Here is a 57,671-nt window from a genome sequence, read left to right on the forward strand (position 1 = left end):
ACGGCGCAGCATTTGGCCGCCTTGCAGCAATTCGGGGTGTTGCCGGAACACCGCGAAGACTTTGCGCCGGTCAGGGCATTGTTGGCGCAAGGAAGGTAGCTGTTTATCCTTGCGGGAGAAAAAGATATGGAGTAGCTGATGACGGAGACCACCGATCTCAATTCACCACCATGCTGTGAGTCAAAGGCAGCAATGAAGGCATGAGCCGTACAAAAAGGGGCTGAATACCAAGCTGCATCTGGCGTTGGATACCCACGGGATACCGGTGAAATTCTTGCTAAGAGAAGGCAGTGCGACAGATTGTCTGTTTGCCTAAGTATTGATTGCCGGTACGGCAGCCGACGATCTGGTGGCCGATAAAGCTGATGGCACCGATGCACTCAGGAATTTGGCGGCTTCAGCGGGCATGGATGCCGTTATTCCGACCAAGGCCAACCGCAAGGAGCGACTGTTTTTTGACCGCTATCTGTACCGTTACCGCCATTTGGTGGGGAACTGCTTTGGGGATTTCAGAACGCTGACGGGGCATTGCCACGCGTTATTCGAAGAGGTTGGCTTTATTTGCTGCGGTAATAGAAATCCGGATTATTGCGATATGGTTGAAAATATTGTGGCTACACTACCTAATGGATGGTGTTAAAAAATGACGGTGCTCTCTCCCCGTCATTTGTTTTGTGGATATTATTGTGGCTGCAATGTTTATTTATCAAACAATCAGTGATCGACCACAATGCCTTTGTTTTCACCGGCTGCTTTTTCAGCATCCAATTTCTTTTGCAGCGTGTCGCAAGGCGTGTCGCAATCGCACATTTTTTCCATGCCCAAGGCGGAAATGCCGCCGCAGCTGCCTTTAATCGAGCGTTTGGAGAAAATGTAGCCGACTGCCATGCCTAAAATCACCAGCAGGAAAATGCCGAAGGTTAATAAGAGGGTTTTCATGATGCGGGTTCCAAGGTTAAATTAATTAAGTAATTTTTTGAATGCGCTTGACATTTCGGTTTTGTAGCCGTTACCGTCGTAGATGATTAAGAATACTGCCAAACCGTGTTGCTCGGCAAGTGCCAGAGCTTTTTCTTCGCCCAAGACGAATAAACCGGTGGACAGGCCGTCGGCAGTGGTGGCGTTATCGGCAATCACGCTGATGGACGCAAGCTTGTGGCGAATCGGTGCGCGCGTTTGCGGATTGATGATGTGGGAAAGGCGGTTGCCGTTCGCATCTAAGTGGAAATTACGGTAATCGCCCGAAGTAGCCAAAGATTGGTTATCCAACGGCACAATAATCTGAGTACCACTGCCTTGAATCATATTCGGCTGTTCAATGCCCACGCGCCAAGCTTCTCCGGAAGCATTGCGGCCTTTGCCGTGTAATTCGCCGCCTATTTCTACCAAATAGTTGCGAATACCTGATTTTTCAAGGTGTTGGGCTACTTTGTCCACGCCGAAACCTTTGGCGATGGAGGACAAATCCAAATAAACACCGGCCTGGGTTTTGGCGAGCGTGGCAGATTCACCATCGTTAGCCAATACGACTTTATCGATGCCGACTGCTTGCGCGGCTTGGTCGATTTCGGCTTTGCCGGGCGAGTAGGTGATTTCTTTATCCGGCCCGAACCCCCATAAATTCACCAAAGGCCCAACGGTAACGTCTAACGCGCCTTGGGTCATTTGGTTTAAACGTATGGCTTCAGCGATAACATCAGCAAAATCTTGGGAAATCTTGAGCGGGCGGTAGGTTTCGCGCAGTTGGTTAAATTGGCTGATTTCCGAATCTGCTTGATAGGTCGACATTTGGCGGTTGACTTCTTGCAGCACATTGTCAATTTGTGCCTGCATGATTTCCGGTTTAGGCAAATCAAGGCTGTCTGAAAGGTATTTGACGGTGTAAGTCGTGCCCATCGTTTCGCCTTGTAGCGTGACCGTTTGCGCTTGTTTGCCGCATGCAGCGAGCAAAAACAACATGGTACCAAAAAATAGTAGATAGAGAGATTTCAACATAGGCATGGGTATGCGACAAAATTTTTCAGACGGCCTATTGTAACGTAAAATGAACACCAACGGGCTGCTCTTAAGGACGCTGGGAGCGGTGGAAAATCGGTTTAAAAAGACCGTTTGAGTCTTTGAGGCGCTAATATGTGGGCAGTTTGTCTGGATTTGGCTTTCGCGGCAGGAGTGGCTTCGGCCATGCAGGCGGCGATTAATACGCAACTGGCGCGGTCAATGGGTGGCGAAACCTTAATTGCCACCTTGATTTCGTTTGTCGTGGGCACGGTGGCCTTGTTTTTCATCACATGGGACAAAACGGATTTGTTCGGTTATTTGGCCATCGGACAGCAGTCTTGGTGGAAATTAAGCGGCGGTTTGATCGGCGTGATGTTTGTGTTCACCAGCGTATTGCTGGCACCTAAATTGGGCATTGCGAATATGCTGTTTGTCATCATCATCGGGCAGTTGCTGGCCGCGGCGGTGATTGACCATTACGGCCTGATCGGTATGGCCGTGCAGGAAATGACGATGCCGAAATTAATCGGTTTGGTGGTGATGGGGGTGGGGTTAGCGTTGTTTTCGTTTGGCGATAAGGTTTGGAAGTAGTTGATATTTGATTTAAAGTGTGAGGCCGTCTGAAAGGCTTTCAGACGGCCTGCAAATAAAAAAGGAAGAAACCGAAGTTTCTTCCTTTTTTGTTAGCCGCCGAAATCGTCCAGCAGGATGTTTTCGTCTTCTACGCCCAAGTCTTTGAGCATTTTAATCACGGCCTGGTTCATCACCGGCGGGCCGCACATGTAGAATTCGCAATCTTCAGGGGCTTCGTGGTTTTTCAGGTAGTTCTCATACAAGACATTGTGAATGAAGCCTGTGTAACCATCCCAATTGTCTTCCGGCAGTGGGTCGGAGAGGGCAACGTGCCATTCGAAGTTGTCGTTTTCTGCAGCCAGTTCGTCGAAATCCTCCACGTAGAACATTTCGCGTTTCGAACGTGCGCCGTACCAGAATGAGATTTTGCGTTTAGATTTCAGACGGCGTAATTGGTCGAAAATATGAGAACGCATGGGTGCCATACCGGCACCGCCGCCGATGAACACCATTTCGGCATCAGTATCTTTGGCAAAGAATTCGCCAAACGGGCCGGAAATCGTTACTTTGTCACCCGGTTTCAATGACCAGATATAAGAAGACATTTGACCCGGAGGCGCATCAGGTTCGCGTGGCGGCGGGGTAGCGATACGCACGTTGAGCATGATGATGCCTTTTTCTTCCGGATAAGAAGCCATGGAGTAGGCACGCAGAATCGGCTCATCTACTTTAGAAACATAACGCCACAGGTCGAATTTGTCCCAATCTTCGTGGTATTCTTGCGGAATGTTGAAGTCTTTGTAGGCCACGGTGTGCGCCGGAGCTTCGATTTGGATGTAGCCGCCGGCGCGGAAAGGTACTTCTTCGCCTTCGGGAATAGCCAACTTCAGCTCTTTAATGAAAGTGGCTTTGTTGTCGTTGGAGATAACGGTGCATTCCCATTTCTTCACGCCGAACACTTCTTCCGGCACTTCGATGTCCATATCGGCTTTGACGTTTACCTGACAAGACAAACGGCAGCCTTCGCGCGCTTCACGTTTGTTGATGTGAGAGAGCTCGGTCGGCAGAATGTCGCCGCCACCACTCTTCACGATCACTCGACATTGGCCGCAAGAGCCGCCGCCGCCACAGGCGGAAGGAATGAAGATGCCTTCGTTGGCCAGTGCGCCCAAGAGTTTTCCGCCCGCAGGCATGGTCAACTCTTTTTCGCCGTTGACTTTAATAGTGATGTCGCCTTCGTTCACCAATTTTGATTTGGCAAAAAGAATCATCAATGCCAAAGCCAAAACAATGACGGTAAACATCACAATACCTAAAATAATTTCCATTGTGTGTCTTCCTTATAACTGAATGCCGGAGAACGACATAAAGGCTAAAGCCATTAAGCCGGCGGAAATAAAGGTAATGCCCAGCCCCTTTAAACCGTTAGGTACGTCGGCATATTTCAGTTTTTCAGTAATACCGGCTAAGGCAACAATGGCCAACATCCAGCCTAAGCCTGCGCCAAAGCCGTAAACGATGGATTCGCCAAAGTTATATTCGCGCTGAACCATAAATGACACGCCACCGAAAATGGCACAGTTTACGGTAATCAGCGGTAGGAAAATACCAAGCGCGTTGTAGAGGGCCGGGAAGAATTTGTCCAGAATCATTTCCAAAATTTGCACCAATGCGGCAATGACACCGATAAAGGTGATGAATTTCAAGAACGTCAAATCCACGCCTTCAATAATCGCTCCCTCTTTTAAAAGCGTATAAACCAATTGGTTGGCAGGTACGGAGATGGTCAAAACCACAGTTACGGCAATGCCCAAACCGAAAGCGGTGGATACTTTTTTGGATACGGCCAAAAAAGTACACATGCCCAAGAAGAAGGCTAAGGCCATATTTTCAATGAATACGGACTTAACCAATAAGCTCAGATAATGTTCCATGGATTATTTCTCCACCTGTTCAGGTTTCCAAGTGCGGATGGCCCAGACCAGGAAACCGATAATAAAGAATGCGCTCGGTGCTAGCAGGAACAAGCCGTTGGCCTGATACCAACCACCGTCTTGAATGGTTTGGAATACGGTCATGCCGAACAATTTGCCCGAACCGATCAATTCACGCAAGCTGGCCACGATGATCAAAATCAAGCCATAGCCCAAGCCGTTGCCGAAACCGTCGACAAAGCTTTCCAGCGGCGGCTCTTTCATCGCAAATGCTTCCGCGCGGCCCATTACGATACAGTTGGTAATAATCAGTCCCACGAATACCGATAACTGCTTGGACAATTCGTAAGCAAATGCCTGCAAAACCTGGTCAACCAAGGTCACCAATGAGGCAATAATCGCCATCTGCACGATAATACGGATGCTGTTGGGGATGTAATTGCGCACCAGCGAGATAAACAGGCTGGAGAAACCGGTTACAAAAGCCACGGAAATACCCATGACGATGGCGGTTTCCAATTTGGTGGTCACGGCCAGTGCCGAACAAATACCCAATACTTGCAGCGCAATCGGGTTATTGTCGACAAATGGGGAAAACATTAAATGTTTCAAACGTTTGGTATCAGCCATTATTCTGCTCCTGCTTTCAGTTTGGCTAAATAAGGTTTATAACCGTTTTCGCCAAACCAGTAATCGAACGTACCTTGCACGCCTTTGGTGGTCAGGGTTGCGCCGGACAAACCGTCTACGCCGTGTTCTTGATCGGCGCCTGCGCCTTTACCGACACGGATGGCAACGTTGTCTTGCTCGTTGTAGAGTTTTTTGCCGACAAATTTTTGCTGCCACAAAGGATTGGCGATTTCGCCACCCAAGCCCGGGGTTTCACCCTGCTCGTAGTAGGTGATGCCGTTGAGCGTGTTGCCGTCGGGTTTCACTGATACAAAACCATACATCACTGACCACAAACCATTACCGTGCATGGGCAGAACGATTTGTTCTACTTTGCCGCCTTCGTCTTTCACCAAATAAACATCGGCGAGTTTGGCGCGGGTTTTGATACCGGCCAAATCGTCTTCAGGGGCAATGCGCACGTTTTGCTGCGGATCTTTGGCCGCGCTGCGGGCATCGAAGCCTTCCGGTGGATTGTCAACGTACTCACCGGTTGCCAAATCGACAACACGCGGTTCGATTCTTTCGGAATAGGTTTTGGCGATGTCGGTTTTCTCATCGAGCAAACCGGCTACGCTTAAGATGTAGCTTTGTTTGTCTTTGGCTTTTTGTTCAAGCTGTTTTGGTTTGAGGCCAACAGCAGAACCGGCCACCACCACAGAACAAACCAAGCTTACCACAATCACGACGGCCAGCGTGCCGCCGAAGCTGTCTTTATTGAATTTAGCCATTGGTGCGCGCCTTTCTGCGTTTGATGTTCGCTTGTGCGACGATGTAGTCGAAAATCGGGGCAAACAGGTTGGCAAACAGGATGGCCAACATCATGCCTTCCGGATAGGCCGGGTTAACCACGCGGATTAACACGGCCATCACACCGATTAATGCGCCGTACCACCATTTACCGGTGTTGGTAAACGAAGCAGAAACCGGATCGGTTGCCATAAACAGCATACCGATGGCAAAACCGCCCAATACCAAATGCCAGTACCAAGGCATGGCAAACATCGGATTGGTGTCGGAGCCGATGGCGTTAAACAGCAAGGAAGTGGCAATCATACCGATCATCACGCCGACAATAATGCGCCAAGAAGCGATGCGGGCGAACACAATCATCAAACCGCCGATAATCAGGGCGATGGTTGATACTTCGCCAACCGAGCCCGGCATATTACCGATGAAAGCATCCATCCAAGTAATCGGCTGGCCGGTGGCAACGTTTTTCAAACCGGCCATGCCGTCTGAAGCCCATTGCGCCAAAGCGGTTGCACCTGAGTAGCCGTCAACGGCAGTCCATACTTTATCGCCGCTGATGTTGGCAGGGTAAGCAAAGAACAGGAATGCACGGCCTGCCAGCGCCGGATTCATGAAGTTTTTGCCGGTGCCGCCGAACACTTCTTTCGCCACCACCACACCAAAGGTAATACCCAAGGCGGCCTGCCACAACGGCAGGGTAGGGGGAACAATTAAGGCAAACAGAATCGAAGTGACGAAGAAGCCTTCGTTGATTTCATGTTTGCGGATCATGGCAAACAATACTTCCCAGAAGCCGCCCACGATAAATACGGTGGCGTAAATCGGCACAAAGAAAATCGCACCGAAGAGCATTTTGCTCAACCAGCCCGCATCCGCAGCCATATTGATACCCAGCGCATTGGCTAAGGCATAATGCCAATCATTGGCGATGCTTTGTTGCAATAATTCAGGTGTCAACACGCCGAATGCTTGCGCACCCACGTTGTACATACCGTAGAACATGGCCGGGAACAGTGCCAGCCATACCATAATCATCATACGCTTGGAGTCGAGCGCATCGCGGACGTGTGCTGCTTTGCGCGTTACCGCACCTTGCGTATAGAAAATCGTTGCCGCCGCTTCATACAGCGCGTACCACTTTTCGTGTTTGCCGCCCGGCAGGAAGTGCGGTTCGATTTTTTCCAAAAAATGTTTCAAGCCCATAATCAGCCTTCCTTCTCAATAGTATCCAGCACTTTGCGCAACAGCGGGCCGTATTCGTATTTGCCCGGGCAAACGAAGCTGCACAAGGCCAAATCTTCTTCGTCCAATTCCAGACAACCCAAGGCTTGCGCGCCGTCGGTGTCGCCGACAATCAAATCACGCAGAAGTAAGGTCGGCAGGATATCGAGCGGCATGATGCGTTCATATGTGCCGATTGGTACCATGGCGCGGTCGCCACCGTTGACGGCCGTGTTGAACTTGAAGAGTTTGCTTTTGAGAAAATGACCGAGTGTGGTGCGGGTAATGGTGTATTTCTCAGCTTGCGGTGCAATCCAGCCGAAAAATTCTTTGTGGCGGCCTTCTTCCAACACCGACACTTGATTGTGATAACGGCCGAGATAGTCGTGCGGTCCGGTGGCGATGCCGCCGTTTAACACGGAGCCGGAAATCACGCGGTTATCGGCATTGACCAATTCGCCGGCGGTAAGTTGGGAAAGGTTGGCACCCAACACGGTACGCAACAGACGCGGTTTGTTGACCTGCGAACCGCCCAAAGCGACGACGCGTTCGGTATTCAGACGGCCTGTGGTAAACAGTTGGCCGATGGCAATCACATCTTGGTAGTTGATGGTCCACACGGTTTTGTTCGCGCCGACCGGTTCGATAAAGTGGATATGCGTGCCGCTCAAACCGGCCGGATGCGGGCCGTCGAATTCGTGCACAGCAATATTGGCTGCGCTTTCAGACGGCACATTGGCACCGGCTGCTTTGCACACATGAACCGTACGTTCAGTCAATCGGCTCAATACGCGCAAGCCGTTGGTAAAGTCAGCCGCTTTCTCGGCGATGATTACGGTCGGGTCGGCAGCCAAAGGGTTGGTGTCCATGGCGTTCACAAAAATCGCCGCAGGGTTGGCATCAACCGCAGGCGTTTTGCTGAACGGGCGGGTACGCAAGGCAGTCCACAAGCCTGATTGAATCAGATTTGCGCGCACTTCATCACCGCTTAAACCCGATAAAGCTTCGGCAGAATATTGCTTGAAGGTGATTTCATCGCTGCCTGCAACGGAAATGACCACAGATTGCAATACGCGTTTTTCACCACGGTTAATCGCCGTGATGGTGCCTGAAGCCGGAGCGGTAAACACCACGCCCGGATTTTTCTTGTCTTCAAACAATACTTGGCCTTTTTTGACGACATCGCCTTCCTTGACTTTCATCGAGGGGCGCATGCCGACATACTCTTCGCCAAGCAACGCGACTTCGGTAATGGCCGGACCATCATAGATGGTTTGCTCCGGTCGGCCTGCAATAGGCAGGTCTAAGCCTTTTTTTATCTTAATCATAGAGATGCGTTACTTCTTACTAGGTTAAAAAAAACGGGCAAGCCGATGGCGTTGAGTCTGGCCACCGACGTCGGTATTTGGAATGACGACACATTTCCTTTAAAATCAAATAAATTTATTCGATTATCAGCTTGATGATTAATCGTTGTTTTTATTGTTAAATAATAGATTATTGCTGGTTGGGGCCGTCTGAAACTGCGTTTTAAAGAAAGAGCAATTTAAAAATATTCAAATGGATGAACAAATAAAATCTTTCGGATTTTAACAGGAATGGATGGTTTTTTGTCACATTCCGCCAGATTTTTTCACTTATAAGGCTAATTCAGTAAGCCATAATAACTAATAAATTATAATAAAAATCATATCTTAAGAAACGATACGGCCGTAAAACGTTTGAGGCACGTCTGAAAAGGTGGTCAGATTATTAAAGCAGGCCAAGAAAAATAAGACTAAACTAAACCAGTATCCCAATCGGAGAATCATCATGGTAAACAATACGCTGCTCAATCACGGTAAATTAGGCATGGGAACATGGCACCTCGGCGATTACGCTGCCTCGCGCCAAGAAGAAATTGCCGCATTGCGCTACGGTTTGGAACACGGCGTGTCGATTATCGATACTGCCGAAATGTATGGCAACGGACGCTCGGAAAATCTAGTTGGCGAGGCGATTCAGCCTTTTGCTCGCGACAGCATTTATTTGATTTCCAAAGTGTTGCCGAGCAATGCCAACCGCCACAATTTGGAGTGCAGCTTGGATGCCTCATTGCGCCAACTTCAAACCGATTATTTGGATATGTATCTTTATCATTGGCGCGGTGCCACGCCGTTGGCCGAAACGGTCGAATTAATGGAAAACATGGTGCAAAAAGGCAAAATCAAAGCGTGGGGCGTGTCGAACTTTGATTTGGAAGATATGCAGGAATTGCACGAAGCCGGCGGCATCCATTGCGAAACCAATGAAGTGTTGTATCATTTGGGCTCACGCGGTATCGAGTTTGCGCTGAAGCCATGGCAGGATGCTAACGCGATTTCTACTATTGCCTACTGTCCGCTGGCGCAGGCGGGTGATTTGCAGGACGATTTGCTGCGCCACCCGGCTGTTCGCCAGGTGGCGGCTGAGCTCAATATCAGCGTGTATCAAGTGTTGCTGTGTTTTACTTTGGCGCAGTCAAACATGGTATCGATTCCGCGCACCGGCAAAACGGCGCATATGAAAGAATTGGTCGATTGCTTGGATATTTGTTTGTCGCCCGAGCAATATGCGGTTTTGGACGAAGCCTATCCGGCACCACAATGGCGCGTACCGTTGGATATTCAATAATCAAAAGATTTAATAATAAAGGCCGTCTGAAACATTCATTTTCAGACGGCCTTTATTATTGACACCATCAATCTTTCAAACGGAATTCGGCCGCGCGCGCATGGGCGGTGAGCATTTCGCCGTGTGCCAAAATGCTGGCGGTTTTGCCCAGTTTTTGCGCGCCCGCTTCGGATACCTGAATCAGGCTCGAGCGTTTTTGGAAATCGTAGGTGCCCAAGGGCGACGAGAAACGGGCGGTGCGGCTGGTGGGCAGCACGTGGTTGGGGCCGGCGCAATAGTCGCCCAAGCTCTCGCTGGTGTATCTGCCCATAAAAATCGCGCCGGCATGGCGGATTTTCTTCGCCCATTGATCGGCGTTTTCCACCGATAATTCCAAGTGTTCGGGCGCAATATAGTTGGCGATTTCGCAGGCTTCGTCCAAATCTTTTGTCAACACAAACGCACCGCGGTTGCCCAGCGAGGCTTCGATAATGTCGCGGCGCGGCATTTCTTCAATCAGTTTGTCCATCGCCGTTTTCACTTCGTCCAAATACGTTTGTGAAGTGGCAATCAGAATGGCTTGGGCGATTTCGTCGTGTTCGGCCTGGCTGAACAAATCCATCGCCACCCAATCGGCGGGCGTGCTGCCGTCGGCAATCACCAGAATTTCAGACGGCCCGGCCACCATGTCTATGCCCACCACGCCGAACACGCGGCGTTTGGCGGCGGCCACAAAAGCATTGCCGGGGCCGGTGATTTTATCGACCTGCGGCACGGTTTCGGTGCCGTAAGCCAGCGCGGTCACGGCTTGCGCGCCGCCAATAGTAAACACTTTGGTTACGCCCGCCACATAAGCCGCCGCCAGCACAATGTCGTTGCGTTCGCCTTTCGGGGTCGGCACCACCATGATGATTTCTGGCACGCCGGCCACGTGCGCGGGCATGGCGTTCATAATCACCGAGCTGGGATAGGCCGCTTTGCCGCCGGGCACATAAATGCCGACGCGGTCGAGCGCGGTGATTTGCTGGCCCAACAGCGTGCCGTCTTCATCGGTGTATGTCCACGATTCCAGTTTTTGGCGTTGGTGGTAGCTTTCCACGCGCGCGGCGGCGGTTTTCAAGGCCGTCTGAACATTTTCGGGCAGGCGTTCGAAGGCGTTTTTCAAATCTTCTTGGCTTAAGGTTAAATCGGCGAAGGTTTGTGCCGCCGTGCCGTCGAATTTATTGGTGTATTCGATTACAGCCGCATCGCCGCGCTTTTGCACGTCGGCGCAGATGTCGGCCACGATTTGGTCGATTTTCGGGTCTTGCGCGGTTTCAAAAGCCAGCAGCGCTTTGAGTTCGGCTTGGAAATCGGGGGATTGGGTGTTGAGGTATTTCATGTTTATCCTATTCTGTTGATCTATTGCGTAATTTTTACATTTTGGGCAAACGTTTTTCCTTCGCAGCCGAAGAACTCTATCCAACCTGTATGTATACTTCAAATCGCTCTTGATACGGATGTATGCCCAAATGTTTCAGGATTAAAGTCTGAGTCAGCTTGCTTAAATACGGGAACATACTTTGACTAATTCCGGCTTTCTTTCAGAATCAGCATATTGGCTGATAATGCTTTGGACTATACGGATAAAGCGCCTGTCACTTTGACGACGGACAAAAAACTATGACTATTGTTTTTTTGTTTTAATTCCAGTAATGGTAGGCTGTGAATTAAATCGGTCAGCTTTGGAAAACCATCGCTACGTTGATCGAAGTCTGGGCTGATTTTACGAATATAATTACCTACGGCAGCCACTGCTCCAGTCCCCATAAATTCGTTTAACACTGACAATGCCGTATTGGGCAATTTCTGTAAGTAGCGGCTCAATAATATTTGAATTGGCATTGTCAGCAGTAATTAAAACAACTGGTTTTTTGTTATATATTTTGATTGCTGTCCTTTTAAGGCCGTCTGAAAAATATTATTTTCCGCCGTTTACCGCGCCGGAAAAGGCTTGGATAATCGGCTCAAGCAGGGTGTGTTTGGTTTTCAGTGCAGCTTTGTTGACCACCAAGCGGCTGGAAATATCGACGATGTGTTCCACGGCTTCAAGATTGTTGGCTCTGAGCGTGCCGCCGGTGGAAACCAAATCGACAATCGCATCGCTCAAACCAACCAGCGGCGCAAGTTCCATCGAGCCGTAAAGTTTGATGATGTCGACGTGAACACCTTTGGCGGAGAAATGTTCCGCCGCGATATTCGGGTATTTGGTAGCAATGCGTAAACGGCTGCCAGGATGGGAAACGCTTTTGTAATCAAAGCCTTTACGCACGGCAACCATCATGCGGCATTTGGCAATCTGTAAATCGAGCGGCTGATATAAACCGTCGCCGCCGTGTTCGATTAAGACGTCTTTGCCGCCAATGCCGAAATCGGCCGCGCCGTATTGTACATAAGTTGGCACGTCGCTTGCGCGTACAATCACCAAACGAATATTGTCGTGATTGGTGCCGATGATGAGTTTGCGTGATTCTTCAGGGCTTTCGGTTGGGACGATACCGGCAGCAGCCAGCAAGGGAAGGGTTTCTTCAAAAATCCGGCCTTTGGAGAGGGCAATGGTTAATGCGTTGTCAGTCATTGTGGGTTCTGTTCTGTTTGGGGGTGTATGGATAGCGAAAGGCCGTCTGAAAAAAGTTTTCAGACGGCATGGATTATAATAAAGTGCGAATGTCGGCGGCAACGGCATCAGGCTCGGTGCCGTATGGGGAAAAGATGGCAACTTCGCCTTCTTTATCAATTAGATACGCGCCTGAGGTGTGGTCGACCAGATAGTTGGTGCTGTCTTCTTTTTGGTTGACTTTGGCAGATACCACGCGGTATTGCTGCTTAATCAACGGCAGGGCTTGGCCTTCGGTGGCGGTAATGCCGATGAAATCAGGGTGGAATTGTTTGGCGTATTTGCCGATCAGCTCCGGCGTGTCGCGTTCAGGGTCAACACTGGCGAATACGACTTTGACGTTTTTGGCATCGTCCCCCAGTTGTTTTAAAGTGTCGCTGTAGGTCAGCAATTCAGTCGGGCAAACGTCAGGGCAGTGGGTGTAACCAAATGAGAGCACCACCACATTGCCTTTCAAATCGCTTAATTTAAATGGCTTGCCGTCCCCATCGGTCATTTCAAAATCGCCGCCGATGTCTTCTTTGCGCATATCGGTGCCGTTGATTTGACCCGGCACAACCGCTTTTCCGGCAGGTGCGGCTTTGGCGCTTTGTGCAGTAGAAGCAGGCGCTTCAGGTGCTTTGGGTGCAGCTTCTTCTTTAGGTTGGCACGCAGCCAGAGCAGCTAAGGTAAAAACGCTGAATACAAATTTTTTGGCTGTGATGGGCATGGTATTCTCCGATTTGGTTTAGTAATTGGTGAAACAACATATCCGTATCTTAACGCTTTTGCCCGCTGAAATGTAGCAGTTTATAGAGAATTTTATAGAAAATTTATCAAAAATTGATCTATTTTGATCTATTTTAATGATAGATGCGCATTTGGGCTGCGTATAAGCGTCGAATAAAATTTTCATTTGATAAATATAATTTCATTTTTAATCAATAAATTGTCATTTAATTGTCAAAAAAATCATTCGAAGCACTTTACAAGTTTTTTATGCCGGCTATAATAGCGACTTCTTCACCGCCCAGGTGGCGAAATTGGTAGACGCAGGGGACTCAAAATCCCCCGCCGCAAGGTGTGTCGGTTCGAGTCCGACCCTGGGCACCAAATTCTGGAAACGGTCGCTTTTAAGCGGCCGTTCTTGTTTTTGCGTTATAAAAACATAATATTTTAGGGGCTGTACTAGATAACAAGAATAAATTCTGCTTTACTAATTGTTTTAAAATAGAAATTTGAACTTTTATTTCAATGTGGTTAAAATGCCATTCACATTCCTTCAAATACAGCCCAAAATGTTCTTTGGGAATGCCGTTAAACTTACGTAAGCGGCGTTTTGCCTGATTCCAAAAGTTCTCAATTCCGTTGATGTGATTTTGCCGATCAGCAAAGTGAGTGCTGTGATTGATGCGAAAGTGGCTAAACTCACTCACATCAAGTACGTCATAGCTTTTGTAACAATCAGTGTAAACAATACTGTCAGGCTTTACTTGCTCACGTATTACCGGCAATAAAGTATTGGGCACGGCAACGGTGCAAACCTTGCCGTTGCGCTTCAGAAGCCCGAATACAGCGACTTTGCCGGCTGCACCGCGACCGCGTTTGTCTTTGCGCTGTCCGCCAAAACAGCTTTCATCAACTTCTACTCCGCCATCAGACATTTCCGGATGCGGGCTGTTATGGAAAATCAGTACGCGCAAACGATGAAAGCAATAGGCTGCCGTGTTTTTATTAACACCGGCTAATTGAGCTGCAGTACGGGCAGTAACACCCGCAATAAACAGTTCAATTAGTTTGTTTTGCTTGTACTGACTTAAACGGCTTCTTCTCATAGGGATTATTCTAACCTGAAATTAGATTTCCCTAGTTATCTAGTACAGCCCTATATTTTATTTCATCATTATTTTTGGGAGTGGCATTCATTTGCCAGCGGGAAATCTGTCAAATTTTATTTCCACGGATTTCATCATGAAAAAACAATTCTCTACTTTGTGGTCATTGCTGCAAAGATTCTTTTTATATTTAATCATGGCTTGTTTATTATTGGCCAATGCCGGCTGCGGTAGTTCTTCATTGCATGTGGCTGCTTTGCCGGTACAAGTCAAACATAATGGCCTGATGCTGGATAACGCGCGCCGTTATTATTCGGTGGCGGTGATCAAGCAATATATCGACACGCTCGCTGAAAATGGTGGCGGTTTTCTACATCTGCATTTTTCCGATCATGAGAACTATGGATTGGAAAGTGAGTTGTTGAATCAAAAAGCAGTGGATGCAGACGTTTCAGACGGCCTTTACCGCAATCCGCAAACCGGCAAACTTTTTTTGAGCGATGCGCAGTTGGGCGAAATTGTGGCCTATGCGCATGAAAAGAAGATTGAATTGATACCGGAGTTGGGTAGTCCGAACCATATGAACGGTATTTTTACGCTACTCACGCATCATCGCGGCGCAGATTATGTGCGGTCGATCAAATCAAAGGTGGTGGATGATGAAATCGACATTACTAATCCGCAAAGTATCGCTTTGGTTGAATCCTTAATGGCGGAAGTGATGGCTAAATTCCCGTACAGCAAACGTTTTCATATCGGTGGTGATGAGTTCGGCTACAGCGTAGAAAGTCATCCTGAGTTTGTTGCTTATGTAAACCGGCTGGCTGATTTTCTCAATCGCAGAGGTTGGAAAACCCAGATGTGGAATGATGGTTTGATTAAGCAAAGTTTGACCGATTTAAACCGACAAATTGAAGTGACCTATTGGAGCTACGACGGGAATGCGCAAGATAAAACGGAACGTAGTAAACGCCGCAATCTGCGTGCCAGTATGCCGGAATTGATTGAAGCCGGTTTTAAAGTGTGGAACTACAATTCCTATTATCTTTATTTTATCCCCGGCCCGGATGTCGGTTCTTCGCACGATACCGATTACGCCATTCGTGATGTCGAGCAGCATTGGAACTTAGGTGTGTGGGATGATGCCAACAGTAAAAACGCCTTATCTCAATCGCAACAACAAGCGATAGGCGGAGCGGCTTTGGCGGTGTGGGGCGAGCATTCCGATTCATTAAGCGGCCAAGACGTGTTTAGCCGTACGGAAAAATTATTGAAAGCTGTGTTGGCTAAGGCGAATCGTCGCAATCATGATTAATAAACAGGCCGTCTGAAAATTTAAAAATTTCAGACGGCCTGTTATTATCCTTTGAGTGTTTATTCAAACTGTAGACAATTACGGTATGACAATTAGAAAAGTATAGCCGATTTGTGGATATTTATTTTATAAAAATCAAACAGTAATTAAATTTAATAAAAATAATGTTAAAAGACGAAAATTTTGTCTTGCCTGAAAACGCAGATTAGGTTATCGTTGGGCTTCTTCATTTTCATAAACTCTGAGCCTTAATCCAATTGTCCGAACGGATTGGCTGTCGTCGTGTCCTAGCAATGTGCGTACCCTAAACCGCTACTTGATAGGCTTGCATTACAGGTGCTGTGACGAAGCTGCTGTTGCTGTTGGTTTAACGCCCTATAAAAGAGGTTGTTATGCAATTATCAGGCGCACAAATCATTGTGCAAAGTCTCAAGGCAGAAGGCGTTGAATACGTTTTCGGCTATCCGGGCGGCGCAGTTCTCGAAATCTACGATGCCATCTACCAGCTCAATAAATTCCAGCACATCCTGACCAGACACGAACAGGCAGCCGTTCATGCAGCCGATGCGTATGCGCGTACCAGCGGCAAGGTTGGCGTGGCTTTAGTGACATCCGGCCCTGGTGCGACCAACGCGGTGACCGGTATCGCTACGGCCTATTCGGATTCGATTCCGATGGTTATCATCACCGGTCAGGTCGGTACGCCAGCCATCGGCAGCGATGCTTTTCAGGAAGTTGACACCATCGGCATTACCCGTCCGTGTGTGAAACACAATTTCTTGGTGACCGACATCAACGATTTGGCCAATACCATCAAAAAAGCGTTCCAAATCGCCGCCGGCGGCCGTCCCGGCCCCGTGGTAATCGATGTGCCGAAAGACGTGACGCAGGCGATGGCAAAATTCAGCTATCCGCAAGAAGATATTTTCATCCGCTCTTATCAGCCGGTGGTGCAAGGTCACACCGGTCAGATTAAAAAAGCGGTGCAGATGTTTGCTTCTGCCAAACGCCCGATTATCTATTTCGGCGGCGGTATCGTATTGGGTAATGCCAGCCAAGAGTTGGTCGAATTGGTACACGCTACCGGTGCGCCATGCGTCGGTACCTTAATGGGTTTGGGCGCAGTACCTTCCAGCGACCGTCAATATCTCGGCATGCTGGGCATGCACGGTACCTACGAAGCCAACTTGGCCATGCAGGATGCCGATGTGGTGTTGGCCGTGGGTGCGCGCTTTGATGACCGCGTGGTGTCTGTGCCATCCAAATTCTTGGAAAAACCGAAAAAAATCATTCATGTCGATGTTGACCCGTCCAGTATTGCCAAGCGCGTTAAAGCCGATATTCCGATTGTGGGCGATGTGAAAAATGTATTGGCCGAAATGGTGTGCCTGGTGAACAAGCAGCAATCCGTACCGAGTCGCGAGCATTTGGATAAATGGTGGAAAAACATCGAATCATGGCGCAGTCGCGACTGCTTGTGGTTTGAACAAGACGAAGAAACCATCAAGCCGCAGTTTGTGGTGAAAAAATTGGCGGAAATCACCAATAATTCGGCCATTATTACATCCGACGTGGGGCAGCACCAAATGTTTGCCGCCCAATATTACCCGTTTGAGCGTCCGCGCCAATGGTTGAATTCCGGCGGTTTGGGCACGATGGGTGTCGGTTTGCCTTATGCAATGGGTGCGAAACTGGCGGCACCGGAGCAGGATGTATTCTGTATCACCGGCGAAGGGTCGATTCAGATGAATATCCAAGAATTATCGACCTGCTTCCAATATAAAATACCGCTTACCGTTGTGACCCTGAATAACGGTTATCTCGGTATGGTGCGCCAATGGCAGGAGCTTTACTACAGCAACCGCGAATCGGAAACTTATTTTGATTCATTGCCGGATTTTGTGAAGCTGGCTGAGGCTTACGGCCACGTGGGTATCCGTGTGACCAAGCCGTCTGAAGTGGAAGACGCGATTCGCCAAGCCCTGCAGCACAACCGCGAAGGTCGCTTGGTGTTTATGGATTTCATCACCGATAAAAAACAAAACGTGTTCCCGATGGTGGGCAACGGCAAAGGTCTTGATGAGATGGTGTTGCCGGTGCATATGCGCGAAACCAAAGCCGACAGCGACGTAAACGATGTTAACGATCGTGATTACGATACAAGGAGCGTGCCATGAGACACATTTTGTCCATTCTGATGGAAAACGAATCCGGTGCGATGAGCCGTGTGGTCGGCCTGTTTTCAGCGCGCGACTACAACATCGATTCATTGTCGGTGGCTGCAACGGAAGACAAAACCTTGTCGCGCATGACCATCGTCACCCACGGTGACGACAGCGTGCTAGAGCAGATTACCAAGCAGTTGAACAAGCTGGTCGAAGTGATTAAAGTGGTCGATTTGAACGAAAGCCGTTTTGTCGAACGCGAATTGATGTTGGTGAAAGTGCGTGCTGCCGGCAAAGACCGCGATGAATTTGTTCGCCTGACTGAGATTTACCGTGGTCATGTGGTTGACGTGACTGATCGCAGCTACACCATAGAAATCACCGGCTCCAGCGACAAATTGGATTCTTTCTTAGAAACCGTAGGGCGCGCACAAATTTTGGAAACTGTACGCACGGGCGCAGCCGGTATTGGCCGCGGCGAACGTATTTTGAAAATTTGATACCATGCTTTTCAGACGGCCTGTTAAAAGATTCGAGGCCATCTGAAAGCCAATACACGAGAATTTGAGATGTCGATTATTAAGATTGTTGCGTTGATTACTGTAAAACCTGAATACCGAGAAACATTGTCTGCCCAATTCATGCAGTTGGTTCAAGCCAGCCGTGCCGAAACGGGGAACAACAGCTATGATTTGCATCAGGACATCCAAAATCCCAACCGCTTTGTTTTTGTTGAAAGTTGGCAATCGCAAGCAGCGGTGGATGAGCACAATGCCAGCGAGCATTTTCAGGCATTTGTCCAAGCCATCGACGGTAAAACCGATAATCTTGAAATCGTGATGCTCGAAGAACTCTCCATCTGATTTTTTAAAGTTAACTCAACAAACCTATTCAAATAAAAGGAATTGAAATGCAAGTTTATTACGATAAAGACGCCGACCTGTCATTAATCAAAGGCAAAACCGTTGCCATCATCGGTTATGGCTCGCAAGGTCATGCCCACGCTGCCAACCTGAAAGATTCAGGCGTAAACGTGGTAATCGGTTTGCGTCAAGGTACTTCTTGGGACAAAGCCGTTAAAGCCGGCCATAACGTGAAAACCGTTGCCGAAGCCACTAAAGATGCCGATGTTGTGATGATTTTGTTGCCGGATGAAAACCAGCCGGTTGTGTACAAAAACGAAATTGCGCCTAACCTGAAAGACGGTGCGGCTTTGGCGTTTGCTCACGGATTCAACGTGCACTACAACCAAATCGTGCCGCCATCAAACGTAGACGTAATCATGGTTGCGCCTAAAGGCCCTGGCCACACGGTACGCAGCGAGTTCTTGAAAGGCGGTGGCGTACCTTCATTGATCGCTGTTTATCAAGACAATTCCGGTAAAGCGCGCGACATCGCCTTGTCTTATGCAGCGGCCAATGGCGGCACCAAAGGCGGCGTGATTGAAACCAATTTCCGCGAAGAAACCGAAACCGACTTGTTCGGTGAGCAAGCCGTATTGTGTGGCGGTGCGGTTGAATTGGTGAAATGTGGTTTTGAAACTTTGGTTGAAGCCGGTTACGCTCCGGAAATGGCTTACTTCGAGTGCTTGCACGAATTGAAACTGATTGTAGATTTGATGTATGAGGGCGGTATTGCCAACATGAACTACTCAATTTCGAATAATGCCGAGTACGGTGAATACGTGACCGGCCCTGAAGTGGTGACTCCGGCTACCAAAGAAGCCATGAAGAAAGCCTTGTACCGCATTCAATCCGGTGAATACGCGAAAATGTTTATCCAAGAAGGAGCGGCCAATTACGCTTCGATGACTGCCCGTCGCCGCTTGAATGCTGATCACCAAATCGAGAAAGTCGGCGCGCAATTGCGTTCGATGATGCCTTGGATTGCGAAAAACAAATTGGTAGATTTGGACAAAAACTAATTTTTACCCGCGAGCAAAAAATGCCGTCTGAACATTTCAGACGGCATTTTTCCTGGTCAATCATTTAAATACATTTAACTTATATCAAGGCCGTCTGAAAAAACCATTGGTAGTATTTTTAGACGGCCTATTGATTATTCGATCATATTAAATGAAATTTGATTGAAATAAAATGAACTTTATAGGCCGATATGGGAAGTTAATCAATTATTCCTGATTCATAGCGTTATTTGTATCTGCTTTAGCTATAAAGAATTATTGAACCAATATAAATACACTTTAAGCTTTGTAAGCTTGACATATATCAAATTATGGATACTGAATGATTCATATAATATTATTGTTTTGAGTAATCGAGTCATCAGGGATAGGTTATGTCCGGGTTTGACAGGGATAGAGCAGAGGATAGCAGCCTGCTCAAGCGGATGGTTACAGTAGCGCTGGCTTTGGTTTTGATGATGATCAGTCTGCCGGCTCATGCGGAACGTCTGCCGGAATTTTTGAGCAAAGTACAGCCATCTGAAATTTTTCCGACGGCCGACCGCTACGGTGAACCTGAAGGCAAGCCGATGGTGGCGCGTGTGTACAAAGGTGATGAGCAACTGGGTTTGGTGTTCATCACCACCGATGTCGTGAATACACGCGGTTATTCGAGCAAACCCATCGATACCATGGTAGCCTTAGCCAATGACGGTACGATTGCCGGCGCCAAATTGGCGGCGCACAATGAGCCGATTATGCTTATCGGCATCCCGCAATCACGTGTCGATAAATTTATTGATGACTATATCGGCCTGAATTTCATTACCACACCACCGAAACCGGGCGTGGCGCCTTCCGATATTATTAGCGGTGCTACCGTGACGCTGATGGTGATTAACGACAGCATGCAGCGCTCGATTAAAGCCATTGCCCAACAATACCGACTTAGTACAGAAGCACCTACAGCGGCTGTGGCTGCTGTAGGTGCTTCTGCTGCCCAAACGGCTGCGGTGCAAACCCGTCCGCGCCGTGCTGTAGGTATGGACAAACAAGACATCCAATCATGGAATGCCTTGCTGGAACAAAAAGCCGTTACCAAGCTGCACATGACGGTGGACGAAGCCAATAAATTATTTGAACAAAGCGGCAAAGAAGGCGTTGCTGAACACACTGAAGAAGGGCCGGGCGATGATACTTTTGTCGATATGTATGTGGCGGTGGTGAGCCAGCCTTCCATCGGTAAAAGTTTATTGGGTGAATCAGGTTGGAACAATTTACAACGCCGTCTGAAACCGGGACAGCAAGCGATTATGGTGGCCGGTGAAGGGCGTTATTCTTGGAAAGGCTCGGGCTATGTGCGCGGAGGTATTTTTGATCGCATCGAGATGATTCAAGGTGACAACAGCTTCCGCTTTACCGATGCGCAACACGAGCGCGTAGTGGCTTTGGCGGCAGAAGGTGCGCCGGCATTTAAAGAAGTATCTTGGTTCACCATTCCGGAAGATGTGACATTTGATGCTGCCGAACCGTGGCGTTTGCAATTGATGATTCAGCGCGTATTGAGCGTGAACGACAAAGCGTTTGTCACTGCCGATTTGGCCTACGAATTGCCGCAAGGTTATTACGTTGACGATCCTGATGCCGAACCGGTCACCATCACCGCGCCGATTGAAGCACCTGCCGCCGAAGGCCGAAAATTGGCCAACCAAACCGCTGGCATTTTGGAAGCCGCAACCGATAACGGTGTATCCAGCCAATTGTGGAAACAGATTTGGCGGGTGAAAAAAGCGCAGATTATCGTGGTCGGCATTGCATTAACCATTTTGCTGCTGGTGTTCTTGTTCCAAGACTGGATTGTCCGCTATGAAAAATGGTATGACCGTTTTCGTATTGCCTTCCTAACCTTTACTTTGGTTTATATCGGCTGGTATGCACAGGCTCAATTGTCGGTGGTGAATACCTTGACGCTGTTTTCCGCCATTTTGACTGATTTCCACTGGGAATTCTTCCTAATGGATCCGCTGGTGTTCATTTTGTGGTTGTTTACGGCAGCGGCCATGTTGCTGTGGAACCGTGGCACTTTCTGCGGCTGGTTGTGTCCGTTTGGCTCTTTGCAGGAATTGACCAACCGCTTGGCGAAAAAATTGGGTGTGAAGCAAATTACCGTGCCGCATCTGCTGCACACACGCTTGAGCGCGATTAAATACGTGATTTTCTTCGGTTTGCTGGCGATTTCGCTCTACGACTTGGGCTTGGCCGAGCATTTTGCCGAAATCGAGCCGTTTAAAACCGCGATTATTTTGAAATTCATGCGCGAATGGTGGTTTGTATTGTTCGCTGTGGCATTGTTGGCAGCCGGTTTGTTTATCGAACGCTTCTTTTGCCGTTACTTATGCCCTTTGGGTGCAGCGATTGCGATTCCCGCACGCTTCCGTATTTTTGACTGGCTGCGCCGCTACAAAATGTGTGGTAACCCGTGTCAGATTTGTACGCACGAATGCCCGGTTCAAGCGATTGCGCCCGAAGGTGATATTCATCCGAACGAGTGTATTCAATGCCTTCACTGCCAAGTGATGTATCACCATGAAACACGTTGTCCGCAAGTAGTCGCGACCAACAAGAAAAAACAACGCCAAGCTGCGGCCAAATCGGAACATGAAGCCGAGCAAACCGCCAAGGCCAATGAGCATGTGGTGCACTTTGTGAAACCCGGTGCAAAAATCACTGTTGGAAAATGACGAGTCAGTTTCCCTTATCCCACGGTAGGCCGTCTGAAAAGACAAATACCGAATTTCATTCCAAGGAGAGTTTTATGTCAGACGAAAAATTAGAACAAAACGGCTTAAGCCGACGTTCATTCTTAGGTACTGCCGCAGCTTCCGGTGCCGGTATTGCCGGTGCGGGCTTGTTGGGTTTGGCCGGTTGTTCCAATGCTGAGAGCGATAAAGGCACGGCTTCCGGTGCCGGCAGTGCTGCACCGGCGGCCAAAGCGGATGCACACAGCAGCGAAGGCGGCCAGTCTATCCACGTAGGTCCGGGCGAACTGGATCAATACTACGGCTTCTTGTCAGGCGGACAATCCGGTGAAATGCGTTTAATCGGTCTGCCGTCTATGCGCGAGCTGATGCGCATACCGGTATTCAATATGGACAGCGCCACCGGTTGGGGCCGTACCAACGAGAGCCTGCGTATTTTGAACGAAAAAAATACGCCTGAAACCAATGCATTTTTGAAAGCCAGCGGTTTGCGCTGCCTCCCAAATGGCGATTTGCACCACCCTCACTTGTCGTTTACCGACCAAACGTACGATGGCCGCTATGCTTACGCTAATGATAAAGCCAACAATCGTGTGTGCCGCGTGGATTTGGGAATTATGAAAACCGACAAAATCGTTGAGATTCCGAATGCTTCCGGTATCCATGGTTTGCGTCCGCAACGTTATCCGAAAACCGGTTATGTATTTGCCAACGGCGAACATATCGTACCTGTCGACGGCTTCGGCGGCAAGGTGGACGATCCGAAAACCTGGTATTCGGTCTATACCGCCATCGACGGCGAAACCATGGACATTGCATGGCAGGTATTGGTAGACGGCAATTTGGACAATGGCGATGCCGACTACCAAGGCAAATATTCGTTCTCAACCTGCTACAACTCCGAGCGCGGTTTGACCGTGCAGGCTGCTTCCGCCAACGAACAGGACTGGGTAGTCGTGTTTGACTTGGCGGCGATTGAAGCGGGCATTAAAAACGGTGACTTTAAAGAGGTCAACGGTGTGAAAATGCTCGACGGCCGCGCCGAAGCCAATTCTAAATATACCCGCTACATTCCGGTGCCAAACTCACCGCACGGCTGTAATGCTTCGCCTGACGGCAAATACATCATGCTCAACGGCAAATTGTCTCCGACAGTGACCGTTTTGGACGTAAGCAAACTCGATGATTTATTTGCCGGTAAAATCCAGCCGCGCGATGTTGTCGTGGCCGAACCGCAATTGGGTTTAGGCCCGTTGCATACCGCATTTGACGGCCGTGGCAACGCCTACACCACTTTGTTTATCGACAGCCAAATGGCGAAATGGAACATCGAAGATGCGATTAAAGCTTATGCCGGAGAGAAAATCGATCCGATTAAGCAGAAAATCGATGTTCACTACCAACCGGGTCACAACCACACTACCATGGGCGAAACCAAAGAGGCTGACGGTAAATGGTTGGTATCTTTGAATAAATTCTCGAAAGACCGTTTCTTGAATGCCGGTCCGCTGAAGCCTGAGTGTGACCAATTGATCGACATTTCAGGCGACGAGATGAAATTGGTGCACGATAATCCGACTTTTGCCGAACCGCACGACTTCTGTTTGGTGGCCGCGTCTAAAGTAAACCCGGGCAAAACTTGGGATCGCACCAAACACGCCTGGTGGTGGAAAGATGCCGCCGACATGGCTGCCAAAGACGGCGTTGAGTTGGAAAAAGCCGCCAAAGTGGTGCGCGAAGGCAATAAAGTACGCGTGTATATGACTGCCGTTGCGCCTGCATTCAGCGTACCGCAATTTGAAGTGAATCAAGGTGATGAAGTAACTGTGGTCGTGACTAACGTCGAAACCATCGAAGACTTGACCCACGGCTTTACTTTGGAAGGCTATGGTATTGCCATGGAAGTCGGCCCGCAGCAAACCAGCTCGATTACCTTTACCGCCCACCGTCCGGGCGTACATTGGTACTACTGCCAATGGTTCTGCCACGCTTTGCACATGGAAATGTCAGGCCAAATGATTGTGAAACCAAAATAATCAAACCTGAGTAAAAGCAGGCCGTCTGAAACGGTAATTCCTTTTCAGACGGCCTTTATAACAAAGCCATTTGAAAATCAGACAGATGGTTTTGTTATAATGTCAAACTTGTCGCCCCGACACAGGCCGTCTGAAAACAAGAGAAACCACATGCACACTCTATTTAATGTCAAAACGCTGCAATACGCTGTTTGTGCGCTGCTCTCCGCAGCAGGGTTTCAGACGGCCTTTGCTGCGGTGATTGCCGTTTCGCCCGCAGATAATCTCAATCAAATCATCGCCCAAGCCCAAGCCGGAGATACGCTCAAGCTCGCTTCGGGTGTGTACCAAGCCAAAATCATCATCGATAAACCTTTAATCTTGGAAGGTCCGGCCGACCGTTCCGCCACTATCAAAGGCGATAAAAAAGGGCGCACGGTCAGCGTGCATGCGCCTGATGTGGTGATTCGCCACCTTACCGTCAGCGGATCGGGCATGAGCCTGCCGGATATGGACGCAGGCATTTATCTGGAAGAAACCGCTACCAACGCTTTAGTGGAAAAAAACGATATTCTGGATAATTCTGTGGGCGTCTATTTACACGGTTCCAAAGATGCCATGGTGCGAGACAACAAAATTGTCGGCAATGCCGAGCTGCGCGTGAATGAGCGCGGCAACGGCGTGACCGTATGGAACGCGCCCGGTTCGCAAGTGGTCGGCAACGACATTTCCAAAGGCCGTGACGGCATTTTTTCCAACGCCAGCACCTTCAACATCTATAAAGGCAACCGTTTCCATGATGTACGCTTCGCCGTGCATTATATGTACACCAACGACAGCGAAGTTATCGATAATATTTCCATCGGCAACAACATCGCCTATGCCATGATGTTTTCCGACCGAATCAAAGTACGCGGCAATATTGCCGTAATGAGCCGTGATCAAGGCATTATGCTCAATTACGTCAACCAATCGGAAGTGCAGGATAACGTGATTTATCAGGCAGAAAAATGCCTGTTTGCCTACAATGCCAACAACAATAAAATCTTCGGCAACCATTTCGAGCAATGCAAAATCGGCATTCACTTCACGGCCGCCATCGAAGGCACGGAATTGACCGACAATTCGTTTATCAACAATGAAAGTCAAGTCAAATACGTCAGTACGCGTTTCTTGGATTGGTCGGAGGACGGGCGCGGTAATTATTGGAGCGACAACAGCGCATTCGACCTTGACGGCGACGGCATCGGCGACAGCGCCTACCGCCCCAACGGCATCACCGACCAAATCATCTGGCGCGCACCGGTAGCCAGTCTCTTGATGAACAGTCCGGCAGTGAGCATTGTGAAGTGGGCGCAAAGCCAGTTCCCCGCGATTATGCCCGGCGGCGTGGTCGACAGCAAACCACTGATGCAGCCCCATCAAAATCCGACCATGCCGTATTACCTGCAACACAAAGCGCAAATGTTGCAAGCTGCCAAGCAAACCAAATCGGCATGGGCAGCACAGGCAAATGAATAAAAGGCTTTCAGACGGCCTGAGTGGAAAAAGGCCGTCTGAACAAACACACAAGGAAACACCATGAGCAATCATGTTGAATTGAGAAACGTGACCAAGCAATTCGGCGAACAGCGCGCGGTCGATAATATTGATTTGTTGCTGAAAGCAGGCGAAAGCGTGGGCTTGGCCGGACACAACGGCGCGGGCAAATCGACGTTGATGAAGCTGATTCTCGGCTTAATTACCCCGACACAGGGCGAAGTGATGTTGTTGGGCGAGAAAACAGGCAGTAAAGCCGGTGCGGCGGTGCGCAGTCAAATCGGTTATTTGCCGGAAACGGTGGCGCTGCATCCATCCATGACCGGTTTGGAAACCCTGGCTTTTTACGCCAAACTGAAAAAGCAGCCGCTCAATAAAAACCGAGAGTTGCTTGAGCGTGTGGGCATTTCCCAAGCGGCCAAGCGCCGTGTCGGTACCTATTCAAAGGGCATGCGCCAGCGTCTGGCTTTGGCGCAGGCTTTGTTGGGCGAGCCCAAAGTATTGCTCTTTGACGAACCGACCACGGGGCTCGATCCGGCTTCCCGACAAATGTTTTACGAAGTGGTGCGCGAATTAAACGGCAAAGGAGCGACGGTGTTGCTCAGCACGCATGCCTTGACCGAATTAGACGGCCATGCCGACCGCGTGGTGGTGATGAAAAACGGTACCAAAGTCGCCGACGGCAGCATGGACGAGTTGCATGTGCAAAGCGGTTTGCCGCTCACGGTGAATATGCGCCTGAAACACACCAAACCGTTATCGGCACGCTGGCAGTCTTCAGACGGCCTCAATTTCCATGCGCAATGCGAAGCCGACGAACGCATGGCTTTGTTGGCTGAATTGGGTGATTTAAACGATTTGGCCTATCTCGACATCCATACGCCGACGCTCGATGAAATGTATGCACAATTCTTGAAAAGGGAAGACGTATGAACCCGATTTTGATTATCACCGGCAAAGAAGTACGCGACAGCCTGCGCAACCGCTGGGTGCTGGCGGCGGCGCTGCTGCTGGCGGCACTGGCTTTGTCGCTGGGCTTTTTGGGCAGCGCACCGACCGGTTCGGTGAAGGTCGATCCGCTCACCGTCACGGTGGTGAGTCTGTCGAGCTTGTCGATTTTCCTCATCCCGCTGATTGCCATGTTGCTGGCCTACGATGCTTTGATTGGCGAAATCGAGCGCGGCACAATGGGTTTATTATTGAGCTACCCCGTTTCACGCAACCAGATTTTGGCGGGTAAATTTTTGGGTCACTTGATTATTCTGACCCTGGCGACGACTGCCGGTTACGGCTTGGCCGGTATCGCATTGCAATTGGCCAACGGCGGCATCAACATCGCCGCATGGAAACCGTTTGCCGGCCTGATTGGTGCCAGTGTGATTTTGGGCGCGGCGTTTTTGGCTTTGGGCTATTTAATCAGTGCGAAGGTGAAAGAGCGCGGCACCGCGGCGGGCATTGCCATCGGCGTGTGGCTGTTTTTTGTGGTGATTTTCGACATGGTTTTGCTCGGCATATTGGTGGCTGATACGCAGCAAACGCTGACCGCGCCGATGGTGGAAAGCATTTTATTGTTCAACCCGACCGACATTTACCGCCTGCTCAACCTGACCGGCTATGAAAACACTGCCATGTATTCGGGTATGGCCGGGCTGACCGAGCAAATCAGCCTGACGCTGCCGGTATTGCTTACCGCGCAGGTGTTGTGGGTAGTCATTCCGCTGCTGTTTGCGGCTTGGATTTTTGGAAAGCGACAAATATGAAAACATTTGCCCTGACTGTGTGCGCCGTTTTGCTCCTTGCTGCTTGCGGTGCCAAAGAAAACATCGAACCGCCACCTGCTCCCTTGACGATTACCGAACAGTCGATCGGCTATTACTGCGGTATGAGCCTGACGGAACACGACGGCCCTAAAGCGCAGCTTTATCTCAACGACAAACCCGACAAGCCGGTGTGGTTCTCAACCATCCGCCAAATGTTCGGTTACACCAAGCTGCCGGAAGAGCCGAAAGGCATTCATGTGATGTATGTCACCGATATGGGTAAAGTGACCGATTGGACGAAACCGAACGCCAATGAAGCGTGGATTGATGCCAAAAAAGCATGGTATGTCATCAATAGCGGCTTTATCGGCGGCATGGGTTCGGAAGACGCGCTGCCGTTTGCGGACAAAGCCAAGGCCGAGCAATTTGCGCAAGAGAAGGGCGGCAAAGTGGTAAGTTTTGATGAGATGCCCGAAGCGTATATTTTTAAGTAACATGAATAGGCCGTCTGAAAAGCCCTCGGGTTTTCAGACGGCCTGAGATCATTGCAAGCTCCCTATCTTTGGCACATTTCTTCGTTATGCGCTGCTCGAAAGTTTGTCTATCTAAATGATAGGTCTGCGCTTTCTGTGCCGTTCTTACTTCGAACCGTACTCAAATCTGGGGTTTTGCAAAGATCTCGGCCTGATTTTTATTTCAGAGAAACCATGAATATCCCCTTAAGCCGCCGGCGTTTTTTGGCCATCAGTGCCGTTGTTGCGGGCGGTGCGGTTTTACCGTTGGCGCTAAACCGCCAAACTGATAACCTTAAAACCGAGGAAGCCGGGCCGTTTGTTTGGCAAGGCATTGCCTTGGGTTCAGGTGCGCAGTTGCGTCTGTATCATGTCGACCGCCGACAAGCCGATGATTTAGTGAATAAGGCATTGGCGGAAGTGGCGCGTTTGGAAAAAATTTTCAGCTTATACCGTGACGACAGCCTGATTGTGCAGCTTAACCGTGAAGGCCGTCTGGACAATCCGCCGCAAGATTTACTGGCTTTATTGAGCATCAGCCAAGAAGTTTACCGGCTCACTCAAGGCGCGTTTGACCCGAGTATCCAGCCGTTGTGGAATTTTTATGCCGATTATTTCAGACGGTATCCCCATGCCGATGCGCCGCCGTCGCAGGCGGATATGAATCGAGTATTGCAGCGTGTCGGGTTTGATAAAGTGGAATTTGACGATACGTTTGTCCGATTTCACGGCCAGGGCATGGGCTTGTCGTTCAACGGTATTGCCCAAGGCTATATTACCGATAAAGTGGTGGAGTTATTTCAGAAAAACGGCGTAGAACAAGCTTTAGCCGATATGGGAGAAATCCGCGGCTTGGATATGGACGGCAAACGCACATGGCAGGCCGGTATCCGCAATCCGCAAGATGAAAAAAGCGTGTTGCTGAATGTACCGCTGCAAAATGAAGGTTTTGCTACTTCCGGCGGCTACGGTACGGTGATGGACGAAGCAGGTAAGTTTACTCATTTGTTCGACCCGCGTTCGGGCATAAGCACACCGCGTTACCGCAGTGTGAGCGTGATGGCACCAACGGCCGCACTGGCTGATGCGTTTGCCACGGCGTTTTCGGTGATGCCGCAGGACGAAATCCGGCAAGCAGCGCAGGCCAAGCGAGCGAAAGTGTGGCTGGTAATGCCGGATAATGAAATCGAAATCATTGAGTAAAAAGCAGAGACCTTTGCAAATCCCTATTTGGGGCACATTTCTTCGTTGCGCGCTGCTGGAAAGCTTGCCTATCTTCAATATGTTTTTGCTTTCTGTGCTGCTACAATTTTGAACTGCACTTAAATCTAGGGTTCTGCAAAGGTCTCGGCCCTTTTGTCTGATATCAAGCCCGGTGATTTTCAGACGCCGCGAATACATCTTCCAGATTGTCTTCGCGGCGCTTGTGATCCATGCGGTATTTTACCAAAATGCTCCATGCCTGCAAAATCACCAGTTGCGATAACACAATCACTAAAGCGGCACGGAAGATGTCCCACAAGGTCCAGCCGGCGACCAGTGGCTGCATAAACAGCGTGTGATGATCGTCGATTATCAAATAAGCAGCCAATGCCCATAAGCTCCAAATCACCATAAAAGCCAATATGCTTTTGGTAGTGATGCTCAGCGAGCGGCGCTTGGCTTTGCGGATAATCATTTGTTCGCGTAAGTTTGCGTTATACATTTGCTTCTCCTTTAAGTTATTGAATGCCGCGGTCAGGGCTGACCCAAGTCGCTTGGCGGGTTTTGTCACGGAACACGGCTTTCGGGAAACCGTGAATCAAGGTAATACTGTTGAGCAACCAAAAAGCGTAGGGATACCAGATACAGCTGATAAAGTAGCGGAACAAATTGCCTTCGTAGCGGCTGTCGATATAGAGGCTGATCGAAAATTGCAGTAAAAAGGCCATAAAAGTGGCTAAACTGCCAACTTTGAAGAAGGTTAAATCCGCTGTGCCCATCACCATTTCGGCAATGCTGAAAATAGAAAAGGCCAGCAGCGAATAGGCCCAAATCAAGGTCACGAAATATTCAAAATAAAGCGGCCACAGGCGGATGTTTTTTGCTTTCCAGATTTCGCTGCTGTATTTCAAAATCACTTCCGCGCCACCTTGAGCCCAGCGCAAGCGCTGTTTGTAGAGGCCGCGTAGGGTTTCTGGCATTAAGACCCAACATAAGGCGCGAGGTTCATAAATAATTTCATAGCCTGAAGTCTGCGTTTTCCAGCTGATGTCGATGTCGTCGGTAATCATGTTTTCGCTCCAGCCACCGATTTGCCGCCAAGTGTCTTTGCGAATGCACATAATTACGCCGGATACGGTAAACAGTGTGCCGGCCATGCTTTGCGAGCGTTTGATTAAGCCGATAATCGAGCTGAATTCTGCTACTTGCAGCTTGCCCAATACGGTACTGCGGTTGCGCACGCGCGGATTACCGGTCATGGCGCCGACATCGGGATTGTTTTCCAGCGTATCGACAATGTATTCCAGCGCGTTGTAATCCAAAACCGCATCGCCGTCGATCCCGACAATGTATTTGCCGAGAGCATGTTTTGCACCGTTGTTCATCGCTGATGCTTTGCCGCCGTTTTTCTGATCAACCACTTTGATGCGCTCGGAAACATTGCCCCAGCGTTGCAGGATTTTCAGTGTGTCGTCTTTGCTGCCGTCGTTGATGAACACCAATTCATAATTGGGATAGGTGAGTCTCAGCAGGTGGGGAATCGATTCGTCCAGATTACCGGCTTCGTTGTAGCAGGGAATCAATACGCTGACCATCGGCGCATCTTCATCAAAAACGGGTTTGTCGCCGCTGCGTTCCCACACTAGGAAATACAGCATACCGGAGATGGTCCAGTAAACGGCCATGATGCCCGGATAGAGTATGACAAAAATGGCGAGATATTCGTACCAATTCATGATAATTTCTTTTGTGAGCGTAAAAGCTTCAGGCGGCATAGGGGCCGTCTGAAGGATTATTTGATACCGAATACCGGTTTTACTGTTTTCAAATCAGGCTGGTTTTGCACGAAATCATCGCTGAAGGCTGCGCCTTTGAAGTGTGCTTTACGCACCTGCATGATGCGTGCCGCCAAGTCTTGCGATAAAATCAACTGCTGGCCGTCGTAAGCACGGTTGGGGATGTTGAACACGATTTTGTCGTGCGGCAAATCGGTAGCGCGCAATCCGGCCAATAAATTGCCCAGCCATGCTTCCGAAACGCCGCCGCGCCATTCTGTAGTCAATGAATACGGCGCTGCGTGTACTACGGTGTGATTGTAATGCCGGGAAAATTTCGCCAGATTCTGACCGAGCCATACCGGTTTTTCAGACGGCATGGCTGCTTCGGCCCAAATGCTGCGGGCTGTTTTCATTTCGTTGACGCCGTTGAAGCTGTATTGCAGGGCGGCTTGTTTCAGCATGTCGGAATAGGCAATCAATGCATCGGTTTTGGCTGCATCGCTACCTTTGTCTGCAGCTTCGAATTCGGTAATGAAACCGTCGCTGCCGAAGGCCAGGCCTTTAAAGCGGCTGTTGAATGCCAAATCTTCGTAAATCTCTTTTACTGCTTGACGGTTTTTCGCGTTGTAAGGTGACAAACGCTTCACCGCACGGGCATTCAGACGGCCTGTACGCGAATCGGTCAGGTATTCGTAGCCGTCGCCCAAGTCAAACGCCAGCATCGGCATCCATGCCCTCACTTCTACGTTCGAACGAGCATTGAGCTGCCAAGAGACTTGGCTGAACAAATCGGCCTTCATCTTCAAATGACGGTTGGGGAAATACGCACTGTCGGCCGCGCCGTCGCCGTTTTCATCGGTAACGGCCTGCAGATACACGGTTTGGGTGCCTAAAGCACGCATGCGTTCGATTAATTTGTCGTAATTTTGGTTTTGCCTAATCGGGTCGGCATTGTATAAATCGTCTAGTTTCACATACACCGCGCGCTCGTAGGGCAATGTAAAATATTTGTCTTCCAAATACGATTTCAGATGGCCTAAAGAAAATTCTTGATCCACCAATGAGCGGCCGATGCTTTGTTCGCCGATGGTGCTGAGTTTTTCATCTTTCAAAGTCATGTCGTTGTGGAAACCCAATTCGCGGGCAGTTTCCACGGCGGTTTGGGTGAATTGGCCGTATGGCCACACCAATATATCAGGCGTTACGCCGGTGCGCTGTCTGATGATGTCGCGTGATTTTTTCAAATCGCTGCGGATGCGGGTGCGGTATTCAGACGGCGTTTCATAGCTTTTGTTGCGGTAATTGCCTGGGAAGACGGCGGCAAATTTCGATCCTCCCGGGTTGCCGGTTTGGCCGCGGTGCATGTCGTGGCTGTGCGAGGCTATTTCAACCAGACCGCTTTGCTGTATTTCGCGCACTTGTTCCCAAGTAATGAAGGCCGAACGCGGCAGCCTGATGCTGCCGTAATTGATGTAGCCGTCGGCAGGTGTTTCCAGCCATGATGTCACCAGGGCGTAAACGGCCGGATAATTGTAGGCCTGCAAAACCGGATAAATGGTGGTGTAGAAGCTGGCGTAGCCGTCGTCAAAAGTGAGCAATACCGGTTTGGCCGGCAATGAACCTTTGCCGGCACGCGCCGCTTTAATCTGCTTCCAGCTGACCGGTGTGTAGCCGTTGTCGCGCAGCCAGTTGAAATGGGTAATCAAACGCTCAACGGTGATGGTTTGCGGAAAATAAGTGCGGCGCACGTCTTGCGGCATATTAGCGGGAAAAGGCGGTTTGCTCTGGTCGATGACGTCGTGATAACAAATCACGCCGTATTTCACATCAGCCGCTGCCCACGCGGAAGGCAGGGCAAAGGCGCATAAAAGCGGGAATAAAATGCGTTGTTTCATCAAAATCTTCCTTGCTGGTTGATCCCCCCCGCCCGTCAGGGTGGTAGAATCAGGATTTATCCGGAAGAGGTATAACCTCTTCCTAATCAGGGCAACACAGGGCTGCGCTTTATGTGCAGTCCTGCGTGTTGAAACATTTATTAATGGGGGAATGTTGTTTCAGACGGCCTATCGTATAAACAGGCCGTCTGAACATCGCTTATTTAAATTTTACATTTAGGCCGATGCTGCCGAAGTTTTGGTATTCGGGTTTTCCATCGTATATGGCTTGGCGGCGGCCGACTTCGTAACTGAGATTGAGTTTTCTGCCCAATTGCCAATCGTGGCCGTATTTCAGCAGCCAAGTATTTTCAGCATTTTCGCCTGCCTGCCAGTAGCGGCCGGCACCGGCGCTGACGGTTTGCTGCAATTGGATGCGGTTGTCAAACGGTTGGCTGTGAGACAAGGAGAGCGTGCCGCTCAGGCTTTTGCTGTTTTTCGGGTTGTAGTAGTGCGCTTCGGGGATGTCTTTGTTGCTGCTGTAATCTGCCCGCAATGAGCTGGAAAGTTTCCAGCGGTTGTATTGGTAGAGATTATTGGAAAGCCATGCGTAAGCGGTTTTGCGCAGGTTGCCGTCGTCAAAATCCATCACGCCCGCACCAATACCCATACGTAGGTTGGCAGAGTGGGTGTAATTTGCGCCTATGCTGTATTCATTGGCATACACATCTTGATTCAAGGCTTTGGTCGGCGTATCGGCGCTGTTGTAGGCAGCGTTGGCATTCAGGCTCAAGCGGCTGTCTAAGCGATAGTCCACACCGGCTTTGACATAGGCTTTTTTATCCAGATTCACGCCATGACCGGCTTCGATGTTGATCGTGGCCGGATAAGCGCTGACTTCCGCACCGACACCGATACGGCCGGCACGCAACGGTTCGCCGTGGTTGGGTACATAAGCGGTTTGCTCGGCCACATAAGCGCGGTGGCCTTTGTCGCTGCGTTGGCTATACAGCGTGGCGTTTTGCCCCCATTCGATTTTTTCAGACGGCGAGGTGGCTTTCATGGCATTGGCGTTGATGCTCAAAGCCGGTGCGCGTGCTTGGTCGTAATCTCGGAAAAAGCTTTGATAGCTTAAATTGTTGCGGCTGACGTTTTGCACGGTTTGATCCACTTTGCGCCAATTGCCGCTGGCCATCTGCATGGAAGCGGTTTTGCTTTTCACCCAGTCTTGCGATTCAGGCGATAAAAATTCCTGCGCGCGGTTGAACCACATTTCGGCTTCTTCTGCATGGCCGTTCCAGTAGGCCAGTTCGCCGCGCAAAACTTGCGCCCACGGGTCGGCCGGATATTCGGCAATCCAGGCATCCATTTCTTTAATGGCTTTATTGATATCGCCGCCCCATGCATCCAAACGCGCATTCCAGAAATACCGTTTGTTGTAATACGGATTGCTGATGTGGACGGTGCGGGTGAAATCGAGCTTGGTGCGTTCGGCGGGCCAATTCAGGATTTGCGCACGCGCTTTGTCGTAATAGCCCAAATCTGCATACGCACCGATTAAGGACTCGTTTAATTCATCGCTGATTTTATTGTTCTGCGCCATTTCGGTGTCTGCCGCAGTTTGATAGATTTTGCTGGCTTTATGCGGGCTGGCGGTTTCGGTTAAGGCTTTGGCGTAGTAGGCATCGACATAAGCCGGCTGCTTGCCCAGTTTGGCCAAGCGGCGGTAATCGCTAACGGCTTCTTCCGGTTTGCCGGTGGCGGTAGATGCTGCCAAGCGGTCACGCAGTGCGCTGGTGTGTAACTCACTACCGAACTCGGTGGCGTTCATGATGTCGGTCAGCTCGCGATAGGCTTGTTTGAGCTGCTCTTGATCGGAGATTTCCAACGCACCGCGCAGGCGTGAAGCGGCTGCATTTTTTTGTCCCCACAATTTGTCGGTTTGGGTGAAATATTGCGGAAATTCTTTGATCAAACGCTCCTGCACAGGGTATGCCCTCATTTTGGCAGCCAGGCGGTAAGTTTGTAAAACTGTTTCTTTATCGGCTCCCGCGCTCATGCGTTTGCCCAGAATACTTAACTGCTCGGTTTGCGATTGGGTTTGGCTGTTGAGGTATTCGGCTGCTGCTTGAATATCACCGTCATCACCGAAGCGGCGGCGGTATTCTTTAATATCGGCTGTGGCCTGTTGCTGCCGGCCTTGGTCGGCCGCTACTAAGGCACTGCCGAGAAAGCCGATTTTTTGGTCTGGAAAACGGGTTTGCAGCGTACGGTAAAACTTGGCCGCTTGATCGAATTTTTTATTGTCGCGGGCGGCTTTGGCTAAGTTTTCCAATTCATCGGCTGCCAGTTCGGACGGCATGCAATCGGCGCATATGGCCAAGGCTTCTTCGCGCTGGCCGCCGCGTATCAGCAAGGCAATCAAATCGGCACGCACGGCCGGATTATTGGTTTCGCGATAAAGCTGCTGCAAAGCATCAACGGCTTCAATGCGTTGCGCTTCACTGGCGCGCGAGTAGGCAACCCAATGCTCGCGTTCGGCATCAATGTTTTGGGCATAGGAAACGACAGGCACGGAAAAACCGGCCGTCGCCACCAATAAAGAGAGTGGACGGGTAATGTTCATTGTTAAATTATCAAACTGACGGCCGCCATGATGGCGGTAGTGTGAAAGGATGAGTACGTTTCGAAGAATGTGTTTGAATGTATATGGAATATACAGGATTATTATGTTGGTTGGTGTGATTTTAATGTATTAGAGTTATGTTTCAGTTTGTAATATTTTAGCGGTTAATATTTTGACTAAGCGGATAAACCGTTTCGGTGGAAATAGTTTTAAGAGATAATGGAAAAAAGAGGCCGTCTGAAACAGACGGCCTGAAAACTCTTGCAGCTGGGAGTGTTAGCAAGAGACTACGACACTTTTAATAAGGCGTTCAAAGAAAGGGATTCCGTTAAACACGGAATTTCTGCAGAATGTGTGGCTACAGTAATACCTTGCTCGCGCAAATCGCGGATGGCTTTGAGGGTGGTTTCCGGCGTATAGCCGCAGCCTGCACTTAAATTCACGATGACGTGTAAGCGGTGGCTGTAGTATCTTAATTGTTGTGCGGTATGGGTTACCGCATCTTCGGTGGCCAAGCCGCCGATAATCACGGTATCAGCGCTGTTTTTGCGCAACCATTCCAATAAGCCTGTGCTGACCAATTCACTGGTATCGTGAAAGCATACCCCGTGACGGTAATCGCCGTCGGTCTCGATCACATGGTCGTAATCGGCAGGGCTGGGCAAACCGGTGAACAGATGATTGCGACGGCAGTTGTCTCGGTTTTGGCTGAATACTAAGCCGCTGCGATTAAGCGGGGCTTCTATGCATTCTTGACAAAATACACCGGCGGTCGAGCCGACATTTTCAATCAAAACGCGCTTATCGGCAAAACGCGCTTGGCGGTTTAATTCGTCCACGATGTATTCCGGATGGTGCAGAAAACGGTTTTCGTTTGCTGCCATGCAGGAAAAACGATATTGCGGCTGGATTATCGATAGCAATAGTCGTCATGATATTTCTCCTAATGTTGTCATCGGGTTGCCCGTCATCAATAATCAAGTTTGGATAAGTGGTTTTAAAATCGGATAATCGGCTAATACTTGATAGACGGTATAATATCAGGATAAGCGTAATATTGCTAGAAAATATTTAGTAGATTGAAATAATATATTTAGTGAGTATTGAAGGATGGAATGAATTGAGCTTTTGAAATAGAATTTATGCCAAATAAATCAATCTATTGCAATCAAAATGGCCGCGGTTTGTTTTAATGAAGACAGAATATTTTTATGCTGAAAAAATAACAAAATGAGACAAAAAGGCCGTCTGAAAGCAATGTTTTCAGACGGCCTTTTACCTGTTGAGGACTTAAAAAGGGGGCGGCTGCTTAAATCCAGCTCAATGTATTGATGAAGACTATAAGAATGGCAATCGGAGCCAGGAAACGCAGCGTGTTGAGCCACAAATGAATCACGGTTTGGGGTATGGTGCTGCCTTCGCTGATGTTTGCCAAAACTGATTGTTTGTTGCGTACCCAGCCGGTAAAAATGGCCACGCTCAACGCACCAATCGGCATGATGATGGCGGAAATCATGTAATCCCATAAATCAAAAACGGTTTTGCCGAATACTTTAAATTCGTCCAATACGCCAAACGATAAGGCTGAAGGAATACCGACGATGAAAATCGCTACGCCGATTAGCCAAGTGCGGCTTTGTCGTTTGCTTTCGTCTTGGCGGATAGTGGCGGCAATCACGGTTTCCAACATAGAGAATGCCGAAGTGAGCGTGGCAAATACCACCAGCAGCATAAACACGGCAAAAAGTATGGTGCCGAACGGAATTTTCATAAATACCGCAGGCAATACGATAAAGATTAGGCCCGGGCCTTGTGACGGTTCAAAGCCAAACGCAAACACTGCCGGAAAAATGACCAAACCCGCCAGTATCGATACCAATAAGTTCATCCACATGATGCTGTTGCCCGAGCGGAACAAATCCTGCTTTTTGCTCAGGTAAGATGCATAAGTAATCATGGTCGATACGCCGATGCTCAGTGCGAAAAATGCCTGACCCAACGCCATCAGCATAGTTTGCGGTGTGAAGTAAGACCAATCGGGCTTAAGTAAAAACGATACGCCTTGCATTGCATTGGGCAGGGTCATCGAACGGATGGCCAATACGATAAACAACACAAACAAAGCAGGCATCAGATAGCGGTTGGCTTTTTCAATGCCGCCTGAAATGCCGCCTTTTACTACCCAAATCGTCAACAGCATAAATAAGCCCTGATAAAATAATACGCTCCAAGGGGTGGCGATGGTGGCCCCGAACAAAGTCTCGAAATCGGCATTAGGATGAATCTGGCCGCTAAACGCGTGCACCACGTAGTTCAGCACCCAACCGCCGACAACACTGTAAAACGACAGCAGCACGAAACACGCCGCCACACCCATGCGCCCTACCCACGGCCATTGCGAACCGGGCGCCAGCGTTTTGAACGCATCGACTGCGTTTTTACCGCTAGTACGGCCGATATAAAACTCAGCCAATTGCACCGGCAAGGCAACTAAGATGGTAAACAGCAAAAACAATAAAAAGAACACGGCACCGCCATTGGTGCCGGCGGTGTAAGGGAATTTCCAAATCGCGCCCAAACCAATCGCCGAACCGGCAGCGGAAAGGATAAAGCCCAGTTTGGATGACCAAGAAGCAGGAGTATTCATAAATGTATCGAAATGTAAAAAATAATGGTTGATTGTAACAAAGCTGTTATGCAGATTGCAGCGGTTGAAGGCGCGAGTTAGTGATTAAGCATACAAGATGCGAATAACAGATAGTATAGGGTGGAAACCATCAAAATTTTTTAAAAGAGAAGAATTAACAAGAAGAAAATAGTTGAAAATAGAAATATTATGCCGTCTGAAACTGGAATATCATCTTGGCGTATCAATTTTTCAAACAGGTCTCAGTGCCGTCTTGGAAAGCTTGGGAAAGCTGCTACAATAGCCTCCTTTCAAAACACACCTAAACACAAGGAAAATAATGATTTACGCTATCATAGCTATTATTATCGGTCTCGTTTTGCTGGTCTGGAGCGCCGACCGCTTTATTGACGGTGCGGCTGCTACCGCCCGCCATTTCGGCATGTCCCCGCTGTTAATCGGTATGGTCATTGTCGGTTTCGGTACATCGGCACCGGAAATGGTCGTTTCCGTGATGTCGGCCTTAGACGGCAGCCCGGGTATTGCCTTGGGCAACGCCTATGGTTCCAATATCACCAACATTGCTTTGATTTTGGGTGTCACTGCCCTTATCAGCCCGATTATGGTGCAAAAACAAATCGTTAAAACCGAACTGCCAGTATTGCTGGTGATTACCGCCTTAGCCGCGTTCCAATTGTTTGACGGTTATTTGAGCCTGATGGACGGCGTGGTATTGCTGCTGGTGTTGCCCGGCTATATGGGATGGACAGTGAAAACCAACCTGAAAGGTGCCGACAACATCGTGGAAGACCTTTCCGATGAATTGGAAAACAGCAAAATGCCATTGAAAAAAGGTTTGTTTTGGTTGGTTGTCGGCTTGTTAATATTGGTTTTGAGTTCGCGTCTGCTGGTATGGGGAGCCGTTACCGTGGCACAAAGCATGGGTGTCAGTGACTTGATTATCGGTTTGACCGTAGTTGCCGTTGGTACATCATTGCCGGAGTTGGCTTCTTCTATTGCCGCCGCGCGTAAAGGCGAACACGACATTGCTATTGGTAACGTGGTCGGTTCCAACTTATTCAATACCTTAGCCGTAGTGGGTTTGGCTTCCGTGATCCACCCGATGGAAGTGGCACCGGAAATTCTTACCCGCGATGTCGCCATCATGTCGGGCTTGACCGTGTTGCTGTTTGTCTTCTGCTTGGGTAAAGGCCGCGCAGGTCAAATAGGCCGTCTGAAAGGTCTGATTTTGCTGGGTTCGTATGCAGCTTATACGGGTTATTTGATTAGCACTAGTTTTTAATCTATATATTCTATATATAAGGAATAAAAAAGAGCAGGGAGAATCCTGTTCTTTTTGTTTTTAGGCTTGAAAGATTGGGATTTTTCAGACGGCATTATTGCTGTGCAAGCAAAAGCATATGAGCAATTTTTGTTACTCTATAATATGCTATTCATCAAATTGCGGCCATTGAAAATCTATAGCAACTGTTTAGTTGAGAGTATATTGATGACAAAGTAGAAAAACGAATCAGTCCGTCTGAAAACAAAACCGGATATGCCAATCGACATATCCGGTTTTCAATTTGGTGGGTCCGGTGGGTTTCGAACCCACGACCAAGGGATTATGAGTCCCCTGCTCTAACCCCTGAGCTACAGACCCGTCAGAAGCAGGGGCGTATTGTATCATAATTTAACGGCTTCGCAAGATTGCGTCATAACGGAATATTCGGCAAATCTCGAGTGATGGAAGGTTATATGGTTTCAACGCCGCTCAATTTGTCAAAACGCGTTATAATTCAGGCCAATTGTTTCGGCAAAGCTTAATGGAAAGGCCGTCTGAAAAACATTGGGCTGAAAGAGAGTAAAGATGAAATACAAAGACTTACGAGATTTTATCGCGCAGCTTGAAGCGCAAGGCAAACTCAAGCGGATTTCCACGCCGGTGTCGCCGGAGTTGGAAATGACCGAGATTGCTGACCGCGTGTTGCGCGCGGAAGGGCCGGCGCTCTTGTTTGAAAATCCGGTTCGCGCCGATGGCACGCGCTACGGCTATCCGGTGTTGGCAAACTTATTCGGCACGCCCGAGCGTGTAGCGATGGGGATGGGCGAAGGCAGCGTGTCGAAATTGCGCGAAATCGGCCAAACGCTGGCTTATTTAAAAGAACCCGAGCCGCCAAAAGGTATTAAAGATGCGTTTTCCAAACTGCCTTTGTTGAAAGATATTTGGAGTATGGCGCCGAACGTGGTGAAAAATGCGCCTTGCCAAGAAATCGTATTGGAAGGCGAGGCGGTCGATTTGTATGAGCTGCCGATTCAGCACTGCTGGCCGGAAGACATCGCACCTTTGGTCACGTGGGGTTTGACCGTGACCCGCGGGCCGAATAAAAAACGCCAAAATCTCGGCATTTACCGCCAACAATTAATCGGCAAAAACAAGTTGATTATGCGGTGGCTGTCGCATCGTGGCGGTGCGCTGGATTATCAGGAATTCCGTAAACAGAATCCCGATGCACCGTATCAGGTGTCTGTGGTGCTGGGCTGTGATCCGGCCACCATTTTGGGTGCGGTGACGCCGGTGCCGGATACCTTGAGCGAATACCAGTTTGCCGGTTTGCTGCGCGGTTCGCGTACCGAATTGGTGAAATGTATCGGTAATGACTTGCAGGTGCCGGCACGGGCTGAAATCGTGTTGGAAGGCGTGATTCATCCGAATGAAACCGCGCTGGAAGGCCCTTACGGCGACCACACCGGCTATTACAACGAGCAGGATTGGTTCCCCGTGTTTACCGTCGAGCGTATCACCATGCGCAAAGACCCGATTTACCATTCCACCTACACCGGCAAACCGCCTGATGAGCCTGCCGTGCTGGGTATGGCACTGAATGAAGTGTTCGTCCCGCTTTTGCAGAAACAGTTTCCCGAGATTGTCGATTTCTATCTGCCGCCGGAAGGCTGCTCTTACCGCATGGCGGTGGTGTCGATGAAGAAGCAATACGCCGGACACGCCAAACGCGTGATGATGGGGTGCTGGAGTTTCCTTCGCCAGTTTATGTACACCAAATTTATCATTGTGGTTGATGAAGATGTGGATGTGCGTGACTGGAAAGAAGTCATCTGGGCGGTCACCACACGCATGGACCCGGTGCGCGATACCGTTTTGGTGGAAAACACGCCGATTGATTACCTTGATTTTGCCAGTCCCGTCAGCGGCTTGGGCGGCAAAATGGGCTTGGATGCCACCAATAAATGGCCGGCCGAAACTGACCGGGAATGGGGGCGAGTGATTGAAAAAGATCCCGCTACCGTGGCCAAGGTCGATGCCATGTGGAAAGATTTGGGCTTGTAAAATAGTATTGGAAGGCTGTTTGAAAAATGTTTTTCAGACGGCCTTTTTGTTTTTGTCCGCTTGTTTTGCTCAAAATCAAGAGTTTTCTAAATAAGAATATTTACATTAAAATAATCTGACATTTATTGTGATACATCAAAGTTAGAGGGTAGAAGGTTGGAATTATACTGTTACTAATAAATATTTAATCCTGATTTTACGCATACAGGAGCTTAACGATGGACAAGAAAATAGGCTTTAAGCCGATTTCTACTGCGGTTGCGGTGGCGTTGGCTTTATTGATTTGGTTTGTGATTCCCGTGCCTGAAGGTGTAACACCGGACGGCTGGCATCTGTTGGCGATGTTTGTCGGTGTGGTGGCGGCGATTATCGGAAAAGCTATGCCGATTGGTGCGATTGCGATGATTGCCATTACTTTGGTGGCGCTTACCGGCGTGACCAACGACACGCCTTCGGGTGCGATTAAAGATGCGCTTTCAAGCTTTTCCAGCTCGCTGATCTGGCTGATTGGTGTGGCGATTATGATTTCGCGCGGTATTCTGAAAACGGGCTTGGGTGCGCGCATCGGTTATCTGTTTATCGCCGTGTGGGGTAAAAAAACTTTAGGCATCGGCTACAGCTTGGCTTTATCCGAATTGCTGCTGGCTCCGGTAACACCGAGCAATACCGCGCGTGGGGGCGGCATTATCCATCCGGTAATGAAGGCGATTGCCTCAAGCTACGATTCCGATCCGGAAAAAGGCACGCAAAACCGCATGGGTAAATATCTGTCGCTGGTTAATTACCACAGTAATCCGATTACGTCGGCCATGTTTATCACGGCTACCGCACCGAACCCGCTGGTGGTGGAATTGGTGGCTAAAGCAACCAACAGCGATATCGAGCTTAGCTGGGGTACATGGGCGTTGGCGATGTTTGTGCCGGGTTTGATTGCCATGATTTTGATGCCGGCCGTGCTGTATTTCATTGCGCCGCCGAAAATAAAAGAAACGCCCAATGCCATGCAGTTTGCCAAAGACCGCTTGAAAGAGCAGGGACCGATGAGCCGTGGTGAATGGATTATGCTGGGTGTTTTCGGGATTTTGCTGTTTCTGTGGGCAGGCATTCCTGCATTACTGTTGGGCAAAGCGTATGCCGTTGACGCGACAACCACCGCCTTTATCGGCTTGTCACTGCTGTTGCTCTCGGGTGTATTGACGTGGGACGACATCCTGAAAGAAAAAAGCGCGTGGGACACCATCACTTGGTTTGCCGCATTGGTGATGATGGCTACATTTTTGAACAAGCTCGGTGTGGTGACCTGGTTTTCAGGCTTGTTGGAAAGCGGCATCGCCAGCACCGGCATGGGCTGGATGGGGGCATGTGCCTTGCTTTTGCTGGCTTATTTATACGCGCACTATATGTTTGCCAGTACCACCGCCCACATTACCGCCATGTTCGGCGCCTTCTACGCCGCAGGTATCGCCTTGGGCGCGCCGCCGATGCTGTTTGCCTTATTGATGGCTGCTGCGTCCAATATTATGATGACCTTAACCCATTACGCCACCGGTACCGCGCCGATTATTTTCGGCTCGGGCTATTCGACGTTGGGTGAATGGTGGAAAGTCGGTTTTATCATGAGTGTGGTCAATCTGCTGGTGTTTGTGGTAATTGGCGGCATTTGGTGGAAACTGTTGGGCTATTGGTAAGATGATTGGCTATTGAGGCCGTCTGAATATGATTGTTCGGACCTGAGACCTTTGCACAATCCCTATTTGGGCACATTTCTTCGTTGTGCGCTGCTCGAAAGCTTGGCTATCTTTATGATATGTCTTCGCTTTTTGTGCTGCTGCAACTTTGAACCGAACTCAAATCCAGGATTTTGCAAAGGTCTCGGCCTTTTACAATGTTTCGCTGCTATCGGCTTGTTTTTGCTATATAATGCCGACCTTGATAAAGTTTTTATTCCGCATCCGATTTCATGAAACTGTTTCCGACCTACCGACGCTGGTGGCGTTTTAAATCGTTCCGCAACGATGCCACCTTACCGGCGCACTCGGTGGATTGTCCTGATTGCGGCTGCCGCACCGACATTCCGTGTCTGCAGCAGGGGCAGGAAGCGCACTGCCCGACGTGCAATCATGAGTTGGTGCAGGTCGAAAAAAATCCCTACATCGCGCCGTTGGCTTATGCAACCACATCGCTGATTTTAATGGCTTTTGTTTACACTATGCTGTTTATAAAAATTGAGATGATTGGCGTGCTGTCGATTTTGACCTTGCCGGAAATGATGCGGCTGTTGGTGTTGCAGGAATTCGGTTTTTTGGCCGAAGTGATGTTTATTCTGACCTTCGGTACACCGTTGCTGTTTTTACTGATGTGCGTATACGTCTATTCGGCCTTGGTGATGGAAAAAATGCTGCCGGCGCTGTTTTTCTGCACACGGGTGTTGGTTCGCTTGCGCCATTGGATTATGGTCGATGTGTTTTTTGTTTCTACCTTGGTGGCTTATATTAAATTGTCGTCGGTATCTGAAGTCACGTTCGGCCCGGCTTTTTACCTGATGCTGGTGTTGGCGGTGATGTTGATTCGCACATCGGTATCGATTCCGCAGCATTGGGTGTATTATAAAATTCACCGTATTTTAGGCCATAATGCCGTTCAGACGGCGTCGGATGACAAGATTTGCTGCAGCCGTTGTCTGTATTTCCGTGATGCCCGCGAGCAGATTTGTGGTGTGTGCGGTGCGGATTTATACCGCCGCAGGCCGTATAGTTTGCGCATTTCGCTGTGTTTTTTGGTTGCGGCGGCGATTTTCTATGTTCCGGCCAATTTGCTGCCGATTATGATTTCGTCCAACCCGACCGCGCTGGAAATCAACACCATCTTGAGCGGCATCATTTATATGTGGCACGACGGAGACAAACTGATTGCGGTGATCATTTTCAGCGCCAGTATCTTGGTACCGGTGTTGAAGATTGTGACGATGGCGGTGTTGATTGCATCTGCCTATTTCAAACCGCCACTTGCTGTGCCTTGGATGTCGGTGATGTATCGGATTACCGAAGCCGTCGGCCGCTGGTCGATGATTGATATTTTTGTCATTATTATTTTGATGAGTGCATTTCACACCAATATGGCACGAGTGGTGCCGGGTGAAGCCGTTGTGTATTTCTGCTTGGTAGTGTTGCTTACCATGCTTTCCGCTTATTTTTTCGATCCGCGCCTGATTTGGGACAAAGTTTCAGACGGCCATAATGAACATGAACGATAATCTAAACCAACCTGACAATGATTTACCACCACCACCGGCACGCATTAAGAAAACCAACGTGTTTACTTCGGTGGTTTGGCTGATTCCGCTGATTGCCCTGATTGCGGGCGGTTGGTTGCTGATGAAACAAATCCGCAATACCGGCCCGACCATCACGCTGCTGCTCGACAGCGCCGATGGCATTGAAGTCAACAATACCGTAATTAAAGTGTTGAACGTTGATGTCGGCCGCATCACCAAAATCAAATTGCGTGACGACCGCAAAGGTGTTGAAGCCACTGCGCAATTAAGCGCCGATGCGCAAGATTTAATCCGTAAAGACACTCAATTTTGGGTAGTGAAACCGCGCATCGACCAAAGTGGCGTAACCGGCTTGGGTACACTGCTTTCCGGCTCATACATCGCCTTTACCCCCGGTATCGGCGCGGAAGAAGAATCGGTGTTTAAAGTATTGGATATTCCGCCGATTGCCGCTATCGGACAACGCGGCCTGCGTCTGAAATTGGTCGGATCGAATGACAAGATTTTAAATGTCAGCAGCCCGGTTTTGTATGAAAACTTCATGGTCGGGCAGGTGGAAAGCGCGCGCTTCTACCCCGACGACCAAACCGTGCATTACACCATCTTCATCCAAAGCCCGAATGACAAGCTGATTAATACCGAAAGCCGTTTTTGGTTGGAAAGCGGCATCAACATCCAAACATCAGGCAGCGGCATCCAAGTAAATTCCGCGCCACTGCCGGCTTTGCTGTCAGGCGCGATTGCATTTAGTTCGCCGAAAACCGATGATACCCAATCTGTCAACAATGAAGACACCTTCACGCTTTACGACAGTCGCAGCGAAGTAGAAAACCTGCCGGACGACCGCTCGCTTTACTACACCGCCTTTTTCAAACAATCCGTGCGCGGTTTAAGCGTAGGTGCGCCGGTGGAATACAAAGGCATCAACATCGGCGTGGTGTCGGATTTGCCGTATTTCGCCCGTAACGACAGCCTGCAACTGTTTGCCAACGGCTGGATTCCCGTACGCATCCGCCTGGAGCCGTCGCGTTTGGAAATGAATGCCGATATGCAGAGCAAAGCGTATTGGCAGCAGCAACTTCAGACAGCCTTAAACCGCGGCCTCACCGCTACCATCGCCAGCAATAATCTGATTACCGGCAGCAAATTGGTCGAGCTGACCGACGAACCGTCTTCCTTGCCGAAGTTGAAACCGCATACCGTGTACGGCGGCGATACCGTGATTGCCACGCGCGGCGGCGGCTTTGACGATTTGCAGGCACAATTGTCGAATCTGTTGGAAAAATTCAACAAGTTGCCGCTGGAGCAAACCGTTGGCAACCTGAATACATCGTTAGCCGAACTGAAAACCACTTTGCAATCCGCCACCACCACTTTGAATTCGGTGGATAAATTGGTCGGCAAATCGCAAACGCAGAATATTCCGAAGGAAATCAACCAAACCTTGAAAGAATTGCGTCAAACCCTGCAAGGCGTGTCGCCTCAATCGCCGATTTACGGTGAGGTGCAAAACACCTTACAGAGCATTGATAAGACGCTGAAAGACGCACAGCCGGTGATCAACACGTTGAGAGAAAAACCGAATGCGTTGATTTTTAATAGCAATACTAAAGATCCGATCCCGAAAGGAAGCCGATAATGCGCCTTTTAGCTTTAACCTGCGCCGTGTTGCTCGCCGCCTGCAGCACACCGCAAAGCACCCGATATTTCGTGCTGCCCGACAGCCAATACATTCAGCCGCACCAAGGCGGCGAGGTGGCGGTAAAGGTATATTTAGCCGAGCCGCTGAATCAAGGCGGGCTAGTGTATCAGACCGATGCGCATCACCTGAATTTTGCCAAAAACCATTTGTGGGTAAGCCCGCTTGATAGCGCGTTGGCCAACAGCTTGAGCAACAAACTCAACCGCTTAAACCGCCAATACACCTTTATCCCTTCCGGCCGCAGCCAAAGCAGACAAGTGTTGAAAGTGTATGTCGAAGCGTTCAACGGCAGCTACCAAGGCCAAACCGTGGTCAGCGGCTACGCACTATGGCCGAACGGGCAAAGCAAGCCTTTCCATGTCAAAACGCCGCAGCAGGGCGACGGCTATGCAGCCATGGTCGATTCTTTAGAAACCGGTTTGAACCGCGCTGCTGAATTAATGGCTTATTAAAAATACAGGCCGTCTGAAGATATGTTTTTCAGACGGCCTGAACCTTTGTAAAACTCATTGAAAAGCCATTGCACAAAAACAGACGTCATTCCCGCGCAGGCGGGAATCCATTTTTGAATATGGCAAACTATTGAATAAAATAAGTTTCTGAAATTTTAAGATGGATTCCCGCCTGCGCAGGAATGACGTCTTTTTTGGTTTTTATGAATGGTTAATGAGGTTTTACAAAGGTCTCTGCCCTTTACCATAAAAGTTACCGATTCAAAAACGGCTCAACCGAAGCCCAAACTGCCGGAAAATTGACGGCAAAAGTCGGGTGCGGCGTATTCGGAATTACCGCCAAATCAGCGTTCGGCAGCATTTTATAGGCGGCGATAACGGTATCCAGCGGAGCGTTTTGATCGTCTTCGCCCACTACCAGCAATACTGGTGACTGCACGCGGCTAAATGTTTCCGCGCCAAATTCGGCTTGGTTATAAGCCGCGTTTTGTTGCGCCACCCATTGCGCGGTTCGTTGCGGATTTGGGCGGATGGTTTGCTGTTGCGCCCAGTAGGCAGGGTCTAGTTTTTGCAAGATGGCAAACGGCGCACGTTCTTTGGTGCCGCCTTGAATGAAACCGCGTTTCCATTCACCGGCACCGATGGCGATGATTTTGCCGCTCTGCGTCGGATAGTCTGCCGCAAACTGCAGCGCGGTGTAGGCACCGTCGCTGAAGCCTAAAAAGTCAGCTTGGCTGATGCCCAGTTGACGCAACACGGTGGCGGTGTCTTTGGCTTTTTGCGCGTAGGTTGGCAGCACTTTGTTGCTTTCCGATTTGCCGTGACCGCGGGTGCTGATGGCGATGACTTGGCGTTGTGGACGCAAGCGGTCGATAAATTCGCTCATTTCGGCGGTAGAGCCGACCATGCCGCCGTGCAACACAACAACCGGTTTGCCTTGACCGTACACTTCGTAATAAATCTTGCTACCGTCTGAAACGGCGTAGCGGCCGGAGGTGGTGGTGTTGCCGTAGTCGGTGCTGCTTTGGTAGCTTTGCTCGGTTTGGCCGAAGTAGCGCAAAGGCTCGGCATGGGCGGCGGTGGCGAATAGGGCGGCCATCAGTAAGGTGGTGAAGGTTTTCATGATCATTCCCAGATTCATATCAAGCATAATAGGCCGTCTGAAAATGCTGTTTTTTCAGACGGCCTGATAGATTAAAACTGATAATGCGGTTTGCGCAGGAAGCGGCCGCCATTCGGTTTCACTTCCGCATCATACACTTGCTCTTTCCAATCGCTTTCGGACAATTCCTGATAATCAATGGTAATCCACTCATCGGGCGTGTTCAAACGTTCGCTGATAAAGGCGGTCAAATCGTCGGCAAATGATTGCAGTTGCTGCTTGTTCAAACCTTTTGGATAACATTTAATGGCAATATGCGGCATGATGGGTTCCTTCAAAAATGGTTTTCAGACGGCCTGTTGGCTGCCTGACTCGATAACTGTATTGTAAATTAAGCTGAATTACTTGATAATCAGCAAGATAAGATAAACAGTTTTAAGATTTTCTTAATAATGGAGCACCTGAAACTCATCGCCATTTTCAACGCCGTACTCAAACACGGCAGCATGAATGCCGCAGCGCAGCATCTGAACATGACCGCCAGCGCGGTCAGCCAGCATATTCAAAAGTTGGAAAAACATTACCAAATCAAATTGTTAAACCGCACCACCCGCAGTCTTGCGCCGACGGAAGAGGGAAGGATTTTGTGGCAGTATGCGCAGCGGCTGGCCGATTTGGCGGCGCAAACCGAACAGGCCATGCAGAATCTGCGTGCCGAGCCGGCAGGTGACGTGCGCATCACGCTGCCCGACGGTTATGTGCAAACGCCCGTCATCCGCCAAACGATTGCATTATTGCGCGAGCATTATCCGTCCATCCGCCTGATACTTATCGAAGACAACCGCCTGAGCGATTTACATGCCGACTACAGCCCTGATATTGCCATCCGTGCCGTGCCTGAGCCGGACGATGACCGCCTGATTGCCCGTCCTTTGGCGCATTGGCCGACTATGATTTGCGCATCGCCAGATTATTTAAGTCACCACCCGATTGCCACTCCGCAAGATTTATCGCAGGCGCATTGGCTGAATTTTCAGGATTCGGTGTTGCTCGATACCTTAAAACAGCTCGGTTTGCCTAAAGTATTGCCGCCAAACCGCACCGATTGCCTGAACCATTCCGTCACCGCCCGCGAGTTGGTACGAGTCGGTTTGGGCTTGGCGGTGTTGTTGGCGGGCGATGTTGCGCCTTATATTGCAGACGGCAGTTTGGTGCAGGTATTGCCACACCATCCGTTGCCGGTGCGCACGATTTACGCCGTCACCGCCTACCGCGGTCAATCGGCCAAAATCCGTGTAGTGCTGGAAACTTTATCGCAATGTTTTGCGGCACAATAAAAAAGGCCGTCTGAAATTTCAGACGGTCTTTTATGTAGAAAAATCAATGGTGTTTGTGTGAGGTGCTGTACACAATTTTATCAGTCCACGCCATGGCGACGGCGGACACTAAGAAGCCCATGTGGATGATGAATTGCCACATCATTTGTTTTTCGGTGAGGTTGGCGGCATTGATGAAGGTTTGCAGCAAATGAATCGATGAAATGCTGATAATCGACATCGACAGCTTCACTTTCAATACCGAAGCGTTCACATGGCTGAGCCATTCGGGCTGGTCGGGGTGATCGTCAACGCGCAGGCGTGAAACAAAGGTTTCGTAGCCGCCAATTAACACCATTACCAACAGATTGGCAATCATCACCACGTCGATCAGGTTGAGAATCGTCAGCATGATGGTGTTGTCGTCCATTTGGTTGAGGTTGACCACCAAATGCCACAGCAATTTCAGGAATTTATAGGCGTAAATGGCTTGCACCACCGCCAAGCCCAAATAAATCGGCAGTTGCAGCCAGCGGCTGGCGAAAATCAGGCTGCCCAAGAAGTTGCGTTGTGGCTGAGGCCGGTAGGGCTGGTGCGATGGCGGGGTGTGTGGTTCGTGTGTATGTTCGGTCATGTTGGATAGTATAAAATAATCAAAGGCGCGTATTTTAAATGAATTTTTGCTGGAAATCCAATCTCTTAATCAATAGGTAACCGAGGCCGTCTGAAGTTTTCAGACGGCATGCAGTATAGACGGAGAAAGCCGATTTCATTAAAATATTCAAAAATTTTATTCAGATTACCTATTGATGGAAACAACGTTTTACTTTTTGATTATTATCGGTTTTTTGGCCGGATTGATGGATGCGGCAGTGGGCGGCGGCGGTTTGCTGCAAATCCCCGGGCTGTTTAATATCCTGCCGGGCACGCCGGTGCCGACCGTGTTGGGCGTGGGCAAAGTGGCGTCGTTTTCCGGTACGGTCACCGCGACCTGGCAATATGTGCGCAAAATTCCCGTGCCGTGGAAAATGCTGCTGCCGGCGGCGGTGTTGGCGTTTATCGCTTCGTATCTGGGCGCCAAATCAGTGGCGTTTTTCCCGACCCAATACATGAAGCCGATTATGCTGGTCATCATGATTGTGATGTGTCTTATACTTTTTTAAAGAAAGACTTAGGCCAAATCCAGCGTACCGCCAAACTCACGCGAAAAGAAACCTTGTGGGGCTTGTTTTTCGGCGCATTAATCGGCTTTTACGACGGCATTTTCGGGCCGGGCACAGGCAGCCTGCTGGCGTTTATTTTCGTGCGTTTTTACGGCTATGATTTTCTTACCGCCAACGCTTCGGGCAAGGTCATCAATACCACCACCAATTTTGCCGCTTTAACTTTTTTCGTGCCGCATGGCCATGTGGTGTAGGCATGGGCGGTTCCGTTGGCCGTAGCGAATTTGTGCGGCGGCATCATCGGTGCACGGTTGGCGATACGCGGCGGCACCAAGTTTCTGCGCTACGGTTTTATGTGTTTGCTGGTGTTGATCATCGGTAAGTTTGCTTGGGATTTGCGGGTGTAAACAAGCATAAAAGAGGCCGTCTGAAACATGTTGTTTCAGACGGCCTGAGACCTTTGAAAAACTTCAGATTTGAGTACAGTTCGAAGTTAGAGCGGTGCAGAAAGCGCAAACATATCATCTAGATAGGCAAGCTTTCGAGCAGCGCATAACGAAGAAATGTGCCAAAGATGAAGATTTTGCAAAGGTCTCGGTCTTGCTTATATTCATCTAATCAAGCGTTCAAATTCACCGCATGTTCGCGTGTTTCGTGGAACACAATGTCCGGCCAGCGCTCTTGGGTCAAGCCAAGGTTCACACGGTTGGGCGCGAGGTAGGCGAGGTTGCCGCCGGCATCAATGGCCAAGTTACCTGCGTTGGCTTTTTCAAATTCGGCCAGTTTTTTCTTGTCGTCGCATGATACCCAGCGCGCCGACCAGATTGAAGCGTTGTCGAACACGGCTTCTACGCCGTATTCGGCCGCCAAACGCGAGGTCACGACTTCAAATTGCAATACGCCGACTGCGCCCAAAATCAAATCTGCGCCCGATTGCGGTTTGAATACCTGCACCGCGCCTTCTTCGCCAAGCTGCTGTAAACCTTTTTGCAGTTGCTTGATTTTCAGCGGGTTTTTAATGCGAACGCTGCGGAACAGTTCCGGCGCGAAAAACGGAATGCCGGTAAACGCCAGTTGCTCGCCTTCGGAAAAGCTGTCGCCGATTTGGATATTGCCGTGGTTGGGAATACCGATGATGTCGCCCGCATAGGCTTCTTCCACCAGCTCGCGGTCATGCGACATAAACGTCACTACGCTGGAGGCGGCGATGTCGCGGTTGATTCGCAGGTGTTTCATTTTCATGCCGCGCTCGAATTTTCCGGAACAAACGCGCAGAAAAGCAATGCGGTCGCGGTGTTTCGGATCCATATTGGCTTGGATTTTGAACACGAAACCGGAGAATTTTTCTTCGGTCGGCTCAACCACGCGCACGGTGGCATCGCGGCCTTGCGGTGCGGGTGCCCAATCGATTAAGGAATTTAAGATTTCTTGGATGCCGAAATTGTTAATCGCTGAGCCGAAGAATACCGGCGTGAGTTCGCCCGCCAAAAATTCTTCCAAATCAAACTCGTTAGACGCGGCCTGCACCAATTCGATTTCGTCGCGCAACTGTTGGATTTCCAAAGGAAAACGTTTTTCCAATTCCGGGTTGTCGATGCCTTTAATTACGTCAAATTCGTGCGGTAAACGCTCGCCGCCGGCTTCAAACAGATACACTTCGTCATTCAGAATGTGATACACGCCTTTGAAATTTTTGCCCATGCCGATCGGCCAAGTCACGGGCGCGCAGCGGATTTTTAAAATGTTTTCCACTTCGTCGAGCAATTCCAGCGAATCGCGCACTTCACGGTCGTATTTGTTCATAAACGTGACAATCGGCGTGTTGCGCAGGCGGCAGACGTTTAAAAGCTTAATCGTTTGCGCTTCCACACCTTTGGCGGCATCAATCACCATCAAGGCGCTGTCAACCGCGGTCAATACGCGGTAGGTGTCTTCCGAGAAGTCTTGGTGGCCGGGGGTGTCAAGCAGGTTGACGGTGTGGTCGTTGAAGTCGAACTGCATCACCGACGAAGCTACGGAAATGCCGCGTTGCTTTTCGATGTCCATCCAGTCGGACGTGGCGAATTTGCCGGTTTTCTTACCCTTCACCGTACCGGCGCTTTGAATTGCACCTGAGAACAACAACAGTTTTTCGGTCAGCGTGGTTTTACCTGCATCGGGGTGGGAAATGATGGCAAAAGTGCGGCGGCGGCGCACTTGTTCGGGGATATTCGGCATAATGATTTTTCTAAAAATTTCAGGCCGTGGTTCAGACGGCCTGCCGGATAACAAAAAGATGCGCAATTGTACAAAAAAATGCTTAAAGATTCAATGTTTGGATAGATAGGGGCCGTCTGAAAATCATGTTTTCAGACGGCCTTATTTTAGCCTGCCAGGCTTCACGGCCCACGCCGGCGGTGACGATGTATTTCATTTCCAAATAATCGTCCATGCCGTATTTCGAGCCTTCACGGCCGATGCCCGATTGCTTGATGCCGCCAAACGGCGCGGCCACGTTGGATAAACCGCCGGTATTGACCGCGACCATGCCGTATTCCAAAGCTTCTTGGGTGCGGGCGATGCGGCCGATATCGCGGCTGTAGAGATAGGCGGCCAAGCCGAATTCGGTGTCGTTGGCGAATTTTACCGCTTCTTCGTCGCGGCTGAAACGGAATACCGGCGCGAGCGGGCCGAAGATTTCTTCTTTGGCGAACTTCATGTCCTGCGTGGCATCGCGTAACACCGCAGGCTGCATAAACAGGCCGTCTGAACCGCCGCCGCACAATAATTTGCCGCCTTTTTGCTGCGCGTCATCGATGAATTCCTTAACCTTTTTCACTGCTTCTTCGTCAATCAACGGGCCGATGTCGGTGCCGTCTTCCCAGCCGTTGCCGACTTTGAGTTTTTGCACGGCACCGGTGAATTTTCCGATAAATTCGTCATACACGCTATCTTGTACATAAAAGCGGTTGGCGCAGACGCAGGTTTGTCCGGCATTGCGGAATTTGCTCGCTACCGCGCCTTTGACTGCTTCGTCGATGTCGGCATCGTCCAATACGATGAACGGCGCATTGCCGCCCAATTCCAATGAGATTTTTTTCACGCTGCCGGCACATTGTGCCATCAGTTTGCGGCCGGTTTCGGTCGAGCCGGTAAAGCTGAATTTGCGCACACGCGTATCTTGTGTCAATACGCCGCCGATGTCGCGCGACGAGCCGGTGACGATGTTCAACACGCCTTTCAGAATGCCCGCGCGTTCGGCCAATTCGATAATAGCCAGCGCGGAAAGAGGTGTTTTGGAAGCAGGGCGGATCACAAACGTGCAGCCGGCAGCCAGTGCCGGTGCGACTTTGCGCGTAATCATGGCATTGGGGAAGTTCCACGGCGTAATCGCGGCGCATACACCGACCGGCTGGCGGATCACCTGCACGCGTTGGTCGGCGGATACCGCCGGAATGGTGTCGCCGTAAATGCGTTTCGCTTCTTCGGCAAACCACTCGATATACGACGCGCCGTAAGCGATTTCGCCTTTCGCTTCGGCCAAAGGTTTGCCTTGTTCCATGGTCAGAATCATGGCCAAATCGTTTTGGTATTCCATCATCAAATCAAACCAGCGGCGCAAAATGCGACTGCGCTCTTGTGCGGTTTGCGCCGACCATTCGGGCAGCGCGGCATAGGCGGCATCCACTGCTTCGCGTGCTTCTTGCCCGCCCATGTCCGGTACTTCGCCGACGGTTTCGCCATTGGCCGGATTGATGACACGGATGCTTTGGCCGCTTTTGGCCGGCAACCATTGGCCGTTGATGTAACAAAGATTTTTCAATAAGCGCGGGTCGTTCAGTTGCATGGAATAATCCTTTGAAAAGTTTCAGACGGCCTCAAGGGTGAATGGCTCAAAACTACACTTTCACATCGGGCTTGTCAATGTTGGCATCTTTGAGAGGCTGCTCAAAAAGTATCAGGCCGTCTGAATATTCAGACGGCCTGATACTTCAATAATTTGATTAATGACGGTGTGGTTGGAAACCTGCCGGTGCTTCTGCGCCCTCGGGTAAGCCAAAGGTTTTGCGCAAAACGGTTTTATAAAACTCAAATGCTTCTTTGGCACCTTGAATGGCTTCTGCTTCTGCTTCTGGTGACAAAGACAGCGCGTTTAAATGCTCGACAAATTCGCGCCAGTGTTTGCCGCGGCCATCGGGGTGTGGTGCCAGATGGCGTGCGCCATGTTCGCCGTTGTAATCCAGTTTTTGCGCGTGTTTAAACAGAAAGGCTGCACCTAAGTTAGAGCCTTCGGCGCAGTAGAGCCAGCCGATGGCTTTATTACCGATTTCCTGTGGCAGGGCTTTCTCATAGGTATAAGGCAGTTCACCCAAATCTTGCAAATCCTGTACCACTGCATTGTGGCGTGCCATATAAGATAATTGGGGAATGGCTTGGTTGAGCTCGGGATCTTGGTAGATGTGGTCGACCGCTTTGTGAAAAACCGATTGTAATTTGAGAAATTTAACATAGTTTTCGCGGCCGTCAAACGGAGCTACCGACATCACCAGGTTATCAACTGTATCATGAATGGTGGTAGTTTGTTCTTTTAAGCGCTTGGCAAAAGTAGATTCAGTATGGTTTTCATCTGTAGCTTGCATGGGCTGTCCTTTATTAATTGAAGTGAGTCAAAAGAATGAGTATTTTCAGATGGCCTGTGAATCATAGGATAGGCCGTCTGAATGAGTTAAAATTTGTATTCGAGTGAAAAAGCGTAATTACGGCCGGGTGCGTAGTAACGCTGCAGGCCTTTGTTGTCTCTATCAACGGCATTGGTGGTGCTGTAGCTGTAAATGCCGCGTAATGAATCCCAAGTGTGATATTGACGATTGAACAGGTTATATACACCACCGCGCAGGGTCAGGTTTTTGGTCGGCTTGTAGTAGCCGAACAGGTCGAATACGTAGGCAGATTTATTTAGCCACGGATAGGCTTCGACGGTTTTGGTAAAGCCTTTGTTGTTAGAGCCTTCGTAAACGGTATATTGGGCATCATTCGCTTTTTTCCCACCCAGATAGGTCAGTCTCGACATTACCGCCCATTTGTCGCTCGGGCTTTCGTAGTCGATACCGGTGATGATTTTCAGCGGTTGTGTGGAAAGCAGGCTGTTGTCGCCAGAGAGTTTGCTCTTGGCGTAACCCAATGCACCGAAGAGTTTCCATCCCGCCGGAACCGCAGGCCAGACTTTGTCGGCATTCAGACGGCCTGAAAACTCGATGCCGCGGATACGGGCTTTATCGATGTTGGTCATGTGCCAATAGAGCTGGCTGCGATGCGGACTACATCCTGACCAATATTGTGAATACCAATCACAAGTAGGGTCAACGACTGTTTCCAAATACTGCTCTTCCGACAAGAAATGGCGGTAGTTGCTTTGGTAGAGATTCAAATCCAAATGCCCGGCCGCACCTTGCCCTTGCAGGGAAAGATTGTGTGTGACGCTGCGCTCAGCCTTTAATGAAGGATTGGCAACCCAAGTCGCTGCCCCGTTGTTGAATGTGAAATACATTTCCGAAGCTGTCGGTACGCGGTAGCCGGCCGAAACGTTATAGCCTGCACGCCAGCCGTCGGCAAATTGCCAGCCTAAACCGGCAAACCCCGACCAGCCCGAGAAGCTGTTGGCATCGGGTTTTTCCGCGCAGTTGTTGCACTCGGCATTCAAATCTTGCGGCGTCATTTTGGTATGATCGTAACGCACTCCGATGTTGCTGGTGAGGGTATCGTTCCAGCGGGTGTGGTCGGACAACGAAAAGCCGTAATTACGGGTTTTGACCGGATACTGGATGGTGTTGGTGCTGCGGTATTTTTCACCTTTCCAGTAAATATCATCTTGATTGAGATTTTCGAATGCGCGCTCACCGATAAAGCTGCGTAAAGACAAAGTATGCTCACCACCCCATTGCAGCGGCTGGCTGTCGAAGCGAACACTTAAGCGCTTGAGACGTGTCATCATGTCGCGACGGTATACATTGTCTAAATCGGGCTGATCCCATAAATAAGGTTTCGGCCATTCGTCGGATGACCAATCTTGTAGGTAAGTACCTTTATAGTTGATTGCACCAACATGGGTTTTCTGGTAATCGGCATCCATGCGCAGCAAACCCAATACATCGGAATCTGGTGTGTATTCATAATAGGCATTGAAGTTGCGACGTTTATGCCGGTCATCGGCATGCCGCCAGTTGGATCCTATCAGGTTGTAAGAATCTTCGATGGTGTAGTTGTTGCCCTGTTGGCCGTTGATAGATGCACCGATGCGGTGGTTCTCGTTGAGCTGCACGCCTGCTTTGGCCAAGAAACTGTGGTATTTGTGTTTGGCTGCATCAGGAATACCGCGTGCGGAACCGCGGATATTTTCGCCTTCACCTTCTTTGACAGCTGCATGACCACGTCTGCCGTGGCTTTCGGTTTCGTGGCCGCGGCGTTGAGAATAGAGTAAAACACCATCAAAACGGCCGGTATCCCACGCTACGCCTCCGGTATTGGCCCATTCAATATTACGGCTGCTGTAACCACTTTTTAAAATGCCGCCGAATTTCTGTTCTGAATCCAAAATGTCACGAGCGTCCAACGTTTTATAATTCACGCTGCCGCCGAGTGTCCCACTGCCGGTGTTGAATGAATCCGCGCCTTTGGCAATATCGATTTGGCGTACCAATTCAGGGTCAATTGCCAAACGTGAGCTGTTGAAATTGCCGTAGCGGGCATACAGCGAATTTTCTTCGGAATCAGGTAAATTAACGCCGTCAATGCTTATGCCGACACGGTTGCCTTCTACACCGCGCATGGCAAAGCCTTTCTGATGGCGGCCACTGTCACTTAAACCTACATCTGGTGTATAGCGCACCAAGTCTTTGTTGTCGCGAATCATCTCGGTTTGAATCTGTTCGAGTTGCTTACGCTCAACGGAAGGCGGTGTCATGCGCTTGCCGCGTACGTTAACTTGCTGCAATTGCAATGGATGCGCAGCT

The 57,671-nt window shown here is 49.6% G+C and carries 48 protein-coding genes, 2 tRNA genes and 3 pseudogenes (1 of these 53 running past the window's edge); 25 read left to right on the plus strand and 28 right to left on the minus strand.

All coding sequences use genetic code 11. From position 1 onward, the window contains the following. Together rnhB and ACFPVS_RS07680 are read left to right on the plus strand one after the other, a co-directional pair. A pseudogene (gene rnhB / locus ACFPVS_RS07675) lies at positions 1-99 on the plus strand (ribonuclease HII); the annotation flags it as partial. A 220-nt stretch (positions 100-319) separates the two neighbouring features. Further along, entirely contained in the window at positions 320-640 is a 321-nt protein-coding gene (locus ACFPVS_RS07680) for a hypothetical protein (RefSeq protein ID WP_096294685.1), read from the plus strand. Between the two features lie 74 nt (positions 641-714). On the opposite strand, the gene nqrM is transcribed toward ACFPVS_RS07680, so the two are convergent. Together nqrM and ACFPVS_RS07690 are read right to left on the minus strand one after the other, a co-directional pair. Further along, entirely contained in the window at positions 715-939 is a 225-nt protein-coding gene (nqrM, locus tag ACFPVS_RS07685; protein WP_096294686.1) for a (Na+)-NQR maturation NqrM, read from the minus strand. A gap of 21 nt (positions 940-960) precedes the next feature. Next, positions 961-2,001, minus strand: coding sequence for an FAD:protein FMN transferase (locus ACFPVS_RS07690; RefSeq protein WP_378595564.1), 1,041 nt, complete (start codon positions 1,999-2,001; stop codon positions 961-963). A 129-nt stretch (positions 2,002-2,130) separates the two neighbouring features. Here ACFPVS_RS07690 and ACFPVS_RS07695 point away from each other — a divergent pair, with 129 nt between their 5' ends. Then, entirely contained in the window at positions 2,131-2,589 is a 459-nt protein-coding gene (locus tag ACFPVS_RS07695) for a DMT family transporter (protein WP_096294687.1), read from the plus strand. A gap of 92 nt (positions 2,590-2,681) precedes the next feature. Here ACFPVS_RS07695 and nqrF read toward each other — a convergent pair whose 3' ends face one another. The 6 genes from nqrF to ACFPVS_RS07725 are packed head-to-tail and all read right to left on the minus strand — an operon-like array spanning position 2,682 to position 8,476. Next, the gene (gene nqrF / locus ACFPVS_RS07700; RefSeq protein WP_096294688.1) at positions 2,682-3,899 is read right to left on the minus strand and encodes an NADH:ubiquinone reductase (Na(+)-transporting) subunit F; all 1,218 of its coding nucleotides are present in this window, start codon (positions 3,897-3,899) and stop codon (positions 2,682-2,684) included. Between the two features lie 12 nt (positions 3,900-3,911). Then, positions 3,912-4,505 carry an NADH:ubiquinone reductase (Na(+)-transporting) subunit E gene (nqrE, locus tag ACFPVS_RS07705; RefSeq protein WP_096294689.1) on the minus strand — a complete coding sequence of 198 codons (594 nt, stop codon included), beginning with the start codon at positions 4,503-4,505 and terminating at the stop codon, positions 3,912-3,914. A 3-nt stretch (positions 4,506-4,508) separates the two neighbouring features. Then, the gene (locus ACFPVS_RS07710) at positions 4,509-5,135 is read right to left on the minus strand and encodes an NADH:ubiquinone reductase (Na(+)-transporting) subunit D (RefSeq protein WP_096294690.1); all 627 of its coding nucleotides are present in this window, start codon (positions 5,133-5,135) and stop codon (positions 4,509-4,511) included. Then, positions 5,135-5,905 (minus strand): Na(+)-translocating NADH-quinone reductase subunit C, encoded by a 771-nt coding sequence (locus ACFPVS_RS07715; RefSeq protein ID WP_096294691.1) that lies wholly within the window; start codon positions 5,903-5,905, stop codon positions 5,135-5,137. The genes ACFPVS_RS07710 and ACFPVS_RS07715 overlap by 1 nt, the downstream gene beginning before the upstream one ends. Then, positions 5,898-7,130 carry an NADH:ubiquinone reductase (Na(+)-transporting) subunit B gene (locus ACFPVS_RS07720; protein WP_096294692.1) on the minus strand — a complete coding sequence of 411 codons (1,233 nt, stop codon included), beginning with the start codon at positions 7,128-7,130 and terminating at the stop codon, positions 5,898-5,900. The genes ACFPVS_RS07715 and ACFPVS_RS07720 overlap by 8 nt, the downstream gene beginning before the upstream one ends. A gap of 2 nt (positions 7,131-7,132) precedes the next feature. After that, the gene (locus tag ACFPVS_RS07725) at positions 7,133-8,476 is read right to left on the minus strand and encodes a Na(+)-translocating NADH-quinone reductase subunit A (protein ID WP_096294693.1); all 1,344 of its coding nucleotides are present in this window, start codon (positions 8,474-8,476) and stop codon (positions 7,133-7,135) included. A 484-nt stretch (positions 8,477-8,960) separates the two neighbouring features. On the opposite strand from ACFPVS_RS07725, the gene ACFPVS_RS07730 reads away from it, so the two are divergent. Further along, positions 8,961-9,800, plus strand: coding sequence for an aldo/keto reductase (locus ACFPVS_RS07730; protein WP_096294694.1), 840 nt, complete (start codon positions 8,961-8,963; stop codon positions 9,798-9,800). A gap of 67 nt (positions 9,801-9,867) precedes the next feature. Here the strand turns inward: ACFPVS_RS07730 and hisD are convergent, their stop codons facing one another. The 5 genes and pseudogenes from hisD to ACFPVS_RS07755 form a co-directional block, all read right to left on the minus strand. Further along, positions 9,868-11,160 carry a histidinol dehydrogenase gene (hisD, locus tag ACFPVS_RS07735; protein ID WP_123804174.1) on the minus strand — a complete coding sequence of 431 codons (1,293 nt, stop codon included), beginning with the start codon at positions 11,158-11,160 and terminating at the stop codon, positions 9,868-9,870. Positions 11,161-11,396: 236 nt separating this feature from the next. Beyond that, positions 11,397-11,588, minus strand: coding sequence for an OST-HTH/LOTUS domain-containing protein (locus ACFPVS_RS07740; RefSeq protein WP_378595572.1), 192 nt, complete (start codon positions 11,586-11,588; stop codon positions 11,397-11,399). Further along, positions 11,569-11,709, minus strand: a pseudogene (locus ACFPVS_RS07745) (NYN domain-containing protein); the annotation flags it as partial. The pseudogene ACFPVS_RS07745 and the gene ACFPVS_RS07740, both read right to left, overlap by 20 nt. A gap of 30 nt (positions 11,710-11,739) precedes the next feature. Beyond that, entirely contained in the window at positions 11,740-12,396 is a 657-nt protein-coding gene (gene hisG, locus ACFPVS_RS07750; RefSeq protein WP_096294696.1) for an ATP phosphoribosyltransferase, read from the minus strand. 73 nt (positions 12,397-12,469) lie between these two features. Then, complete coding sequence (locus tag ACFPVS_RS07755) at positions 12,470-13,144, minus strand: SCO family protein (RefSeq protein WP_096294697.1); 675 nt, start codon at positions 13,142-13,144, stop codon at positions 12,470-12,472. 298 nt (positions 13,145-13,442) lie between these two features. On the opposite strand from ACFPVS_RS07755, the gene ACFPVS_RS07760 reads away from it, so the two are divergent. After that, positions 13,443-13,527, plus strand: a tRNA-Leu gene (locus tag ACFPVS_RS07760). Positions 13,528-13,547: 20 nt separating this feature from the next. Here the strand turns inward: ACFPVS_RS07760 and ACFPVS_RS07765 are convergent. Beyond that, positions 13,548-14,249 (minus strand): IS1595 family transposase, encoded by a 702-nt coding sequence (locus tag ACFPVS_RS07765; protein WP_096294698.1) that lies wholly within the window; start codon positions 14,247-14,249, stop codon positions 13,548-13,550. A 136-nt stretch (positions 14,250-14,385) separates the two neighbouring features. Here ACFPVS_RS07765 and ACFPVS_RS07770 point away from each other — a divergent pair, with 136 nt between their 5' ends. The 12 genes from ACFPVS_RS07770 (at position 14,386) to ACFPVS_RS07825 (ending at position 29,420) form a co-directional block, all read left to right on the plus strand. Then, on the plus strand, positions 14,386-15,564 hold the full coding sequence (locus tag ACFPVS_RS07770; protein WP_096294699.1) for a family 20 glycosylhydrolase: 1,179 nt from the start codon (positions 14,386-14,388) through the stop codon (positions 15,562-15,564). Positions 15,565-15,956: 392 nt separating this feature from the next. Further along, positions 15,957-17,741 (plus strand): biosynthetic-type acetolactate synthase large subunit, encoded by a 1,785-nt coding sequence (ilvB, locus tag ACFPVS_RS07775; protein WP_096294700.1) that lies wholly within the window; start codon positions 15,957-15,959, stop codon positions 17,739-17,741. Further along, positions 17,738-18,229 (plus strand): acetolactate synthase small subunit, encoded by a 492-nt coding sequence (gene ilvN / locus ACFPVS_RS07780; RefSeq protein WP_096294701.1) that lies wholly within the window; start codon positions 17,738-17,740, stop codon positions 18,227-18,229. The genes ilvB and ilvN overlap by 4 nt, the downstream gene beginning before the upstream one ends. A gap of 69 nt (positions 18,230-18,298) precedes the next feature. Then, complete coding sequence (locus ACFPVS_RS07785; protein WP_096294702.1) at positions 18,299-18,592, plus strand: putative quinol monooxygenase; 294 nt, start codon at positions 18,299-18,301, stop codon at positions 18,590-18,592. Positions 18,593-18,639: 47 nt separating this feature from the next. Further along, entirely contained in the window at positions 18,640-19,653 is a 1,014-nt protein-coding gene (gene ilvC, locus ACFPVS_RS07790; RefSeq protein ID WP_096294703.1) for a ketol-acid reductoisomerase, read from the plus strand. A 425-nt stretch (positions 19,654-20,078) separates the two neighbouring features. Continuing rightward, positions 20,079-22,373 (plus strand): NosR/NirI family protein, encoded by a 2,295-nt coding sequence (locus ACFPVS_RS07795; RefSeq protein ID WP_198345368.1) that lies wholly within the window; start codon positions 20,079-20,081, stop codon positions 22,371-22,373. Positions 22,374-22,447: 74 nt separating this feature from the next. Continuing rightward, a complete protein-coding gene (gene nosZ / locus ACFPVS_RS07800; protein ID WP_096294704.1) occupies positions 22,448-24,427 on the plus strand; it encodes a TAT-dependent nitrous-oxide reductase in 1,980 nt (659 codons plus the stop codon). Between the two features lie 150 nt (positions 24,428-24,577). After that, the gene (locus tag ACFPVS_RS07805; RefSeq protein ID WP_096294705.1) at positions 24,578-25,927 is read left to right on the plus strand and encodes a nitrous oxide reductase family maturation protein NosD; all 1,350 of its coding nucleotides are present in this window, start codon (positions 24,578-24,580) and stop codon (positions 25,925-25,927) included. A gap of 60 nt (positions 25,928-25,987) precedes the next feature. Beyond that, positions 25,988-26,878: an ABC transporter ATP-binding protein gene (locus ACFPVS_RS07810; RefSeq protein WP_096294706.1), complete on the plus strand. Its 891-nt coding sequence runs from the start codon at positions 25,988-25,990 to the stop codon at positions 26,876-26,878. Then, on the plus strand, positions 26,875-27,705 hold the full coding sequence (locus ACFPVS_RS07815) for an ABC transporter permease (protein WP_096294707.1): 831 nt from the start codon (positions 26,875-26,877) through the stop codon (positions 27,703-27,705). The genes ACFPVS_RS07810 and ACFPVS_RS07815 overlap by 4 nt, the downstream gene beginning before the upstream one ends. After that, positions 27,702-28,199 carry a nitrous oxide reductase accessory protein NosL gene (locus tag ACFPVS_RS07820; RefSeq protein ID WP_096294708.1) on the plus strand — a complete coding sequence of 166 codons (498 nt, stop codon included), beginning with the start codon at positions 27,702-27,704 and terminating at the stop codon, positions 28,197-28,199. The genes ACFPVS_RS07815 and ACFPVS_RS07820 overlap by 4 nt, the downstream gene beginning before the upstream one ends. 213 nt (positions 28,200-28,412) lie before the next feature. Then, positions 28,413-29,420 carry an FAD:protein FMN transferase gene (locus ACFPVS_RS07825; protein ID WP_096294709.1) on the plus strand — a complete coding sequence of 336 codons (1,008 nt, stop codon included), beginning with the start codon at positions 28,413-28,415 and terminating at the stop codon, positions 29,418-29,420. Between the two features lie 163 nt (positions 29,421-29,583). Here ACFPVS_RS07825 and ACFPVS_RS07830 read toward each other — a convergent pair whose 3' ends face one another. The 6 genes from ACFPVS_RS07830 to ACFPVS_RS07855 all read right to left on the minus strand — a co-directional run bounded on the left by ACFPVS_RS07830 (position 29,584) and on the right by ACFPVS_RS07855 (position 38,345). Continuing rightward, complete coding sequence (locus ACFPVS_RS07830; RefSeq protein WP_096294710.1) at positions 29,584-29,922, minus strand: hypothetical protein; 339 nt, start codon at positions 29,920-29,922, stop codon at positions 29,584-29,586. 16 nt (positions 29,923-29,938) lie between these two features. Beyond that, a complete protein-coding gene (pgaC, locus tag ACFPVS_RS07835) occupies positions 29,939-31,156 on the minus strand; it encodes a poly-beta-1,6-N-acetyl-D-glucosamine synthase (protein WP_096296073.1) in 1,218 nt (405 codons plus the stop codon). A 56-nt stretch (positions 31,157-31,212) separates the two neighbouring features. Beyond that, entirely contained in the window at positions 31,213-33,093 is a 1,881-nt protein-coding gene (gene pgaB, locus ACFPVS_RS07840; protein WP_096294711.1) for a poly-beta-1,6-N-acetyl-D-glucosamine N-deacetylase PgaB, read from the minus strand. 199 nt (positions 33,094-33,292) lie between these two features. Continuing rightward, on the minus strand, positions 33,293-35,698 hold the full coding sequence (pgaA, locus tag ACFPVS_RS07845; protein WP_096294712.1) for a poly-beta-1,6 N-acetyl-D-glucosamine export porin PgaA: 2,406 nt from the start codon (positions 35,696-35,698) through the stop codon (positions 33,293-33,295). Between the two features lie 287 nt (positions 35,699-35,985). Then, positions 35,986-36,582, minus strand: a complete 597-nt coding sequence (locus ACFPVS_RS07850) for a cysteine hydrolase family protein (protein ID WP_232507492.1) — start codon at positions 36,580-36,582, stop codon at positions 35,986-35,988. 425 nt (positions 36,583-37,007) lie between these two features. Further along, positions 37,008-38,345 carry a sodium-dependent transporter gene (locus tag ACFPVS_RS07855; protein WP_096294713.1) on the minus strand — a complete coding sequence of 446 codons (1,338 nt, stop codon included), beginning with the start codon at positions 38,343-38,345 and terminating at the stop codon, positions 37,008-37,010. Positions 38,346-38,664: 319 nt separating this feature from the next. Between ACFPVS_RS07855 and ACFPVS_RS07860 the strand changes: the two genes are divergently transcribed. After that, positions 38,665-39,627, plus strand: a complete 963-nt coding sequence (locus ACFPVS_RS07860; protein ID WP_096294714.1) for a calcium/sodium antiporter — start codon at positions 38,665-38,667, stop codon at positions 39,625-39,627. A gap of 284 nt (positions 39,628-39,911) precedes the next feature. Here the strand turns inward: ACFPVS_RS07860 and ACFPVS_RS07865 are convergent. After that, positions 39,912-39,987, minus strand: a tRNA-Ile gene (locus ACFPVS_RS07865). Positions 39,988-40,194: 207 nt separating this feature from the next. Between ACFPVS_RS07865 and ubiD the strand changes: the two genes are divergently transcribed. From ubiD to ACFPVS_RS07890, 5 genes are all read left to right on the plus strand, one after another. Next, on the plus strand, positions 40,195-41,673 hold the full coding sequence (gene ubiD, locus ACFPVS_RS07870; protein ID WP_096294715.1) for a 4-hydroxy-3-polyprenylbenzoate decarboxylase: 1,479 nt from the start codon (positions 40,195-40,197) through the stop codon (positions 41,671-41,673). Positions 41,674-41,903: 230 nt separating this feature from the next. After that, a complete protein-coding gene (locus ACFPVS_RS07875; RefSeq protein ID WP_378595574.1) occupies positions 41,904-43,361 on the plus strand; it encodes a DASS family sodium-coupled anion symporter in 1,458 nt (485 codons plus the stop codon). A gap of 272 nt (positions 43,362-43,633) precedes the next feature. Then, entirely contained in the window at positions 43,634-44,926 is a 1,293-nt protein-coding gene (locus ACFPVS_RS07880) for a paraquat-inducible protein A (RefSeq protein ID WP_096294716.1), read from the plus strand. Then, complete coding sequence (gene pqiB, locus ACFPVS_RS07885; RefSeq protein ID WP_378595570.1) at positions 44,916-46,586, plus strand: intermembrane transport protein PqiB; 1,671 nt, start codon at positions 44,916-44,918, stop codon at positions 46,584-46,586. The genes ACFPVS_RS07880 and pqiB overlap by 11 nt, the downstream gene beginning before the upstream one ends. Next, positions 46,586-47,101 (plus strand): PqiC family protein, encoded by a 516-nt coding sequence (locus ACFPVS_RS07890; RefSeq protein ID WP_096294717.1) that lies wholly within the window; start codon positions 46,586-46,588, stop codon positions 47,099-47,101. The genes pqiB and ACFPVS_RS07890 overlap by 1 nt, the downstream gene beginning before the upstream one ends. A 253-nt stretch (positions 47,102-47,354) precedes the next feature. Here ACFPVS_RS07890 and ACFPVS_RS07895 read toward each other — a convergent pair whose 3' ends face one another. After that, the gene (locus tag ACFPVS_RS07895) at positions 47,355-48,224 is read right to left on the minus strand and encodes an alpha/beta fold hydrolase (protein ID WP_096296074.1); all 870 of its coding nucleotides are present in this window, start codon (positions 48,222-48,224) and stop codon (positions 47,355-47,357) included. A 71-nt stretch (positions 48,225-48,295) separates the two neighbouring features. Next, positions 48,296-48,526: a tautomerase family protein gene (locus tag ACFPVS_RS07900; RefSeq protein ID WP_096294718.1), complete on the minus strand. Its 231-nt coding sequence runs from the start codon at positions 48,524-48,526 to the stop codon at positions 48,296-48,298. A 129-nt stretch (positions 48,527-48,655) separates the two neighbouring features. On the opposite strand from ACFPVS_RS07900, the gene ACFPVS_RS07905 reads away from it, so the two are divergent. Beyond that, the gene (locus tag ACFPVS_RS07905) at positions 48,656-49,540 is read left to right on the plus strand and encodes a LysR family transcriptional regulator (RefSeq protein ID WP_096294719.1); all 885 of its coding nucleotides are present in this window, start codon (positions 48,656-48,658) and stop codon (positions 49,538-49,540) included. A 43-nt stretch (positions 49,541-49,583) separates the two neighbouring features. Here ACFPVS_RS07905 and ACFPVS_RS07910 read toward each other — a convergent pair whose 3' ends face one another. Further along, positions 49,584-50,153 carry a TIGR00645 family protein gene (locus ACFPVS_RS07910; protein WP_123804157.1) on the minus strand — a complete coding sequence of 190 codons (570 nt, stop codon included), beginning with the start codon at positions 50,151-50,153 and terminating at the stop codon, positions 49,584-49,586. 175 nt (positions 50,154-50,328) lie between these two features. On the opposite strand from ACFPVS_RS07910, the pseudogene ACFPVS_RS07915 reads away from it, so the two are divergent. After that, positions 50,329-51,089, plus strand: a pseudogene (locus tag ACFPVS_RS07915) (sulfite exporter TauE/SafE family protein). Between the two features lie 211 nt (positions 51,090-51,300). Here ACFPVS_RS07915 and ACFPVS_RS07920 read toward each other — a convergent pair. The 4 genes from ACFPVS_RS07920 to ACFPVS_RS07935 form a co-directional block, all read right to left on the minus strand. Next, positions 51,301-52,899, minus strand: coding sequence for a peptide chain release factor 3 (locus ACFPVS_RS07920; RefSeq protein ID WP_378595571.1), 1,599 nt, complete (start codon positions 52,897-52,899; stop codon positions 51,301-51,303). An 82-nt stretch (positions 52,900-52,981) separates the two neighbouring features. Next, entirely contained in the window at positions 52,982-54,508 is a 1,527-nt protein-coding gene (locus tag ACFPVS_RS07925; protein ID WP_096294721.1) for an NAD-dependent succinate-semialdehyde dehydrogenase, read from the minus strand. 157 nt (positions 54,509-54,665) lie between these two features. Then, the gene (locus ACFPVS_RS07930; protein ID WP_096294722.1) at positions 54,666-55,301 is read right to left on the minus strand and encodes a biliverdin-producing heme oxygenase; all 636 of its coding nucleotides are present in this window, start codon (positions 55,299-55,301) and stop codon (positions 54,666-54,668) included. A gap of 86 nt (positions 55,302-55,387) precedes the next feature. Continuing rightward, positions 55,388-57,671, minus strand: the 3' portion of a protein-coding gene (locus ACFPVS_RS07935) for a TonB-dependent hemoglobin/transferrin/lactoferrin family receptor (RefSeq protein ID WP_096294723.1). It continues 107 nt past the right edge of the window; only the last 2,284 of its 2,391 coding nucleotides appear in the window; its start codon lies beyond the right edge, outside the window; its stop codon occupies positions 55,388-55,390.

The sequence above is a fragment of the Neisseria weixii genome (assembly GCF_042658245.1).
Taxonomy (GTDB): domain Bacteria; phylum Pseudomonadota; class Gammaproteobacteria; order Burkholderiales; family Neisseriaceae; genus Neisseria; species Neisseria weixii.

Excerpts from the sequence above, each read along its gene's own strand:
- nqrM (WP_096294686.1), bottom strand. The coding sequence starts at position 939 with ATGAAAACCCTCTTATTAACCTTCGGCATTTTCCTGCTGGTGATTTTA.
- ACFPVS_RS07690 (WP_378595564.1), bottom strand. The coding sequence starts at position 2,001 with ATGCCTATGTTGAAATCTCTCTATCTACTATTTTTTGGTACCATGTTG.
- ACFPVS_RS07695 (WP_096294687.1), top strand. The coding sequence starts at position 2,131 with ATGTGGGCAGTTTGTCTGGATTTGGCTTTCGCGGCAGGAGTGGCTTCG.
- nqrF (WP_096294688.1), bottom strand. The coding sequence starts at position 3,899 with ATGGAAATTATTTTAGGTATTGTGATGTTTACCGTCATTGTTTTGGCT.
- nqrE (WP_096294689.1), bottom strand. The coding sequence starts at position 4,505 with ATGGAACATTATCTGAGCTTATTGGTTAAGTCCGTATTCATTGAAAAT.
- ACFPVS_RS07710 (WP_096294690.1), bottom strand. The coding sequence starts at position 5,135 with ATGGCTGATACCAAACGTTTGAAACATTTAATGTTTTCCCCATTTGTC.
- ACFPVS_RS07715 (WP_096294691.1), bottom strand. The coding sequence starts at position 5,905 with ATGGCTAAATTCAATAAAGACAGCTTCGGCGGCACGCTGGCCGTCGTG.
- ACFPVS_RS07720 (WP_096294692.1), bottom strand. The coding sequence starts at position 7,130 with ATGGGCTTGAAACATTTTTTGGAAAAAATCGAACCGCACTTCCTGCCG.
- ACFPVS_RS07725 (WP_096294693.1), bottom strand. The coding sequence starts at position 8,476 with ATGATTAAGATAAAAAAAGGCTTAGACCTGCCTATTGCAGGCCGACCG.
- ACFPVS_RS07730 (WP_096294694.1), top strand. The coding sequence starts at position 8,961 with ATGGTAAACAATACGCTGCTCAATCACGGTAAATTAGGCATGGGAACA.
- hisD (WP_123804174.1), bottom strand. The coding sequence starts at position 11,160 with ATGAAATACCTCAACACCCAATCCCCCGATTTCCAAGCCGAACTCAAA.
- ACFPVS_RS07740 (WP_378595572.1), bottom strand. The coding sequence starts at position 11,588 with ATGGGGACTGGAGCAGTGGCTGCCGTAGGTAATTATATTCGTAAAATC.
- hisG (WP_096294696.1), bottom strand. The coding sequence starts at position 12,396 with ATGACTGACAACGCATTAACCATTGCCCTCTCCAAAGGCCGGATTTTT.
- ACFPVS_RS07755 (WP_096294697.1), bottom strand. The coding sequence starts at position 13,144 with ATGCCCATCACAGCCAAAAAATTTGTATTCAGCGTTTTTACCTTAGCT.
- ACFPVS_RS07765 (WP_096294698.1), bottom strand. The coding sequence starts at position 14,249 with ATGAGAAGAAGCCGTTTAAGTCAGTACAAGCAAAACAAACTAATTGAA.
- ACFPVS_RS07770 (WP_096294699.1), top strand. The coding sequence starts at position 14,386 with ATGAAAAAACAATTCTCTACTTTGTGGTCATTGCTGCAAAGATTCTTT.
- ilvB (WP_096294700.1), top strand. The coding sequence starts at position 15,957 with ATGCAATTATCAGGCGCACAAATCATTGTGCAAAGTCTCAAGGCAGAA.
- ilvN (WP_096294701.1), top strand. The coding sequence starts at position 17,738 with ATGAGACACATTTTGTCCATTCTGATGGAAAACGAATCCGGTGCGATG.
- ACFPVS_RS07785 (WP_096294702.1), top strand. The coding sequence starts at position 18,299 with ATGTCGATTATTAAGATTGTTGCGTTGATTACTGTAAAACCTGAATAC.
- ilvC (WP_096294703.1), top strand. The coding sequence starts at position 18,640 with ATGCAAGTTTATTACGATAAAGACGCCGACCTGTCATTAATCAAAGGC.
- ACFPVS_RS07795 (WP_198345368.1), top strand. The coding sequence starts at position 20,079 with ATGGTTACAGTAGCGCTGGCTTTGGTTTTGATGATGATCAGTCTGCCG.
- nosZ (WP_096294704.1), top strand. The coding sequence starts at position 22,448 with ATGTCAGACGAAAAATTAGAACAAAACGGCTTAAGCCGACGTTCATTC.
- ACFPVS_RS07805 (WP_096294705.1), top strand. The coding sequence starts at position 24,578 with ATGCACACTCTATTTAATGTCAAAACGCTGCAATACGCTGTTTGTGCG.
- ACFPVS_RS07810 (WP_096294706.1), top strand. The coding sequence starts at position 25,988 with ATGAGCAATCATGTTGAATTGAGAAACGTGACCAAGCAATTCGGCGAA.
- ACFPVS_RS07815 (WP_096294707.1), top strand. The coding sequence starts at position 26,875 with ATGAACCCGATTTTGATTATCACCGGCAAAGAAGTACGCGACAGCCTG.
- ACFPVS_RS07820 (WP_096294708.1), top strand. The coding sequence starts at position 27,702 with ATGAAAACATTTGCCCTGACTGTGTGCGCCGTTTTGCTCCTTGCTGCT.
- ACFPVS_RS07825 (WP_096294709.1), top strand. The coding sequence starts at position 28,413 with ATGAATATCCCCTTAAGCCGCCGGCGTTTTTTGGCCATCAGTGCCGTT.
- ACFPVS_RS07830 (WP_096294710.1), bottom strand. The coding sequence starts at position 29,922 with ATGTATAACGCAAACTTACGCGAACAAATGATTATCCGCAAAGCCAAG.
- pgaC (WP_096296073.1), bottom strand. The coding sequence starts at position 31,156 with ATGAATTGGTACGAATATCTCGCCATTTTTGTCATACTCTATCCGGGC.
- pgaB (WP_096294711.1), bottom strand. The coding sequence starts at position 33,093 with ATGAAACAACGCATTTTATTCCCGCTTTTATGCGCCTTTGCCCTGCCT.
- pgaA (WP_096294712.1), bottom strand. The coding sequence starts at position 35,698 with ATGAACATTACCCGTCCACTCTCTTTATTGGTGGCGACGGCCGGTTTT.
- ACFPVS_RS07850 (WP_232507492.1), bottom strand. The coding sequence starts at position 36,582 with ATGGCAGCAAACGAAAACCGTTTTCTGCACCATCCGGAATACATCGTG.
- ACFPVS_RS07855 (WP_096294713.1), bottom strand. The coding sequence starts at position 38,345 with ATGAATACTCCTGCTTCTTGGTCATCCAAACTGGGCTTTATCCTTTCC.
- ACFPVS_RS07860 (WP_096294714.1), top strand. The coding sequence starts at position 38,665 with ATGATTTACGCTATCATAGCTATTATTATCGGTCTCGTTTTGCTGGTC.
- ubiD (WP_096294715.1), top strand. The coding sequence starts at position 40,195 with ATGAAATACAAAGACTTACGAGATTTTATCGCGCAGCTTGAAGCGCAA.
- ACFPVS_RS07880 (WP_096294716.1), top strand. The coding sequence starts at position 43,634 with ATGAAACTGTTTCCGACCTACCGACGCTGGTGGCGTTTTAAATCGTTC.
- pqiB (WP_378595570.1), top strand. The coding sequence starts at position 44,916 with ATGAACGATAATCTAAACCAACCTGACAATGATTTACCACCACCACCG.
- ACFPVS_RS07890 (WP_096294717.1), top strand. The coding sequence starts at position 46,586 with ATGCGCCTTTTAGCTTTAACCTGCGCCGTGTTGCTCGCCGCCTGCAGC.
- ACFPVS_RS07895 (WP_096296074.1), bottom strand. The coding sequence starts at position 48,224 with ATGAAAACCTTCACCACCTTACTGATGGCCGCCCTATTCGCCACCGCC.
- ACFPVS_RS07900 (WP_096294718.1), bottom strand. The coding sequence starts at position 48,526 with ATGCCGCATATTGCCATTAAATGTTATCCAAAAGGTTTGAACAAGCAG.
- ACFPVS_RS07905 (WP_096294719.1), top strand. The coding sequence starts at position 48,656 with ATGGAGCACCTGAAACTCATCGCCATTTTCAACGCCGTACTCAAACAC.
- ACFPVS_RS07910 (WP_123804157.1), bottom strand. The coding sequence starts at position 50,153 with ATGACCGAACATACACACGAACCACACACCCCGCCATCGCACCAGCCC.
- ACFPVS_RS07920 (WP_378595571.1), bottom strand. The coding sequence starts at position 52,899 with ATGCCGAATATCCCCGAACAAGTGCGCCGCCGCCGCACTTTTGCCATC.
- ACFPVS_RS07925 (WP_096294721.1), bottom strand. The coding sequence starts at position 54,508 with ATGCAACTGAACGACCCGCGCTTATTGAAAAATCTTTGTTACATCAAC.
- ACFPVS_RS07930 (WP_096294722.1), bottom strand. The coding sequence starts at position 55,301 with ATGCAAGCTACAGATGAAAACCATACTGAATCTACTTTTGCCAAGCGC.